Genomic DNA, 57,671 nt, shown 5'->3' with positions numbered 1-57,671 from the left:
TGGTGTCCTGCAGACTTGTTATTCAAATCAATTAATAGAATATGCTCATCGGGATTAATGAACCTCATCCGTGAGGTTCACTTTGTAGGCCAGAAAATACTATTTGACTATTTTCCAATAGAGAACGACGACTCACTATATCATCGTGGCTGGTAGTTGAATCCTTTCGACCAATTCCAGGAAAGTGCCATGGGGGAAATAGTTAACTGTAATATATCATTGACGTGTGTGGTCGAGATGCTTGGGATGATTCCTTTTACACTTTTGCTTAACGCCATTAAATTTTCATGTAACTGTATCGATGGCGTTATTACTTTTTCATCAGCGATTGCATGCATAAAACCTCGTTTTTTTCATACGGCATGATTAAAGTAGATATGACAAATTGCATATCACCGCAGCGTGCAATCACCACTTTGAAAGTTGATTTAATTTTCGTCAACCCTTGTCGATTCTATTTTAGGTTCTATTTATATGTTGTTTTGTTTTTTGCTTGGATATTGGTTATTTTAAATGTAACTTTAATTATAAATATATAATATTTCGATAGTGATTTAAATAAAATGTCCACCGGCAGATACCAGCGCTCATCAGCACTGATATAGCCGTTATGGTATTATCTACCAACCGTTGACGTCACGATAACCTCTGCCCAGCTGCACTAAACCCGTGGGCGGTTGCCGTCATCATGCTCATCAGTGAGACGCAATCAGTCAGATTGCGGCGTGAAGCGATCATCTGCGGGGTTTCCCCGGCGGCATTGGCTCTATTTGGGTCAGCGCCCGCGGTGAGCAGGCTGGTGACCATCTGGATGACTTCATCCTCTTCAACCTCGTCTTCATCGAAAAATAACGCGGTATGCAGTGGCGTATTATCACCGTCATCTGGCGCATTGACGTCAAACCCTTGCTCACAGCAGAGTGTCACGATGGCCTGATGCCCGAGATAGCAGGCATAGTGCAGCGGTGTGATACGCCGATCGTTAACCTGATAGGCAACCTCTTCGTGTAGCAGCGCCGTTCTGAACTGGGCTTCCGTCGTATCGCTATGACTCTGCAGGCAGATGGCGTGCAGGAGGTTGTCGCCGTTGTTGGAGCACTAGTGGCGGATTTTTGACGTGGATTGGCGCGCCCACAGCAGGTCGAAATAAGGTGCGGCGCAATATTGTGCGGCCAGCATCAACGGCGTTCGACCAAGTTTATCAGGCTGTTGCGCGTCGGTGCCGCGCTCCAGCAGCAGGTGGACAATGGATTCCCGGTTGGCGCGTAGCGCGAAGATCAACGGCGTATCGCCATTCTCATCGGCGGCATTGATATCCGCGCCATGATCGAGCAGACGTTTGACGATCTCGCCTTTTAGTTCCGGATCGAAGCTGTGCTCTGCCTCCGTCTCTTCGTCATCGGGGTAGGTGTCGTAACTGTAGGCGCGCACTATCGCCTCATGCAGAGCGGTGCGCCCTTGCGCATTCGCCTGACGGGTGTCAACGCCGTGCGCCAACAGTGCCTCTAGCCCGGCCAGGCTCCCGTACCCGGCGGCGCACATCAAAGGATAGTCGCCATCGGGATCGACCCATTGGCAGTCGGCTCCGGCCGCTAACAGCAGCTCTACGGTTTCGCGGCACGAGACTTTATCTATCTACCCACCCCCAATTACTCAGTGCGCGGTGCAAGGCGGCGGAATTATCGAACCCGCCGACGGCGTTAGGGTTTGCGCCACGATCGAGGAAATAACGCACCAGCGGTGTTTGGCATTTGGACACCGCCATCAGCAGCGGCGTCGCCTCGGTGCCGCTCCTCGTTTCAAGGTCCAGCAGCCCACGTCGTTCCAGCTCATCAAGGTACGGGGTCACGGTCGATTCCGGTCTGCCGCTCAGACGGGTGCAGGCAAAATGGACAAACTGCTCCTGCTTGATACAGGTGCGGCGAGCTGGATCGGCACCGTGATCCAGCAGCAGGGTAAAGATATCGAAGTATTCCTGCATGATGGCCCATTCAAGCGCGCTGTTTTCTAACCGCGTCACCCCGTTGCGATGATCGAACTCAGGCTTGAAGCGGCGCGTCGCGGTACAGTTGGGATCGGCACCCGCCGTCAGCAGCATGTTGCACACGGCATACGCGTATTACGGTGTAATCTTATCACTGTTGCCACTCACATGATCCATCGAGTAGATCAGCAGCGGTTGTTCAGCATAAACGATGCTATTGTTCTTGATCTTCCTGCCGATAATGCGATTCGGATCGTTGCCGACGATCAGGCGTTTGACGGTTTCCAGCGCCACGCGGGAACCGATGGCGCACAGTAGTGGATCGCCTGAGATCTCACTGGTGAGATCGAGGGGGTCTGGCAGGCTATCGAGCAGCGGGCTGATATCCTCTCCGGCTTTGGCATAGTTCAAGTGATAGGCGATCATATTGCCGTTGAAATGTTCGTCTTTGATCTCGGCATTCAGCGACCAACCGATATCTAACAAGGCGCGCGCCAATGGAATAAAATACTCTGCATCGAACAGCGCGATGCATGCCGCAAGCGTGTGGGCGGTGCTCAGTGGCGCGTAGTCATGCGAGTTATAATTAAACGGCTCTGCGAGGGGTAATGACAGCCCTTTGCTGCGGTAGATACCCTGCAAACGGCGCAACACGGCGGATACCTTGCTCAGGCTCATCCGTTCTCCGTTGGGGCTCTGGGTAAAAAGGTAAGAGAACACCGTACCCTGTTTACAATCGATCCAGGTGAGATTGGCAGCGCGCGTTGCCAGCAAATTGGCGGTCTCCATGTGGCCGAACCACACCGCCAGATAAAACGCTGACAGGCCGTGACATTCAATGGCTGCACCGCGCTCCAGCAGCCAGGTCAGCAGAGCCTGACCGTGTTCCACGTTGTCTGGCCAACCAGCGACGATGTGCAGCGCGCTGATTTGAAAATGGGACCATTCGCCCGATGTGTTGATATCGGCGCCTTTGTCCAGCAGGGTGCCCAACAGGGATAGCTTTTCATCTCGCCGAAGACCGGTTGCGGTGACGATATCGATAAACATGGTGTTGATATCGGGCGCATCATGCGGCAATTCGTCAATGATCTGCCGGATGGTTCGCGAATCATGGATCAGGATACTGTGGGGAAGCTCATGCCCTTGGCTCTGGTTCAACTCGAAAATCAGTTTTACCTGCTTTGGCCGAAAGTTTTTGCTGGTGAGATAATCGATGATTTCCCCTTTCTCATCAGTAGGAATACTGATCCCGGCTTGCAGCAGCCGGATAAAACCGGCGAAGTTCCCGCGTCGGAGCGCTTCCAGCCCGATACCGGCATAATGGCAACTGTCCAAATCCAGATCGTGTTGCAGCCCGCCTTTTTCCAACTCATCCAGCACGCTGGTGAAGGTCGTAATACTGAGTTTGTCTTGGGTGTTGTACAGCGTACCGTTGGTCAGCGCTGAATAGAGCGGTGTTGCCCAAGGCTGTTCTGCCCGGTTGACGTCAGCGCCCAAGCGGATAAGCCAACGCAGACGCAGGGTATCAATGGTGATTTCTTCCTGGCTCAGGTAGTAGGCCAACAGTGTTTTACCGCTGGCCCGGGTATCGATCGTGTTCAGATCCAAGCCCTGTTGCAGAAAGAACGCAACGTGTTTCTCTTTCAGATCTTTACGTCGCACCAAATGGTGCAGCAGCGGTAAGCCATCGATATATTCCGGCAGGAAGATACCGGAATCGAGAAACGCTTCAATCAGCGGCAAACAAAGGGAATTGACGACCTCGTTTATCGCGGGGAGATGTCTGCCCTGTTCACCGATCACCGGCTCGCTCTCCTGCGACAGCAGGTAGCGTGCAATCTTTGCTTCACGGTAGGTGACGGCATAGTGCAGCGGCGCGAAGCCGTGCTCATCAGGTTGATTGCAGTTAGCAGCATCGATGCGCTGCTGGATCTTTCTGAGGCTACCTGATTTGATCAGGTCGCTGAGGGTCTTGGGGCGGCTGAAAAACATCGATTTGATTTCGCGTATCCTTACGTAACCGCATGATATAACGACATCGTTGACACCGCATCGGTGAAAAAACTAGCGATAAAACGGCCCCGTCGTCACCGAATCGCGCAGGATCAATGATGCTGGATAGGCCTTGCGTTGGCTCAACGTGCCACCATCCAGCATGGACAGCAGTCTGTTGATGATCTCTTGAATCATCTCACCCAACGGCATTTTCACGCTGGAGAGCGAAGGGATGGTAAACGCCGCCGTGGGCAAGTCATCAAAACCAATTACCGACACCTGCTCGGGCACACCAACGCCACGCGTATAGAGTTGTTTGAGCGCACCGATAGCCATGTCGTCATTGCTGGCGACTAACGCTAAGAAGCTGACCTGATTGTCGAGCAGGGTGTTGACGACCTCAACACCATTGGTGAGTGCCCACTTACCGAGAACGATACGGCGTTCATCCACGGGAATCGCGTGCTGTTCCAGTGCGGCTTTGTAGCCTGCGAGGCGTTCCATGCCGGTGGGCGAGTCCAGTGCACCGGTGATAAAGGCAATTTCACGATGCCCTTGCTCGATCAGGTGGTTGACGGCATTGCGGCTGGATTCATGCTGATCGGAGTAGATGCAGTAACTGTCATTCACCCGTAACCGGCGGTTCAGCACCATGATGGGCTGTTTATGCTGGCTAATTATCTGATCCATTTTATCAATGGTAAGAAAACGCGGATAGATGATGATGGCATCGCAGCGTAAATCGATCAGGAATTGAATCGCGGCGCGCTCTTCTTCAGCGCTGTGTTTGCCATCCACCAGCAGCAACTGGCGGCCGTGCGCCTCGGTCATTTTTGCCGCTTGAAACAGCAGCTCGCTGAAGTAAGTGCCGTGATACAGGGTATTGGTGATCACCAGCCCAATGGTTTGTGATTTTTGCGCGGCGAGGTTACGCGCCAACAGATTGGGGCGATAGCCGCTCTCTTCTATCGCTTTGAATACACGATCTTTTGTTTCCTGACTGACGTAACCGTTACCTGACAACACGCGCGATACCGTCGATTTGGCGACCCCGGCCTTCTTTGCCACCTCAAGAATGGTTGTCATGTACGGTTACCCGCTAAATAGTCATCTTGCGACAGTCTAACCGTTTTGCCTTTGCTTTTCAGTAGCTTCGTTGAATCGATCATGTTAACGATAGATGATCGTTATCACGAAAAGGAAAATTAATGGTTTTCCTCTCTTGTTTGGCGCTGTGAAACGTTTCATGATTTTGTGGAACCGGTTCCCTATGGCGATTTTTTCCGCACCGACACCAAGAGATAACCCACTTATGTCCAAGAATTATGAAACTGTCTCTCGCGCTATTGTGGATGCGCTGGGGGGACTGGAAAACATTGAAGCGGTGACGCACTGCATGACGCGTTTGCGCTTCGTTGTAAAAGATAAAACGCAGGTAGACAACCCGACACTCAAAGCCATCAGCGGCGTGATGGGCGTGGTAAACACGGAAACGCAGTGTCAGGTAATCATTGGCAACAACGTGGCGAAAGCCTATCAGGAAGTGTTGAAGCTCGGCCCGGCGGGGGCTGCGGGCACGCTGCCCGATGCCAAACGAAAAATCACCTTAAAAAGCATTGGTGCAGGCATTCTCGACGCGCTGATTGACACCATGTCGCCGCTGATCCCGGCGATTATCGGCGGCTCAATGGTGAAACTGCTGGCGATGATCCTCGACATGTTCGGCGTGTTCGAGAAAGGCTCCTCAACGCTGGTGATCCTGAATGTGATCGGTGACGGTGCGTTCTTCTTTCTGCCTATCATGGTGGCGGCCTCGGCGGCACTTAAATTCAAAACCAACATGTCGCTGGCTATCGCTATTGCGGGCGTGCTGGTGCATCCCAACTTTATCGATCTGATGGCGAAAGCGGCGCAAGGGCAGGTGGTCGAGCTGGCGTTTATCCCCGTCACGGCGGTGAAATATACCTACACGGTTATCCCGGCGCTGTGCATGACCTGGATCCTGTCGTACATCGAAAAGGGCATCGATCGCATTACGCCGGCAGTGACGAAAAACTTCCTGAAACCGATGCTGATCGTGCTGGTCTCTGCGCCGATCGCCATTGTGATTATCGGCCCGTTGGGCATCTGGATCGGTAGCGGCATCTCTTCGATCGTTTACAACATCCATGGCTATCTGGGCTGGTTATCGGTGGCGATCATGGGGGCGCTGTGGCCGCTGTTGGTAATGACCGGTATGCACCGCGTATTTACCCCGACCATTATTCAAACCATTGCCGAAACCGGTAAAGAGGGCATGGTGATGCTTTCAGAAATCGGTGCCAACCTGTCGCTCGGCGGCTCCTCGCTGGCGGTGGCGTTCCATACCAAAAACCGCGAGTTGCGTCAGACGGCGTTGGCAGCAGCGGCATCCGGCATTGTGGCTGGGATCTCTGAACCGGCGTTGTACGGCGTGGCGGTGCGATTGAAACGTCCGCTAATTGCCAGCCTGATCAGCGGTTTTATTTGCGGAGCAGTAGCCGGAATTGGCGGCCTTGCCAGCCACTCCATCGCGTCGCCGGGGCTGTTTACCAGCGTGCAGTTTTTCGATCCGGCCAACCCGATGAGCATTGTGTGGGTGGTGGCCGTGATGATTCTGGCGGTGGTGTTGTCGTTTGTATTGACACTTATTCTGGGCTTTGAGGATATTCCTGAAACCGAAGATGAATCGCAACCAACCAAAGCCAAGACGAGTGAACCCGTGCAGGTCACCAGCGTTAGTTAATTGATATTGGTACAAAAAGAAGGTGATTCATGTCAGCAGCGACATTTCCAGACGGATTTTTATGGGGGGCGCCCTGGCGGCAAACCAGTCAGAAGGCGCTTATCGGGAAGGTGCCAAAGGGCTGACCACCGTGGATATGATCCCGCACGGTCCCGCCCGTTTGCCGGTAAAGCTGGGGCAGGAAAAGCGTTTTACGCTGCGTGACGACGAGTTCTATCCCAGCCATCAGGCGATCGATTTCTATCATCGCTACAAGGAAGACATCGCGTTGATGGCAGAGATGGGGTTTAGCGTGTTCCGCACCTCTATCGCCTGGAGCCGTCTCTACCCGAAGGGTGATAAACTGACGCCGAATCCGGAAGGTATCGCCTTTTATCATGCGGTGTTCAGTGAATGCCACAAATACGGTATCGAACCGCTGGTGACGCTGTGCCATTTCGATGTACCGATGCATCTGGTCACCGAGTATGGCTCATGGCGCAACCGCAAGATGGTGGAGTTTTTCACCCGCTATGCGCGCACCTGCTTTTAAGCGTTCGACGGACTGGTGAAATACTGGCTGACGTTCAACGAGATCAATATCCTGCTGCATAGCTCGTTCTCTGGTGCTGGCCTGGTGTTCGAACCGGGTGAAAATCAGGATCAGGTGAAGTATCAGGCTACGCACCATGAGCTAATCGCCAGTGCGCTGGCGACCCGGATCGCGCACGAGGTCAATCCTGAAAATCAGGTGGGCTGCATGCTGGCGGGAGGAAACTTTTATCCGTGGTCCTGTAAGCCAGAAGATGTGTGGGCGGCACTGGAAAAAGATCGGGAAAACCTGTTCTTTATCGATGTACAGGCGCGCGGCGCTTACCCGTCCTATTCCGCGCGAGTGTTCCGTGAGAAAGGTGTCCATATCGAGATGCAGGACGGTGATGCTGAAATACTGAAAAACACCGTCGATTTTGTCTCTTTTAGTTACTACGCCTCACGCTGTGCCTCGGCGGAGATGAATGAGCACAACAGCAGTGCAGCCAATATCGCTAAATCTCTTACCAACCCACATATTACCCGCAGTGAATGGGGCTGGGCCATCGATCCACTCGGCTTGCGTATCACCATGAACATGATGTACGACCGTTACCAGAAGCCGCTGTTTCTGGTGGAAAACGGTCTGGGGGCACGCGATGAGATCAATGCCAATGGCGAGATCGAAGACGATTACCGCATCAGCTATTTGCGTGAGCACATCCGCGCCATGGGCGATGCGATCGATGACGGTATCCCGGTCATTAGCTACACCACCTGGGGCTGCATCGATCTGGTCGCCGCGTCGACCGGGGAAATGAGCAAACTCTACGGTTTTGTGTATGTCGATCGCGACGATCTTGGCAACGGCACGCTGGAACGATGCAAGAAAAAATCCTTTGCCTGGTACCAGAAAGTGATCGCCAGCAACGATCATGATCTGGATTAACGAGAAACGCTATCATTGGTGTATCACATCAGATTCTGTAAAAAGGCCGATCTCGACGTTAACCGTTTCGGGATTGGCTTTTTAATAAACCAATAATAAACAAGTCTGGGGTTTGGTTGCTTCCTAAAAGATGATTGTATAACAGTTTAGTCAACGGCTGATAGAGATAGGGGTCTGTTTCAGAATCAACACTATATTATCTCTTATGGCACTTGTAACCTTTGATGAAATATTATCCCCGATGAGCCTCTGGCAGTTATTGAGCCATTTGCTGCGCGGGGATATTCACCCTGATGAGAAGAGCGTTTGGTTAAAGCCCGCCTACCGTCTTAAATTTCTGGTGCGCTCGCTCCTTCACCCTGTTTTGACGCTGAACTGGCTCCACTACATTGCCAGTCACCCGCAGCGGGCGCAGATGCTGTATGCCCAAATGGCGCTGCCCGATAAACTTCAACGGCCATACCTCTCTAGCCGTTTTTCTGCCCGCAACGCCTTGGCCGCGCTTTGTTATCACTATGATGCCGTGGCCTGTGCCAATCCAAGGTTACGTCGCCTGATGCTGACACCTGGCGGTGTACCGATCGTCAATTTTCAGGGTAAAAGCGGTGCTGCTTACGCGTTGCTATTGGGTTCCCACTCATCACTGGATAAAGAGGGATAGATAACGCTTCAGTTGTGTACTGAGGGGATGCCGCTGGCGCGTATGACCATGACCGTGGTGCAGTTCGACGGACAGAGAGCGTTATTTATCGGCGGATTACAAGGGCTGACGCGGCACTTGCAACAGCAGAAGGCGCGCATTTCGCAGGTAACGCGTGATTGCCATGGGTTGTTCCCTAAACGGCTGGTACTCGAAACGGCCTGCGTGCTGGGCGAGCTGTTAGGGATTGAGTGCATGATAGCGGTGGGAAATCATACCAATCTTTATCAGAACTGGCGCTACTGGCGTAAAAAGAAAACCAGTTTTCATGCCGATTATGAGAGCTTTTGGCTCTCCGTGGGGGGGCAATTGCGACCCGATGGCGTGTGTCTGTTGCCGCTGCGTATCGCACGCAAAAGTCTCGACGACGTTGCCAGTAAAAAACGGGCAGAGTATCAGCGCGCCAACGGCGTGCTGGCGGAGATCCATCATCAGATGCATGCCTTGAAATGAGATCTTGATGCCTGTCTGACATGAAAATAACGTGGTTGAGCACGGCGATCGTTGCGGCCGGTAAACTGTTTGCATTGCTTGAGTTTTAATATATTAATAACTATTCATATATTAAATCATCTTAAGGCAGGAGAGGTACAATGCCCCATTATCACCACGATCATGCTCACGACCATGCGCCGACGGTAACGCGGTCAAATGAACGTAAGGTCCTGATCGCTTTTTTGATTACTTTTACCTTTTATGTTGGTAGAAGTCGTGGGCGGTGTGCTTTCCGGTTCGTTGGCGTTGCTGACGGATGCCGCGGCACTGGCGTTGTCCTATGCCGCCTTTCGCTTTGGTCGTCGTAATGCAGACACCAAGCGTACCTTTGGCTATTTGCGTTTCGAAGTCATTGCCGGGTTTATCAATGCGCTGACGCTGTTTGCTATCGTCATCTGTATAGCCTACGAAGAGTGGCTGCGTTTTCGCCAGCCGCATGAGGTGCTAGCGGGGCTGATGCTGGTCGTAGCGGCGATCGGGCTGCTGGTGAATATTGCGGTGTTCTGGATATTGACGCGCGGCGACAGCGAGCATGTCAATATCAAAGGTGCTGCACTGCATGTGATGGGCGATCTACTGGGTTCCATCGGTGCTATCGCGGCGGCCATTGTGGTCTATTTTACCGGCTGGACCCCCATCGACCCTATCCTGTCGTTGGTGGTGTCGGTGCTGATCTTGCGCAGCGCATTGGCGTTATTGAAAAAATCGCTGCACATACTCTTGGAAGGGGCACCCGCCAATGCCATGCCGCAAGAGATTGAACGCTACCTTAAAGAGAGCGTAACGGGAGTGGCAGATATCCACAATCTGCACGTGTGGATGATCACGTCGGGGCGCACCCTGGCCACATTGCATGTACGCGCCAAAGAGGGGGCGGACGTGCGTCAGATGGTTCGGCAGGTAGAGCGCGAGCTTTATGACCGTTTTCACGTAGAACACGCAACGGTTGCCATTGACTGGGGTGATGAAGATGAGGCGGCCTGTAGGTGCAGCATGTCACCCTTTAAGGAAATACATCAACATCATGACGATCATTCTCATCATCATGATACGGACATATCTGTTACGCGAGGGCACGCACATTGAGTCGTCATGCCATGCTTTCTCTGCATGAAACTACCATCCTGTCAGAAACGTTTCGTCTGATGGGCGATCCTACCCGTTTGCGCATTTTGCATTTCTGCCTGACGGGGCCACATGCTGTCGGTGACATTGCGCAAAACCTGGCGTTTTCACCGTCACTGGTGAGTCACCATTTACGCTTGCTACGCGGCGCGCGCTTGGTGAAGCGGGAGCGTCGGTCACGCCAGATTTTTTATACCGTGGCGGATCATCATGTCACCACCATGTTGCTGGACATGGTGAACCACATTCGCGAATCACAAGAAGAAGAGTGACGTCTGTCAGAAAACGGGCCTGCATGCTGAAAGGGTTGCCACAGGCTTCTCGCTACGAGTAGGGTAGTTGTGGTTTTTTTACGGCTACCGTTGATAACGCGAGGGGGAGAAATGGGGGCGATTCTTTTATTGGAATCTCGGGCGGAGGAACTGCGTGCGCTGTTAAGCACGAAAGCATCGGGGTTGGACTATTGCCTTCCTGATGACGGAGAAGACGCCGTCGCGCGCTGTGACATTTGGCTTGGTGAGCCGGACCGGGCGGTATCGCTGCTAACCGCTGGGCATCGCCCGGCATTGCTGCAATCTACCTGGGCTGGCTTCAAGCCGCTGCTTGCAGCGGGTCTCCCGCAAAATTACCGTTTGAGTCGCGCCGTAGGGGTGTTTGGTCAGCCGATTGCACAATACATCCTGGCACATTTGTTGGCGCACGAGCAGCGTTTGTTCGCATTGCAGGAACAGCAGCAACGTCAGGAGTGGGATCGCCACCTGTCCGGGCTGTTGACGGGCAAAACCTTATTGATCGTTGGCGCGGGTGATATTGGCGCTGAAGTGGCCGCCATGTTGCGGTCATTTGGCGTAACGCTATACGGGATTGTTAATACACCGCCGGCATTGTCCGGTTTTGCGCGTGTGTCGGGGATTGACGCGCTGGCGCACGATGTGGCGCAGGCCGATTATATGGTGAACTTGTTGCCGGATACGCCGAATCTGTACAACGCAGATTTGTTCGCATGCATGAAACCCTCCACGGTATTTATCAACGTGGGGCGCGGCACGTCCGTGGTGGATGACGATCTGGTGGCGGCGTTGCGTGCAAGAAAACTGGCAAGAGCGGTGCTGGATGTTTTTCGTCAGGAGCCGCTGCCGCCAGAACACCCTTTCTGGCTAACGCCCCGGTTAACCTTGACGCCGCATATTGCCGGTCCGATGGTGCCAACGCTGATGGCGGACCTGTTCTTGGACAACTTGCAACGTTACTCTCAGGGTGCGGCGCTGCGCGGCGAAGTTGATTTTTCACGCGAGTACTGAGTTCGCAGGTATTTAGCACCAGCGAGCAGGGAATGACCACTTGCGCGCATTTTCACTGAAAAGGGCTTGCCAGCCTGAAATGATTGGTACATAATGCTCACCGCTAACACGAAGCGTTGAATAAATTTATTATATTCAATAAGTTATCGTTAGCTGAATTACACTTCCTAAGCGGGAATAGCTCAGTTGGTAGAGCACGACCTTGCCAAGGTCGGGGTCGCGAGTTCGAGTCTCGTTTCCCGCTCCAAAATGTGATGTGTTGAATGCTCAATGATTCCGCAACGCATTAAAAAATAGACCGAAAGGTTTTTTTGCCCGAGATCCTGACATCAGCCATCCACTGGCATGATGTCATTATCCACGCTGCTCTCTCCACTTCTTCGCACCCTAAACTTTTACGCATTTGTGCTTTGAGCGGTCCTGCCACTTCTGGGCGCAAGTGTGCGTGTATCTTTTCCACGTTTTCACAGCCTTTAGGCTGGGGTGGGGGCAACGGTTCCGTTCTGGTTAGCACACCCCACAGGACATAGAGAAGAAAACCGACGAGTACCGGAAACCCACACCAGAAACCGATGAGGGCGAGGCGTATTTCGAACGTTATGGTGCGTGGTGAAGCGCTGGGGATTGTCGTTGACGTACTGTTTGCGGCGGGGATCTCACTGTCTGGCGCAGAGCACTGGCTGGCATACGGGACGAAGTATTTTGATACTGATTCAGTACCGAACTGCTGTTCGACGTATTGCCACGCGCTGACGGGCATCAGTAAAAAAGACAGTGTGTCGCTCACCAGGCTTTCGGTGTGCACGCGCAAAGCATATCCTCCAGCCAGTAGCAGGCGTTCAATGCGCGCCTGCTCCGAATCATACTCATCTGATCCCAGCGAATGATGATGAAAAACATGCTGAACGCCAGCAACGTTGACCGTAGCGGTTTCAACGTCGCTGTCGTAGTCAAATTCAGTAGAAAAAACCGCGTCTCCCAGATAGTGCGAGATTCCCTCCAACAGGCTGAAAATCCCCTCCCGCCAGTCGATATGGATGCCGTAGACGCTCATAAAGGTTGACGGATAGTCATCTCGTGAGGACGCCGTTTGCTCGGTCCCTTCATGGTATTTGAAAAATGCATGACGTCTGGCGCAGGCCCTTTCATCATCCTCAGCAGCAAAAAAATCAGAAAACGCATCCCTGTCAGTTAATTGCACTGTGGTTCCTTCCTCTGTTTAGCGCGTTTTTTACGCTGCCTATGCATTCTTTTTTTGCTGTATGCGGTCACTTTCATACAACAGCAAAATGCGTTCTGCGAAGTCGTCATCGACGGTATAAAAATAGCTTTCCGGTACGCCGAGTACACGGGCAAAGGCGCACATAATCTCGAATGTGGGGCGATAGGTGCCGCTTTCATACTGTGAGACACGCGAACGCGCGGTCGCTTCTTCAATGCCCGCGAGCACTCCCAGTTTTTCCTGAGTCAACTTGGCATGCAGGCGGGCAGATTTAAGGCGAGCAGGTAGCATCATGGCACCATCGATAATCGATATTGACTTAGTGTTTAGCATTACTTAACATCGCCGTTGTTTAGATATGCTGAACATTTGCACATAATAACATCGGGGGATGGTAATGGACGGTAAGGACTGGCACCCGGCAGATATCGTAGCGGGTTTGAAAAAACGTGGCACAACGCTGTCTGCGCTTTCCCGAGAAGCGGGATTGGCGTCATCAACACTGTCAAACGCGTTGGTGCGACGCTGGCCCAAAGGCGAACGGCTGATTGCTAACGCGTTGAATAAACGTCCTGAAGAGATTTGGCCTTCGCGCTATTAGTCCACGTTTAGAAAATGGCATATGCCTTGGATTCTCTAACAAAAAAGCGCTTCATGCCTCCCCTGTCGAGGAGTAGCCTTGCACTATCCCTTACGTAATACATGGAATTTACAATGAGTGTGGTTTATGTGGTGGTGCTGACGTATGTGCGGCCGCTTGAGGCGATTGATGAACAGATTCCTGCTCATGTTGAATGGTTAAAACAGGGCTATGCCGACGGTGTTTTTCTCGCATCAGGCCGACGCATTCCGCGCACTGGCGGCGTCATTTTGGCGAAAAGCGACAGCCTCGAACAGTTGCAGGTGCGCCTTAATCAGGATCCGTTTCAGAAACTGGGGCTGGCCCATGCAGACATCATTCCGTTTGATGCCAGTATGACGGCGCCTGCGCTGCAAGGCCTGCAGTTATCCCTTCATGTTAACACGGCCAGCTCATCGATGCTGATTGAGCTGGTTGTGCCCTCGGCATTTTTATACCTTTTTTACACCCCTGCCTGCGATATTAACGACATTTTTACGCCCTGATTCTTACACTCGAGCCACATTCAATAAACGCGGGGAGATAAACCGTGAATGTGGGACTGATGACAGGCATCGTGCTGGTATTTCTGTTACTGGGCTATCTGTTTTACGCCCTGTTTCGGGCGGAGGAATTCTGATGGCGGCCAATGCGTTTTTACTTTTGGCCAGTTTTCTGGCCGTATTATTGGTGCTGACCCAACCGTTGGGGCGGTTGATGACGGGGATAGTACTCGATCGCGCTTTACCCGGCGTGGCGGCGTTCGAACAGGGGATTTGGCGTGTGTGCGGCGTGTCAGACAGCGAGATGAACTGGCGTCAGTATCTGTGCGCCATTTTGCTGTTTAACGCCCTTGGGTTGTGCTTTCTGATGGTAGTGTTGATGGTGCAGGGGAGCTTGCCCTATAACCCGCAGCAGTTGCCCGGTTTGTCCTGGCATTTGGCGCTGAACACCGCCATCAGTTTTGTCAGTAACACCAACTGGCAATCCTACGCCGGGGAATCCACCCTGAGCTATTTCAGCCAGATGGTGGGGCTTGCGGTACAGAATTTCTTATCGACAGCTACCGGGATTGCGGTACTGTTTGCGTTGATGCGTGGCTTTTCCCGTCAGAGTACCGACGCACTCGGCAATGCCTGGCGCGATCTGACGCGCATCACGCTATTTGTGCTGTTGCCGCTGTCGCTGCTGATGGCGCTGTTTCTGGTCAGTCAGGGGGTGATTCAGAATGTTAACCCCTACCTGACGCTCACCACGCTTGAAGGCGCACAGCAGACGCTACCAATGGGGCCAGTGGCGTCTCAGGAAGCGATCAAAATGCTCGGCACCAACGGTGGCGGCTTTTTCAATGCCAATTCAGCTCACCCGTTCGAAAACCCCACCGCGTTAACCAATTTTGTGCAGATGCTGGCGATTTTCCTGATTCCAGCCGCGCTGTGTTTCACCTTTGGCGAAACGGTGCGCAACCGGGCGCAGGGACGAACCCTGTTGTGGGCCATGACGTTGATGTTTGTGGTGGCGGCGGTGTTGGTCATGATGGCGGAAGTGAAAGGTAACCTGAATTTGACGCTGCTTGGCGCGGACAGCGCGATGAACTGGGAAGGGAAGGAGAGCCGCTTCGGTATTCTCAATTCCAGCCTGTTTGCCGTGATCACCACGGCGGCATCGTGCGGAGCGGTCAACGCTATGCATGACACCTTTACCGCGCTGGGGGGAATGATTCCGCTGTGGTTGATGCAACTGGGCGAAGTAGTGTTTGGCGGTGTTGGCTCGGGGCTGTACGGCATGTTGATGAACGTGCTGCTGGCGGTGTTTATTGCCGGGTTGATGATTGGCCGCACGCCGGAATATCTGGGAGAGAAAATCGGTGTACCGGAAATGAAGATGGCGGCGATTTATATCCTGATCACCCCGTCACTGGTGCTGTTGGGTACGGCGCTGGCGATGATGACCGATGCTGGGTGCGCCGGAATTTTCAACCCGGGACCGCACGGTTTTAGCGAAGTGCTCTATGCGCTCTCTTCTGCGGCCAACAACAACGGCAGCGCGTTTGCTGGGCTCTCTGCCAATACGCCGTTCTGGAACCTGCTACTAGGCGTTGCGATGTTGATTGGACGCTTTGCGCCCTTTATCCCGCTGTTGGCCATTGCCGGTTCACTGGCGACGCGCAAGATCCAGCCTGCCAGCCCCGGCAGGTTGCCGACGCACGGCGCACTGTTTGTCGCGCTGATTATCGGCACCGTGTTGCTGATTGGTGCACTGACGTTTATCCCTGCGCTGGCGCTGGGGCCTGTTATCGAACATTTGCAGTTGCTGGCGCGCTAATCGCCGGAGAATTCTATGACACATCAAATCGCGTCTTCACAACGCGGCACACTGTGGCGTGCTGCGCTAGCTGAATCATTGACCAAGCTTAGTCCCCGCGTGCAATACCGTAACCCGGTGATGTTTGTGGTGTATCTGGGCAGCATTCTCACCACGTTGCAGGCCGTGGGCATGGCGTTGGGGTGGAATGAGGGACAACTGGGTTTCACGGCGGCCATTAGCCTGTGGCTGTGGCTGTGGTTCACTGTACTGTTTGCTAATGTTGCCGAAGCGCTGGCCGAAGGGCGCAGTAAGGCGCAGGCCGAGAGTTTAAAAGGCATTACGCGCACCAATTGGGCGAAAAAACTCTCTGGTCCTGAGCCGGAGTTCGCCCAGCAGAAGGTTGCCGCAGACAGCCTGCGCAAAGGCGATTATGTGCGGGTGGATGCAGGCGACATTATCCCGTGTGACGGCGAAGTGCTGGCCGGGGGCGCTCCCGTGGATGAAAGCGCGATTACCGGTGAGTCTGCACCACTGATTCGCGAGGCCGGCGGCGATTTCGCCTCAGTCACCGGGGGCACGCGCATTCTCTCTGACTGGCTGGTGATTCAGTGCAGCGTCAATCCCGGTGAAACCTTTCTGGATCGCATGGTGGAAGGGGCCAAACGGCGTAAAACGCCGAATGAAGTGGCACTAACCATTTTGCTGATTTCACTCACGATTGTGTTTCTGTTGGCGACGGCGACGCTGTATCCGTTTTCTGCCTGGGGCGGTACACCTGTCAGCATTACGGTGTTGGTGGCACTGTTGGTCTGTTTGATCCCTACCACCATTGGCGCATTGCTCTCGGCGATTGGCATTGCGGGCATGAGTCGTATGCTGGGAGCGAATGTGATCGCCACCAGTGGACGCGCGGTGGAAGCTGCTAGCGATGTGGATGTGCTGTTGCTGGATAAAACCGGCACCATCACGATGGGTAACCGCCAGGCCAGCGCTTTCCTGCCTGCCAGCGGCATCAGTGAATCCGCGTTGGCAAACGCTGCGCAGTTGGCCTCACTGGCCGATGAAACGCCGGAAGGGCGCAGTATCGTGGTGTTGGCTAAGCAAAAATTCAATCTACGCGAGCGTGATTTGCAGAGTCTGAACGCCACCTTTATCCCCTTTTCGGCGCAAACGCGCATGAGTGGCGTCAATGTCGGGCAAAAAATGTTACGTAAAGGCGCGGCGGACGCGATTCGTCGGCACGTTGAAAGCAATGGCGGGCGCTTCCCTGCGGATGTGGTAGCCCTGGTGGAATCGGTGGCGCGCAAAGGTGGCACACCGCTGGTGGTGGCGGAAGATAATACTGTCATGGGCGTGGTGGCGCTCAAGGATATCGTCAAAGGCGGTATTAAAGAACGCTTTGCTGAACTGCGCCGCATGGGGATCAAGACGGTGATAGTCACGGGCGATAACCCACTGACCGCTGCCGCCATCGCTGCTGAAGCGGGTGTCGATGACTTTTTATCGGAGGCCACACCCGAAGCCAATCTGGAGCTGATTCGTCAATATCAGGCAGAAGGACGCATGGTGGCGATGACAGAGGATGGCACCAACGACGCCCCCGCGCTAGCGCAGGCGGATGTCGCGGTGGCGATGAATTCCGGTACGCAAGCGGCGAAAGAGGCGGCCAACATGGTGGATCTGGACTCCAATCCGACCAAGCTGCTTGAAGTGGTGCATATTGGTAAGCAGATGCTGATGACGCGTGGCTCGTTAACCTCGTTCAGTATCGCCAACGATGTCGCTAAATATTTTGCCATTATCCCCACAGCCTTTGCGGTGACCTATCCACCACTGAATGCCCTTAACGTGATGGGGCTGCATTCGCCAGCCTCGGCCATTTTGTCAGCCGTGATTTTTAATGCCTTGATTATCGTACTGCTGATTCCACTGGCATTGAAAGGGGTTAGCTACCGCCCGATGCCAGCGGCCGCGCTGTTGCGCCGCAACCTATGGATTTATAGTGTGGGGGACTGGTAGTGCCTTTTATTGGCATCAAAGCGATTGACCTGATACTGACCACGTTGGGTTGGGTTTAAGGAGAATATCAATGAACCTGTTACGTCCTGCAATTTCACTTTTTATCCTGCTGACACTGGTTGTTGGGACGGGCTATCCATTGCTGACAACCGGGTTGGCACAGTGGTGGTTTCCCGTGCAAGCTAACGGCTCGCTGGTGATGCCGGAAGGCAAGGTGCGCGGTTCGGCCCTGATCGGTCAGTCTTTTACCCGCCCGGATTATTTTCAGGGGCGGCCCTCGGCAACGACTGACTCACCCTATAATGCGTTGGCCTCTTCTGGCAGTAACCTGGCACCCAGCAATCCGGCATTGGATGAAGCCATAACGCAGCGCGTTGCCGAATGGCGTAAGGCGAATCCTCAGGCCAATGCTTTCGTCCCGGTGGAACTGGTGACGGCCTCCGCCAGCGGATTGGATCCGCACATTTCTCCGGCTGCGGCGGCGTGGCAAATTCCGCGTGTGGCACAAGCGCGCCATTTGCCAGAAGCAACGTTGCGCCAACTGGTGCTGGAGAACACGCGACGTCCGCTGTTGCCCTTTATCGTAGAGCCGGTGGTTAATGTACTGGCGTTAAACATGGCGATGGATGCCGTGCCGAAACCGTGAGGCTTCGCTATCCTGAACAGAGGATGACTTGAAAGGTATTGTGATGACGGAAGAACCCCTGCGTCCCGATCCGGATGTGCTGCTGGCTCAGTCTGACCGCGAAGGGTGCGGCAAACTGAAAATCTACTTTGGTGCCTGCGCGGGTGTCGGGAAAACCTGGGCCATGCTGCAAGAGGCACGACGATTGCGTACGCAGGGGTTGGATGTGCTGGTGGGCGTGGTGGAAACCCATGGCCGACAGGAGACCGCTGCGCTGCTGGAAGGGTTGGAAACCCTTGCCCGACGTGCAACGGGACGACATCGTCATCTGGAGTTCGATCTGGATGCCGCTCTGGCGCGGCGTCCTGCCGTGATTCTGATGGATGAGCTGCCGCATTCCAACGCACCGGGTTCGCGTCATCCCAAACGCTGGCAAGACATCGATGAACTGTTGGATGCTGGCATTGATGTGCTGACCACAATGAACGTGCAGCATCTGGAAAGCCTCAATGATGTGGTCAGCGGCGTCACGGGGATTAGGGTGCAGTAAAACGTCCCCGATCCTTTTTTTGACTCGGCTACCGAAGTGGTGTTGGTGGATTTGCCGCCGGACGACCTGCGGCAACGGTTGAAAGAAGGCAAGGTGTATGTGGGCGACCGTGCAGAGCGCGCCATCGAGAACTTTTTTCGTAAGGGTAATCTGTTTGCGCTGCGGGAGCTGGCGCTGCGCCGCACGGCGGATCGCGTTGACGATCAGATGCGCGCCTGGCGTGATGCCAGCGGGCGAGAGGAACGTGTCTGGCACACCCGCGATGCGATCCTGCTATGCATTGGCGCTAACACTGGCAGTGAAAAGCTGGTGCGCATTGCCGCCCGCCTGGCCGCCAAACTCGGTAGCGAATGGCATGCAGTAACGGTGGAGACGCCCACGCTGCATCGGCAGGGCGAAGCGCGTCGGCGTGGAATTCTGCGCACCTTGCAACTGGCACAGAAACTGGGTTCTGTTACCGCCACCTTGTCGGAGCCCGATGAAGCGAAAGCGGTACTGCGCTACGCGCGTGAGCATAACCTCGGCAAGATCATTGTGGGAAGGCCGCCGCAGCGGCGTTGGGCGTTGCCAAATAGCTTTGCGCGGCGGCTAAGCCGTCTTGGGCCGGATCTCGACTTGATGATCGTAGCTTTGGATGATGTGCCTGACGTGCATGCGGCACCGCGCATAGACACACACCTTAGCCCGGATAAGTTGCGCCAGAAAGCGCGCGGCTGTCTGGCGGCAACCGCGCTGTGCGCGTTGATTACGCTGGTGAGCAAATTGATTTTACCCGACTTTTCGCCGATCAATCTGGTCATGGTTTATTTATTGGGCGTGGTGCTGATTGCCATTGGTTTTGGCCGTTTGCCCTCGGTGGTGGCGGCAATACTCAATATCGTGGCGTTCGATCTGTTTTTGTCGCGCCGGAAGGCACTTTTGCCGTCAGCGATGCGCAGTATCTGGTGACCTTTGCGGTGATGCTGACCGTGGGCGCGATCACCGGCAACCTGACGGCGGGGGTACGCTATCAGGCGCGGGTTGCCCGACATAGGGAGCAGCGCGCGCGTTACCTGTACGAAATGGCCGACGGGCTGAGCCGGGTGCGGGCTCCGAATAATATTGCGCCGATTTGCCAGCGGGTGATGGGCAGCGCACTGTTTGCCCGCTGTGAAATCTGGCTGCCAGACGTGCAGGGAAAACTGATCGCGCCAGCCGAGCGTTTGCTGCATACCATTCCCGATCCCGCCATCGTCAAATGGAGCTTTGAGAAAGGGCATGTGGCGGGTGCAGGAACGGATACGCTGCCCGGCGTGCCTTATAAAGTGCTGCCATTAATCTCTTCTGAGGACACGTTAGGGTTGCTGATTATTGAGCCAAGCAACCTGCACCACCTGCTGATACCCGAACAGCAGCGGTTGCTGGAGACGTTTGTAATTCTGATTTCTGGTGCGTTGCTGCATCTGGCACTGACGCGGAGTGAGCAGCAGTCACGTCTGGTGGCGGAGCAGGAAGAGCTGCGCAATTCCTTGCTGGCTGCGCTGTCTCACGATCTGCGTACACCGCTGACGGTGCTGTTTGGTCAGGCGGAGATCCTGCTGCTCGATCTTTCCACGGAAGGATCGCCGCACGCGCCGCAAGCCGGTGCCCTTCGCCTGCAAACGTTGAGTACCATTCGCCTGGTGAACAACATGCTGGATATGGCACGTATTGAAGGGGAAGGCTTCCGCCTGCAAACCGACTGGGTCGCGCTGGATGAGGTGATTGGCGGCGCGCTGAAATCCCTCGAGGCAGCTTCTGCCCGCCGAAGCGGTGCAATTGGATCTACCGCAGGAGATGGTGCTGCTTCAGGCCGATGGCGCGCTGCTGGAACGTGTATTCGCGAACTTGCTGGAAAACGCATTGAAATATGCGGACAGAGCGCGGGCGATAGGCATTCGGGCACGCGCTTTGTCGGGGAAAATCAGGATCGAGGTATGGGACGATGGCCCCGAGATCTCCTCGGGCAGCGAACAGCATATTTTTGAGAAATTCACCCGGGGTAATGAGGAGTCCTCCATTCCGGGTATCGGGATGGGATTAGCGATTTGTCGTGCGATCGTGATGCTTCACCACGGGGAGATCAGTGCTGCCAATCGGCCAGAAGGGGGAACCTGTTTTACGGTACAGCTCCCTCTGCCGCCAGTGCCAGTGCCAGTGCCAGTGCCAGTGCCAGTGCCAGTGCCAGTGCCAGTGCCAGTGCCAGTGCCAGTGCCAGTGCCAGTGCCAGAAATAGTGGAATCTTCTTAATAAATAGTTTGTAAATCAATTTAAAATACTTGAACTCATCCAACATTGTCGGTAAAAAGGTGGTGGGTGTTAGCCACATGTTGTGGTGAGACAGGTTTGTGCGTTGGTCGGGCCGCCACGCGGAGTGATAACAACCATGAATCGACACCTGTCCCCGCAGGTCATTCCTCGTGCTCAGCGTTTGGCGGAATGCGCTTTCGCCACCCTTGAACGTTTTCTCCATATTGAAGCGGTAAGCGGCATTGTGCTGCTTGTGGCTGCTGCTGCGGCATTAGTTTGGGCCAATTCGCCGTGGGCGGAAAGCTACCATGCGCTGTGGCATCTACCGCTCTCTTTTAGCATTGGCGATACAGAAATCGAGCATTCATTGCATTTCTGGATCAACGACGCCTTTATGACACTGTTCTTCTTAGTGGTCGGTATGGAGATCCGTCGTGAAATTCACGAAGGTGCGCTGAGCAGCCTGCGGCAAGCGGCACTGCCGATCGCTGCCGCTGTGTGCGGCGTGATAGTACCCGCGTTGATTTATCTGAGCGTGAACAGCGCTCCGTTGCAGCAACAAGGCTGGGCGGTGCCGACGGCAACAGATATCGCGTTTGCCGTGGGGGTGCTGGCGCTGTTGGGCAAAGGCATTCCCGGCAATGTACGGGTGTTTTTGCTGGCGTTAGCCATTATCGATGACATTATCGCTGTCTTGATCATCGCGTTCTTCTACTCCGGTGGGCTTGAGTACAACGGCTTGATCCCCGTGCTGGTGGGAGTGTTGATGGTGTTTGGACTACAGAAGATTGGTATCGGGTCGGCCTGGGCCTATGTCATTCCCGGTATCATCGTGTGGTTGGGTTTTCTGCTCACGGGAGCGCATCCGACATTAGCGGGTGTTGTCTTGGGGCTGATTACCCCCGTGGCCTCCGTGCGGGTGATGAAGGAGCTCCCATTGGAGCGCCTTTCTCACATTGTGCGCGATCTGATGCACAAGCAGGATACACAGGCTGCGGAGCAGTTGGCTGCACCGCTTAAGCAGTTACGCCGTGCTCAGCGTGAAGTGCTGCCGCCTGTCACTCGCGTGCAGATGGCGCTGCACCCCTGGGTGGCGTATGGCGTGATGCCGTTGTTTGCTCTGGCGAACGCGGGGGTAAGCGTGAATGGCATTGATTTGTCGGGCGCAGGACCACTCGGCGTGATGATAGGTGTTACGCTGGCACTGGTCGCCGGTAAGTTGCTGGGCGTAGTCGGTGTTAGCTGGCTAATGGTACGCTTTGGTGGGTGCCAGCTACCGCCAGAGGTGTCCTGCCGCGGTGTGTTTTTAATTGGGCTGCTCGCCGGTATCGGTTTTACAATGTCGATCTTTATCGCCATGTTGGCCTTCGACGATCCGCAACTGCTGGGCGCGGCCAAGCTAGGGGTGCTATTGGGCTCGCTGATTGCGGCGACGCTGGGCCTGCTGTGGGGCCGGTATTATGCGCGTCACCGCCGTGTGCAGCAGGCCGGTCAACCGATTTAATCCAAACCAAACAGGTCGCGGGTATAGACTTTATCTGCGACATCCTCCAACTCCGGCGCCATGCGGTTTGAGATGATCAAATCAGCCTTGTGTTTGAATGTTGCCAGATCGTTTATCACCGGAGAGCGGAAAAATGTCGCTTCCGTCAGCACCGGTTCATAGACCACGACGCCAATACCTTTGGCTTTGATCCGTTTCATGATGCCTTGAATTGCCGAAGCGCGGTAGTTATCGGAGCCCGTTTTCATCACCAGACGATAAACGCCTACCACGCTGGGATTTTGTTTGAGAATATCATCGGCAATGAAATCTTTACGCGTGCGATTCGCCTCGACGATGGCACAAATCAGCCGGTTAGGGACGCTGGCATAATTGGCTAACAATTGCTTGGTGTCTTTGGGTAAACAGTAGCCTCCATAGCCAAATGACGGGTTGTTGTAATGCGAGCCGATACGCGGATCTAATCCGACCCCCTCAATAATCTGTCTGCTATCCAACGTATGCATCTGTGCATAGCTATCGAGTTCGTTGAAATAGGCGACGCGCATGGCGAGATAGGTATTGGCGAACAGCTTGATGGCCTCCGCTTCTGTGGCATCGGTGTAGAGCACGGGCACCGTTTTCTTGATTGCCCCTTGCAGCAGCAAGGCGGCAAAACGTTCTGCGCGCGGCGAGCGTTCCCCAATGACAATGCGTGAAGGATAGAGGTTGTCGTGCAGCGCTTTTCCCTCGCGCAGAAATTCGGGAGAGAAAATAATGTTATCCGTGGCAAATGTGCACCGCAGTTGTTGGGTGTATCCCACAGGAACCGTTGATTTTATGACGATAAGCGCATCGGGATTGATGGACAACACATCCTGCACCACGGATTCAATCGACTGGGTATCGAACGCATTGGTGATGGGATCGTAGTTGGTCGGCGTGGCGATAATCACGATATCCGCATCCTGATAGGCCAACTGTTTATCCGTTGTCGCCACCAGATTGAGCGGTTTTTCTTTGAGATAATGGTCAATATCTTTATCAACAATCGGCGACAGGTTCTGGTTCAAAAGCGCCACCCTGTGTTCGACAACGTCGATAGCAACTACCTGATTATGCTGGGCCAATAGCACGGCGTTCGACAACCCGACGTAACCAGTGCCCGCGATAGTACATTTCATCATGTTAAATCCGCCTGAAAAATCCGGGGACAGTATAGAGAGCGTACGTGCATGAATTTTAAACATTGCCCAAACAATGCTGTGCTCGTTGCGTCATTTCAGATTCGCCGGAAGGGGTTTTGCTAGCAATAAGGTAAATGGTGGGGTGTTGCTATCAGAAAACGCCACGCTTGATTGTCGTGTGGCGTTAACGTTTCTCACCAGCAGAAAGGTATTCTTTGTGAGTGTATGTTGCTCGGCGCAGACTAATAGAAGGTTTTCTGACCGGTGAAATGACCCACCCACCCTGCTGGATTGGTGAAAATACGGATGGCGGTAAAGTCCGGCTGTGCGCCGCAGTCAAACCAGTGGCGGGTGTTGGCCGGAACACGCAACAGGTCAGCCGCTTCGCAGGTTAAACGAAACACCTTGTCGCCCAGCGGAACGAAGAACGTGCCGCTTCCTGTGACAAAAAAGCGGACCTCATCTTCGCTGTGGGTATGTTCCTGAAAAAACTTCTCACGCAGCGCCTGTTTGTCGGGGTGATCCGGCGTAATGCGAATCACATCGGCGGCGGAGTAACCCTCTTGCAGTTTAAGGCGTTCGATATCCTGCTGAAAGTGACTGAGCAGGGTATCACTGTCAGCCGTTGCGGGCAGCGAGCCAATTTCGCAACGTTCGAGCTGGATTCCGGCACCTGCCAGCAGCTCGGCGATATCGCCAAAGGCGGCCAGTTGCTCCGCGGGCTGTGCCGTGTGCTGTAGTTGGAATATGGATAATGTGGTCATGGATATTCTCCGCAAAAGAGGTAGACCATAACTATTCTCTTTACAGGGATAAATCGCAAGACGAATTCTTTATATCTTATGCGACCAGGTTGTTTAGTATTATAATTTTGTTAATTTTATTTCGCTTTGGTTAACCGAGGGATAAACGTTAGCACGATGGCCAACGTCGCCAGCGTAAGGATCACGCCACCGTATACATACGTGGTGTCGATCAACCCAAAATGCTGCGTCAGATAGCCTGCGATGATGGCGGGCACGCTGTTTGCCAAATAGCTTTCGATGTAGAACACGGCAGTGAGGCCTGCTAGTTCGTGCGGCTTTGCCAACGGAAGTACGCTGCGTAGCGCGCCGAGAAATGCCATGCCAAACCCCAGCCCGGTAATGCATACCCCCGCCAGCAGCCAGCCGGTGCTGGCGCGATGGACGGCGAACAACATCAGCGTCATGCCTACTATCAGGCAGAGTGCGCCCGCGCGCAGTGTCGGTGTCGCGGCAGTGCGCCGTGCCAGAAGAATCGCCACGGCACCGCTTAGCGTCAGGGCTGCGACGGATATTCCACTTAGCCAGGGGGAAACCGCCGGCGTATTTTGCGCCAGCAACGAGGGCATCAGAGAGAGATAGAAACCGCCCACCATCCACACCGCAACGTTGCCCGGCATCACACGCTAAAATGCCGTTCTGGCCTGCGGTGGTACGGCAACGCTGGGACGCAGGCTGGCCCAGGCGCCGCTGCGGAGCAGTCCGGTTTCCGCCGTACACGCCAGACCGATCAATAGCAGCACAAATACGCCGAGCAGCAGCAGATAGCCGCTGTGAAGTGGTGCCAGTTGATACGCCAGCAGGGCACAGCTCAACATCGCACCAGCGGCCATACCGGTTAGCGGCGCAATGCTATTGACCAGCGATCCGCGTTCGGGATGCACATCCAGCAGAGCGGCACCCACCGCAGCGGTTGCCAGTCCGGTCGCAAAGCCTTGCATGATGCGCGCAATGACAAGCCCATAAGGATTCGATGCAAAGAGAAAACAGAACATGGCGGCAATGTTAAGCAGTAGCGCCGCAGCAATCACCGGACGTCGCCCTACGTGGTCGGAAAGCCGACCTGGGATCAACAGAGCGCACAGCAGGGCAAAGGCATAGGCGGCGAAGATAATAGTAAGCAGCGTCGCGGAAAATCCCCAATCGTGCTGATACAGCCGATAGAGCGGTGTCGGCACGCTGGAGGCCGCCATAAAGGCTATCAGTGTGAGGCTATGTAGTGCGAGTGTGAATGCATCGCGCCGGAGTGTAGCGCGTATCACGGTATTGCTGATAACCGTCATGGCGTGTCCTGTGGTATAAAAGCTAAGATTATGCGTTAACAACGCTACAGATATTCTTCCACTAAAGCAAATATTTTGCTTTAGTGGTGTCAATAAACGTTTTTTGTTCGATCAGGGAGTATCAGATGGCGATCACACAGGGTGTGCGGCTGGGGGGACGCAGCGCGCGCGTGCAGGCGGCGATTCACCAGGCGGTCCGCGAATTGGAACAGGAGATGGGGCGTCAGGCGCTCACCATTCCCGCCATTGCGACGCGCGCGGGGGTGACACCGTCTACGCTTTATCGGCGCTGGGGGGATTTGCCCCAACTGCTGGCCGATGTAGCAGTGGAAAAGCTGCGTCCGGATGCCGAGCCACAGGACACGGGTTCTTTCACCGGCGATCTTGAGATCTGGCTGAATACTTACATCGAAGAGATGGCCTAGGAGCCGGGCCGGGCGATGCTGCGCGATGTGCTGGGCACGCCGGGGCATGAAAGCTCGGGCAAGTGTGCCGGTTTCACCACGCAGCAGTTGGAGGTGATTCGTGAGCGCGCCCTGGCGCGACAGGAAGCACCTGCCAGCGCGCAACAGATCATTGAGCGCGTTATTGCTCCTATGATGTACCGCATTTTATTTACCCGTGAGACACCCACGCCGCAGGATATCCAGCGATTGTTAGTAGCGCTGGCTACGTCGTCAGAACACCTGTAGCCCTATACGATCGGGCGATGTCTCCCAATAGCGCCCGGTGACATGTGGTTATCCCCTTCGTCACAACGACAAAGTGGGTCGCATAGCTAAAGCACTGCTTAACTTTGCCACTCTTTGTATTTTACCCGTCGCTGTAATTCAGGATTAATAGCATCAGATGTCGAAAAACATCGGTTTCTTTACTTTGTACTGGTAGGAGCTTTGCGCTGATAAAGGTGAACGCTCTGAAACCACTCCGCTTCCTGATGAGGTGAACCATGACGGGCTATCGTTGTTGTTGCGGCTCCTGCATTTATTTTCCGGTTGAGCATGGAATAATTGATGGAGTACGCAATGAGTACCATAAACAGACTACCTCTCTTTGATTTATCACACCTGCACGGCAACCCCGAACAGCGGCCGGCGTTTTTAACCTCGCTTAATGAAACCGCCCGCGATGTCGGTTTCTTTTATCTCACTCACCACGGTATTCCCGAAACGCTACAGCAGCAGGCTCGCGCTTTCTTTGCCTTGCCTGATGAGGAAAAACAGCGTGTTGCCATGATCCATTCTCCCCATTTTCGCGGCTACAACCGTGCCGGGACCAAGTTGACGCGCAACCAACCCGACTGGCGTGAGCAGTTTGATATTGGCGCTGAACGCACCACCCTGCAATTGACACCGCAGTCCCCCCGTTGGTGGCAATTACAAGGTCCCAATTTGTGGCCAGAAGCTCAGCTTGCACTGAAAACCACGCTGCTGACCTGGCAACAAGCGATGACCGGCATGGCACAGCAACTGTTGCGTGCTTTTACTGAGGCACTGGCGTTAGCGCCACACACCTTTGATGCACTGTACGGTGAAAAGCCTAACGAACATATCAAGCTGATTCGTTATCCGGGGCAATCGGCACAGGGTAGCCAGCAAGGCGTGGGGGCGCACAAAGATTCAGGTTTCCTGAGCTTCCTGTTGCAGGATGAGCAGGCTGGTTTACAGGTCGAGGTGGCCCCCGATCGCTGGATTGATGCGCCGCCGCTGCCGGGCTCCTTTGTCGTGAATATCGGTGAACTACTGGAACTGGCGACCAATGGCTATTTGCGTGCCACGGTGCACCGTGTGGTCTCACCGCCTGCCGGGCAGGAGCGCCTCTCCATCGCCTTTTTCCTCGGTGCACAGCTGGATGCGGTGGTGCCGGTGTATCAACTGCCTCCACAGGTGGCGCGTCTGGCACAGGGGCCGACCAGCGATCCGCTCAATCCCTTGTTGCGTGATGTAGGTTGGAACTACCTGAAAGGGCGGCTGCGCTCGCATCCTGATGTTGCACAGCGTTATTACGCCAATGTGGTAGCGAAAGCAGAACACGCCGCTCATTGACGCTTTTCTGTCTCTGCCTTTGCGGCAGGCATAAACCCCCAATACCAAAAACGAAGCGATAAAAGGAAGCCTGTATGAATAAGCGTGTTGCATTTTTTGTCAGCAGTGTTGCATTAGCCGTTAGCGTGACCTTCTCTGCCTCCGCGTCGCAAGCGCTGCGCGTAGCTGCTGATCCCGTGCCCCACAGTGAGATCCTGGCTCAGGTGCAGAAAATTTATCCACAGAACGCCTTGAAAGTGATCGAACTGACCAGCGGTGTAAACGCCAACGAGCTGCTGGCGCATGACGATGTGGATGCCAACTATTTCCAACACGTGCCCTATCTGCGCGATCAGGAAAAAGCGTTGGAGAAACAGTTTGTAGTCGCTGCTACTGTGCACGTGGAGCCGTTAGGTGTCTACTCACGTAAGCACAAAAGCTTTAGCGAGGTGCCGGAAGGCTGCACGGTGGCCGTACCGAACAATGTCACCAACCTCAGCCGTGCACTGTATTTATTACAGAGCCAGGGGCTGGTGAAACTGAAACCGGGCTACAGCGATCCGGCCAAGGATCAGGCAACGCCGAAAGATATCGCGGAAAACCCGAAAAAGCTGAAGATCAAGGAAGTGGAAGCGGCGCAGATTCCGCGCTCGCTGGACGATGTCGATCGGGCGGTGATCAACGGCAACTATGCGCTGGAAGCGGGGCTGGTTCCGGCCAAAGATGCGCTGAGGTTAGAACGCGCAGAGCATAACCCGTATGCCAACATATTGGTGACGACGCCCGCCCTGCAAAACGATCCGCGCATTAAAAAGCTGGCCGCTGATCTGGAATCCAAAGCCATCGCCGATTTTATTGCGCAGCGCTATAACGGTTCGGTGATCCCGGTGGCGAGCCAGCAGCCATGATTGTCATCGAACACGTGGGAAAACGTTACCCAGGTTGCGATCGTCCCGCATTGGATGACGTGTCGCTGACGATTCCCGAGGGTTCTGTTTATGGCATTTTGGGAGGTAGCGGTGCGGGTAAAAGCTCGCTGCTGCGCTGTCTTAACCTGCTGGAACGTTCCTCATCGGGCCGGATTGTGGTGGATGGTGAAGAGATTAGCGCACTCTCTCCACGGGCGTTGCGCCAGCATCGGCAGCGCACCAGCATGATTTTTCAGCACTTCAATCTGCTGCATGCGCGTAATGTGCAGGACAACGTTGCCGTGCCACTTGAGATAGCTGGGGTTGCGCGTCACGAGCGTGAAGCGCGAGTCAGCGCGTTGTTGGAATGGGTGGGGCTCAGTGATAAAGCGCGCGCCTTCCCTTCGCAGTTATCCGGTGGGCAGCAACAGCGTGTCGGCATTGCGCGTGCCTTGGCGGCGAAGTCGAGGTATTTGCTGTGTGACGAGGCGACCAGCGCGCTCGATCCTGAAACCACAGCATCGGTGTTGGCGCTGCTGGCAAACATCAACCGTCAGTTAGGTGTGACGATCGTGTTGATCACGCACGAACTGTCGGTGGTAAAAGCCATTTGCGATCACGCCGCGCTGATGTGGAATGCCACATTAGAGACGGGGTACATGGTGGGGCTGGCAGCGCTGTTTACCGTTCTGATTGGCCTGCCGTTGGGCGTGGTGTTGTTTATCACGCGATCTGACGGGGTTGCGCCCTTATCCTGGTTAAACCGGGGGTTGGGTGCGGTGATCAACGTTGGCCGATCGCTACCGTTTGTGGTGTTGTTGATTGCACTGATCCCGTTGACCCGTCTGATCGTGGGCACCACGCTTGGAAGTACGGAGGCGATCGTACCGATCACCATCGGAGCTTTTCCCTTTTCTTCCCGCGTAGTGGAAAATGCGTTGGATGAGGTTGAACGCGGACGTATTGAGGCGATCCAGTCAATGGGGGGGATCGCTCTGGCACGTGATCGGCAAAGTGTTGCTGCCAGAAGCGCTGCCAACCATTTTGGCTGGCGTGACCTTAACGGTGGTGGTCTGGGGGATCTGACGATCCGCTACGGCTATCAGCGTTTTAACGATCAGGTGATGGCTGGTACGGTGGTGGTTCTGGTGATTTTAGTTCAGGGCGTGCAATCGATCGGCGATCGTTTGGTGCGCGCGTTGGCTCATCGACGATGATCCGATCGTTGGTGTGGTACAATATCGTTTCTGTGATTATATTTTAGGCGTTCAATCGCAGATGAAAGATAAATCGCTTGTGCTCCGAGACTAACCAGTCCAAAATTGCGTCCCGCTCGCGTAGTAGGCTATTTTTTATGCAGCGTGTTTTCGGGTGTCGAAGTGTTTACTCATCTCTTTTGCGTTTCATGTAATATAAAATGTCATAATTTTCTTAACAGACTTATCCACAGGTTTCTCTTTCCCTGCGTAAAATGATCTGTCGCAAGATTGTCAAAATTATATTTATATCTTACTGATATTTATTGATAAAAATAACTTGTCAAAATGTTAAGGCGATCACTTGCACTTTCTTCACGGATTGATTGGCAAGGAGTTTTATATTTATGCACAGAGCGGGGCAGGATGTTATGACCGTCTGGCAACACCTCAGGCATCGCGCGGTAATCCTTTTTCAATAGCACGAATAAGCCGTTTTTTCTGCGGCAACTGCATGTCGATAGATTGAGCCGCACGGCGTGCCAATTGTTGCTCAATTGCCCAGTGAATATGCTCATCGATCAGCGTGCTCTGTCCGAGCCGCGCTTGTAAGGCTAGCACAACATTTTCCTCGTAGGGGGCATTCCCCAGCGCCACAGCGATATTACGCAGCCAACGCTGGTGACCGATGCGGCGGATGGCTGAACCTTTCGTGATGCGTAGAAATTTTGCCTCATCCCACTGAAACAGGTCCAGCAGCGCAGGCATATGCAGCGCGGCGCGCGGGCTAAAATCATCTTCATCGGTAAGCTGGGAAAAACGGTTCCAGGGGCAAATCAGTTGGCAATCATCACAGCCGTAAATACGGTTGCCCATCAGCGGACACAACGCTTCGGGAATGGCACCTTCCAGTTCAATGGTCAGGTAGGAGATACAGCGTCGGGCATCCACGGTGTAAGGCGCAACGATGGCCCCGGTAGGGCAGGTTGTCATACATGCGACACAGCGTCCACACTGCTCTTCCAACGGTTGATCGACGGCTAACGACAGGTCGATAAGCAGTTCTCCAAGGAAAAACCAGGAGCCCGCTTCCCGATTGAGGATCAGCGAGTGTTTACCCACCCAACCTAACCCGGCCTTGGCCGCCAGCGGGCGCTCCATAATCGGTGCAGAATCGACGAAGGGGCGGAATTGCAGGCTGCCGCAATGTTCCTGTATCCGGTCACCCAACTTTTTCAGCAGCTGACGCAACAGCTTGTGGTAATCACGCCCCAGCGCGTAACGACTAACATAACCGAGCGTCGGGTTATTCAGTGTTTTTGGCGAAGGCCGCTTTGGCGGGCAGATAATTCATGCGCACGCTGATAACGCGCAGCGTACCGGGCAACAGTTCATGCGGGCGCGCGCGCAGCATAACGTGGCGCGCCATCCACGCCATTTCACCGTGATACTGCTTATCCAGCCATGCCTGAAGCCGCGCGGCAAACGGAAACCACGCTTTATGCGTTGATGCAACGCGCTGGAGAAACCGCTTACCAATATGCCTGTCGCTGCTACCCCAATGCTCGCCGTTGGTTGGTGCTGTGCGGGCATGGCAACAATGGCGGCGATGGCTACGCTTGCGCGCGCCGCAGGGATTGCAACCACCGTAGTCGCGTGCGAGGCTGTACGCCCTCTACCAGAGGAAGCACAGTGTGCCTACGCGACATGGCAGCATGGGGGGGATGTAGCATTGACGCTCGACGCCCCTTGGCCTGACGGAATTGATTTGATTATCGACGGCCTGCTGGGGACTGGGTTATCCTCCGCGCCGCGTGCTCCCTATGATGCGCTGATCGCGCGCGCTAATGCCCATGCAGCGCCAGTGCTGGCACTGGATATTCCCTCCGGGTTGAATGCGCAAACTGGCGCCTGTGCAGGAGACTCGATCGTTGCAGCGTGCACCGTTACCTTTATTGCGTTAAAACCGGGGCTGTTGACGGGCAGGGCACGCGCTTGTGTCGGCGCGTTACATTATGCGAATTTGGGTCTTTCAGGCTGGTTGCAACAGCATCCCGCGCCGATACGGCGTTTATCCCGTGAACATTTACCAGGCTGGCTGACGCCTCGTTCGCCGCTGGCGCACAAAGGCGATCATGGCCGATTGCTGTTGGTGGGGGGGAATGCCGGAATGGGGGGCGCTATTGCGATGGCAGGAGAAGCCGCATTGTGCAGTGGTGCGGGGTTGGTGCGAGTGCTCACTCACATGCAATACGAGGCGGCGTTGCTGATGGCACGCCCGGAACTGATGGTGCAAGCGCTGAGTGATGCCACCCTGCGTGAAGGGCTTGACTGGGCCGACGTGGTGGTGATTGGGCCAGGCCTGGGGCAAGATGGCTGGGCGAAAAGCGCACTGCGCGCCGTGGAAAATTGTAACAAACCCATGCTGTGGAACGCCGATGGGCTAAACCTGCTGGCAATGAGCCCTTTTAAACGTCAAAATCGTATTTTAATCCCACATCCGGGGGAAGCGGCCCGCCTGCTGAATTGCCGAGTGACGGAGATTGAAAGTGATCGCTTACTTGCTGCCCAGAAACTGGTACAACTCTATGGCGGCACGGTCGTGCTAAAAGGGGCGGGTACCGTGATTGCCGATGAGTCTGATGCGTTGGCGCTGGTTGATGTCGGCAATCCTGGCATGGCGAGCGGCGGCATGGGCGACGTGTTGTCTGGTATTATCGGCGCATTGCTTGGACAAAAATTGTCACGCTACGCAGCGGCTTGCGCTGGTTGTGTGGTGCACGGCGCAGCGGCCGATGCGCTGGCCGAGCAGCGCGGCACGCGAGGGATGTTGGCAACCGATCTGATGCCAGTATTGTCCCGCTATGTTAATCCTGAGTGGATACCCTTAGAAAAGACAGAATGAAAAAAGTAGATTTTCCGCTACCGGATGAGGCAGCTACCATCGCATTAGGGGCATCGTTGGCGCAGGCCTGCGACAGCGCATGCAGTATTTATCTTTTTGGCGCTCTGGGCGCAGGTAAAACCACGTTCAGCCGCGGCTTCCTTCAGGCGCGCGGCCATCAGGGCAACGTGAAAAGCCCCACCTATACGCTGGTGGAGCCTTACACGCTGTCACCGCTGGCGGTGTATCATTTTGACCTTTACCGTCTGGCCGATCCAGAAGAGCTGGAATTTATGGGGATCCGCGACTACGTGACGCAGGATGCCATCTGCCTGATTGAGTGGCCGCAGCAGGGTGAAGGCATTCTCCCTAGCGCCGATCTTGAAGTGCATCTGAACTATGAAGCGCAAGGGCGACACGCGCAGGTGATCGCCATATCGGCGCTGGGTGAGCCTATTTTGGCGCAGATATCTCCCCTGCCGGAGAGTGAAACGCCATGATGAAACGCGTGCTCGCTCTGGTGATGTGGGCTGGGCTGCTGCTGGCCAGTACGGGTTGGACCGCCAACCTCTCTGATATCAAGGTGGAAAACGGTGATAATCAGGCGACGGTCAGCCTTAATTTCAGCGGACAACCGATCTATGCCTTTTTCCCGCTTAACAACCCGGATAGGGTAGTGATCGACATCCGGCAGACGGGGATGATTCAAGGGCTGCCGCTGGAGTACAGCGGGCAAAACATTATCAAAAGTATTCGTACCAGTCAGGCGAAGGATGCACAGAGCCTGAGACTGGTGCTGGATTTGACCCAGCCGGCCAAAACGTGCGCCGCGACACAGAAAGCTGGCGGAGGGTTTAACGTGGTGTTTACCGTTGCCGGGCAGCAGAAAGCGAAGGTGACAAAAGCACCGCCAGTGACTTCCGTTACGCGCGAAACCCGTAACACGGCACCGATTGAATCGGGTGGCAATCCGTTTAACAACAAACCTACAGTGGTGGTGAACAGCATTGCCTCCGCACGTGCAGTAACACCGCGTTCTGGCGGTGCCAGCGAACCGGTTATCGTCGCCATTGATGCCGGACACGGCGGGCAGGACCCCGGTGCTATTGGGCCTTCTGGCTTGCGCGAGAAAAACGTGACGCTGGCGATTGGGCGCAAATTACATACTTTGCTTAATAGCGATCCTAATTTTAAAGGCGTGATGACGCGTGACGGTGATTACTTCATCTCTGTCATGGGTCGCTCCGATGTAGCACGTAAGCAAGGTGCCAACCTGCTGGTTTCCATTCACGCGGATGCCGCGCCAAACCGTGGGGCTTCCGGTGCTTCCATGTGGGTGCTCTCCAATCGGCGTGCTAATAGTGAAATGGCTAACTGGCTGGAACAGCACGAGAAGCAGTCGGAATTGTTGGGGGGCGCAGGGGATCTGCTGGCAAACAACAGTGCCGATCCTTACCTGAGCCAGGCGGTACTGGATTTGCAGTTTGGTCACTCTCAGCGCGTCGGTTATGACGTGGCGGTCAAAGTGTTGCAGGAAATACAGCGCGTCGGGTCGTTGCACAAACGCCGTCCGGAACACGCCAACCTGGGCGTGCTGCGTTCGCCGGATATTCCCTCGTTGTTGGTGGAAACGGGCTTTATCAGCAACCTGACCGAAGAGCGTCTTCTGGGAAGCAGCGATTATCAGGATAAAATCGCCACGGCGATCTACCGGGGGTTGCGCAGCTATTTCCAGGCGCATCCAGTACAATCCGTCCCAAAGCAGGGAAACCGACCGTTCGTACAGCCGGTCAACCGTAAGGCTGCAACGCCCACGACCTCGGCATCCAGTAGTAAAGCGACCATGCGCCATACCGTGGCGCGCGGTGATTCTCTTTCAGGTATCGCGGCGCGTTACGGCGTCAGTATGGCGGCGTTGCGCAGTGAGAATAATCTGAAAAAAAATGGCGTCTGGGTGGGGCAGAAATTGCGCATTCCTGCGGGGGCTCGCACATCGACTGCATCGGCCCCGGTGCCGCGTACCGCCGTTCCGGTCAAACATAAAGTGGTAAAAGGAGATAGCCTGAGTGCCATCGCCATGCGATATGGTGTAAGTATGAAGGAGATCCAACGTGCCAATGACATGACGTCCGGCACGGTACAACTTGGGCAGACGCTGATTATCCCGTCTGCCTGATGCCGTTCGCGACGCGTGTGCGTCAATAACAGAGGAACTCGCATGCCGATTCAGGTTTTGCCTCCCCAACTGGCTAACCAGATTGCCGCCGGAGAAGTGGTGGAACGTCCCGCTTCCGTGGTGAAGGAACTGGTGGAGAATAGTCTCGATGCCGGGGCGACCCGAATTGATATCGATATCGATCGCGGCGGGGCAAAACGTATTCGGATTCGTGATAACGGCACTGGAATTGGCAAAGACGATCTGGCCTTAGCGCTGGCGCGTCATGCAACCAGCAAAATTGCCACGCTGGACGATCTCGAAGCGATTATCAGCCTGGGTTTTCGCGGCGAGGCGCTGGCGAGTATCAGTTCAGTTTCGCGCTTAACGCTGACGTCCCGTACGGCGGAGCAGAATGAAGCGTGGCAGGCCTATGCGGAAGGCCGAGATATGGCGGTGACGGTAAAACCGGCGGCGCATCCGGTGGGCACCACGCTGGAAGTGCTCGATCTGTTCTACAACACTCCCGCGCGGCGCAAATTCATGCGCACAGAAAAGACAGAATTCGCGCATATTGATGAAGTGGTGCGTCGCATCGCGCTGGCGCGCTTCGATGTGGCGTTTACCCTTAACCATAATGGTAAAACGATCCGCCAGTACCGCGCCGCGCCGGACGCCTCACAGCATGAGCGCCGTGTTGGCAGTATTTGCGGGCCGCTGTTTTTGCAACACGCGCTGCGTATTTCGTGGCAGCACAGCGATTTGTCCATCCACGGCTGGGTGGCCGATCCTGAGGGCGCAAAGCAACTGACCGATATGCAGTATTGCTACGTCAATCAACGCATGATGCGCGATCGGCTGATTAATCACGCTATCCGCCAGGCTTACCAGGATAGTTTGCACGGTGAGCAGCAGCCTGCCTACCTGCTGTTTCTTGAAGTGGATCCGCACCAGGTTGACGTCAACGTGCACCCGGCTAAGCACGAAGTGCGTTTCCATGAGTCGCGTTTGGTGCACGATTTTATCTATCAGGCGGTAGTGAGCGTATTACAGCAGGCGTCTGAGCTGCCGTTGACGGCCATGGCCTCCGATGTGGCAGGCAAAGCCATTGCGTGGCAGCCGGAAAATCGCATCGCCGCAGGGGAAAACCAGTTTGCGCAGCCCGCACGTCCGGTAGAGCATGCGTCGCCGAAAGCGGCAGACGTTCCGGCACGCCAGATGAAGGAGAGTGCCCCGGCCTATCAGTCACGCGCTTCTCAAACACAAGGGCGAGGGCCGATGCCCCTCGCTGGCGCACCCTACCAGAAAAAACTGGGTGAGCTTTACCAGACTTTATTGAAACCCGCGTCGATAGCGGAGGCGGTTCAAGAACCCATCGACAGCGTCGTGTCAGCGCCTGTGCCTGATTTGGAACCGGTCAGCATGGCGCAAGGTTTCGGCCGTCTGTTAACCGTGTTTCCGCCCAGTTTCGCACTGGTGGAGTATCAGCACGGGTTGGCGATGGTGTCACTGACGCACGCCGAGCGCTACCTCAAGCGGGCGCAGCTGTTGCCGCAGGAACAAGGGTTACGTCCCCAGCCATTATTGATTCCACAACGTTTGGCCGTAGAAAAAAATGAACGCGAAGCGCTTCTTCATCATCAGGCGCTATTGGCGCAGTTTGGTATTGATATCGCGCTGGAGTCCCAGAGGGCGCTACTGCGTGCTGTACCTTTACCATTGCGCCAACAAAATTTACAAAACTTGATCTCTGAACTGTTAGGCTATCTTGCTTTGCAACCTGCGTGCACGCCTGAGCAACTGGCGACCTGGTTGTCGGAACAGCTGCACAGTGACCACGAGCGTTGGAGCCAGGCGCAGGCGATACAACTGTTGACGGAAATAGAACGACTTTGTCCGGAACTGCCGAAACAGCCGCCAGCGTCGCTGTTGCAGCGGGTTAGCGTGGAAGATGCCATTAAGGCTTTGAAAGTATGACTGAATTATCGAGCGCAACCCTTCCCCCGGCGATTTTTATCATGGGGCCGACGGCGTCAGGAAAAACGGCGCTGGCGATGGCGTTGCGACAATCGTTGCCCGTTGAGTTGATTAGTGTGGACTCCGCCCTTATCTATAAAGGAATGGATATCGGCAGCGCCAAACCCAGCGCTGAGGAACTGGCTCAGGCTCCACACCGTTTGATCGATATTCTGGATCCGACGCAGGCTTATTCCACCGCGGATTTTTGCCGCGATACGTTGCGGGAGATGGCGGAAATTACCGCTGCCGGGCGTATTCCCTTGCTGGTCGGGGGAACCATGCTGTACTTCAAGGCGCTGCTGGAGGGGTTGTCACCGCTGCCGTCAGCCGATATGGCCGTGCGCCAGCGCATCGAAGCGCAGGCGCGTGAGCAGGGGTGGAAAGCGCTTCACCGCCAATTGTGTGAGATTGATCCCGTTGCAGCGGCTCGGATTCATCCAAATGATCCGCAGAGACTGTGCCGGGCACTGGAAGTTTTTTTCGTTTCAGGTAACACTTTAACAGAGCTGACAAAAACAGCGGGTGAGGCGTTGCCTTACCGTGTGCATCAGTTTGCCATTGCACCGGTAACGCGCGAGCTGTTGCACGAACGCATCGCGCTGCGTTTTCAGCAGATGCTGGCGGCAGGATTTGAGACGGAAGTCCGTTCGCTCTTTGCCCGGGGCGATTTACATCAGGATTTGCCGTCTGTTCGTTGCGTTGGTTATCGCCAGATGTGGTCATATTTATCCTGCGAGTATGATTACGATGAGATGGTGTTCCGTGGTATCTGCGCGACACGTCAGTTGGCGAAACGTCAAATGACCTGGCTGCGCGGTTGGGACGGAGTTCATTGGTTGGACAGTGAAAAACCGCAGGATGCGTTTGAACGTGTGATGGCGGTGGTACAGGCACCTTGATGTGCGGGTTTATTATACTCGCATAGTTAGTGCATAGGGTGGCCGATTGTGTACAATTGGCGAGTCTCAGCTCACAATTTTTTTACATCATTATTTTAGAGCCTTGGGGTTCTTTGTTACAAACAACAAGCAAATAAGGAAAATATAGAATGGCTAAGGGGCAATCTTTGCAAGACCCGTTTCTGAACGCGTTGCGTCGCGAACGTGTTCCGGTTTCTATTTATTTGGTGAATGGTATCAAGTTGCAGGGCCAGATCGAGTCTTTCGATCAATTCGTTATCTTATTGAAAAACACGGTTAGCCAGATGGTGTATAAGCATGCTATCTCCACCGTGGTGCCGTCTCGTCCGGTTTCTCATCACAGCAATAGCCCTGGCACCAGCAACTACCATGGTGGTTCGTCTGCAAATCAGCAGTCGTCGGCGCAGGAAAGTGATGACGTGGAATAACGCGTATTGCGCTTTCACCCCGGTGGGGAGCTTGTACACATCGCTAGCGCTTGCCACCAGGGTGTTTTTCGTTTGTTTGAGAGGTCGCACGTTTGTTTGACCGTTATGAAGCCGGTGAACGGGCCGTATTGGTTAATATTTATTTTTTGCAAGACAAATATACGGACGATTTGCTGGAGTTTGAATCTCTGGTTTCCTCCGCCGGTATCGAGTCATTGCAGGTGATCACCGGTAGCCGCAAGGCACCGCACTCCAAATATTTTGTGGCTGAAGGCAAGGCGGAAGAAATTGCACAGGCGGTGAAAGCCACCGATGCCTTTGTTGTGTTGTTCAACCATGCGTTGACGCCTGCTCAGGAGCGTAACCTTGAGCGTTTGTGCGAATGCCGTGTTATCGACAGAACCGGATTGATTCTGGATATTTTTGCCCAGCGTGCGCGTACTCACGAGGGAAAATTGCACGTTGAACTGGCGCAGTTGCGTCACCTTGCCACGCGTCTGGTAAGGGGATGGACGCACCTCGAGCACCAGAAAGGGGGAATTGGCCTGCGTGGGCCGGGTGAAACCCAGCTCGAAACCGACCGTCGCTTGTTGCGTAACCGTATCAGCCAAATCCTCTCTCGCCTTGAGCACGTGGAGAAGCAGCGTGAACAAGGGCGTCGAGCCAGAACGCATGCGGACGTGCCTACGGTTGCGCTGGTGGGCTACACCAACGCCGGAAAATCCACCCTGTTTAACGAAATGACAGCGGCAGGCGTTTATGCTGCCGATCAGCGGTTTGCCACACTGGACCCTACGCTGCGACGGATTAATGTTGTGGATGTCGGGGACACGGTGTTGGCTGACACCGTGGGATTTATTCGTCACTTGCCGCACGATTTGGTGGCGGCGTTTAAAGCGACATTGCAGGAAACGCGTCAGGCGTCGTTGTTGCACTTGGTGGATGCTGCCGATCCTCGTATCGACGAGAATATTGCAGCGGTAAACGAAGTGCTGGCAGAAATCGAGTCTGATGAAATTCCTGTACTGCTCGTGATGAACAAAATCGACATGCTGGACGGTTTCGTTCCGCGTATCGATCGCAACGAAGAGAATGTGCCGGTCAGGGTATGGCTTTCTGCCCAGACGGGTGACGGTATTTCGTTGTTATTTCAGGCATTGACGGAGCGGCTATCAGGGGACATCGCACATTATTCTCTGAGCCTTCCTCCGCAGGCAGGACGCCTTCTTAGTCGTTTTTATCAGCTTCAGGCAATAGAAAAAGAATGGATTGAGGAAGACGGTCGCGTGGGTCTTATAGTTCGTATGCCGATGGTGGACTGGCGTCGTCTTTGCAAACAAGAGCAAGAACTCGCGGATTATGTGGTTTGAGACTGACATGTTGGTCGATCTCGGCATTGTTCTGCGGACTCTGGGATATTGAACCTGAAGAACACCAATCATAAAAGAATGGAGCTAAAACATGGCGTGGAATCAGCCCGGTAATAACGGACAAGACCGCGACCCGTGGGGGAGCAGCAATAATCAAGGCGGCAACTCTGGCGGAAACAATAATAAAGGCGTCCGGGATCAAGGCCCTCCCGATCTGGATGATATCTTCCGCAAGCTGAGCAAAAAGCTGGGCGAACTGGGCGGAAGCAGGAATTCAGGTAATGGCGGCGGCACCTCTGGCAGCGGTTTGGGTGGTCGGGTCGTGGGTATTGTCGCAGTAGCGGCCCTGGTGATTTGGGCCGCAAGCGGCTTTTACACCATCCGAGAAGCCGAGCTCGGCGTAGTGACACGCTTTGGCAAGTTCAGCCACCTGGTAGGTCCGGGTCTGAACTGGAAACCGACATTTATCGACTCGGTTCGTGCGGTAAACGTGGAATCTGTGCGTGAATTGGCCACCTCTGGCGTGATGTTGACGTCGGATGAAAACGTGGTGCGCGTGGAGATGAACGTTCAGTATCGTGTGACGGAGCCTGAGCGCTATCTGTTTAGCGTTACCAATGCTGACGACAGTTTGCGTCAGGCGACTGACAGTGCTCTGCGCGGCGTTATTGGTAAATACACCATGGACAAAATCCTCACTGAGGGACGCTCCATCGTGCGTACTGACACGCAACGCGTATTGGAAGAAACCATTCGTCCGTACAACATGGGATTAACCCTGTTGGACGTTAACTTCCAGGCGGCGCGTCCGCCAGAGGAAGTGAAAGCCGCGTTTGATGACGCTATCGCGGCACGTGAGAACGAACAGCAATACATTCGTGAAGCAGAAGCCTATGCTAACGAAGTGCAGCCGCGTGCGAACGGTCAGGCACAGCGTGTGCTGGAAGAGGCACGTGCTTATCGCGCGCGTATCACGCTTGAAGCGCAGGGTGAAGTGGCGCGTTTCGCCAAGATTCTGCCGGAATACAAAGCCGCGCCAGAAATCACCCGCGAACGTCTCTATATCGAAAGCATGGAGCGCGTACTGGGACATACCCGAAAAGTGTTGGTTAATGACAAAGGTAATAGCCTGATGGTGCTGCCGTTGGATCAACTGATGCGCGGTCAGACAGGCAATGCCAGCGGTAACGCGACCAGTAACACCACGGCTGCGCCGATGCGTCTGCCCTCTGCACCGAACAACAACGGAGCAACCACCGGACAAACCCGTACCAGCACGGGTGGAACCGTCATGGACCAGCGCCGTGCAAACGCGCAGCGTGATTTTGGGAGAGAATAATAATGCGTAAGTCTATCGTTTTTATCCTCGTCCTGGTGCTGATGGCGCTGTATGCCTCAGTGTTTGTGGTGCAGGAAGGCCAGCGCGGCATTGTGATGCGCTTCGGCAAAGTATTGCGCGATGATGAGAACAAGCCTGTTATCTATGTGCCAGGTTTGCAGTTTAAAGTACCGTTTATTGATACCGTGAAGATGCTGGATGCGCGCATTCAGACCATGGAAAACCAGGCCGATCGCTTCATCACCTCGGAGCAGAAAGACCTGATCGTGGATTCTTACATCAAATGGCGTATCAGTGATTTCAGCCGCTACTACCTGGCGACGGGCGGCGGTGACATTTCTCAGGCAGAAGTGCTGCTCAAACGTAAGTTCAGTGACCGCTTGCGTTCTGAAATCGGTCGTTTGGATGTGCGCGGTATTGTTACCGATTCCCGTGGCCGACTGATGTTGGACGTGCGTGATGCGCTGAATACCGGTACCGGTGAAACCACCGAAGCGGATAGCGCCATTGCCTCTGCTGCCGCACGCGTGGAGCAAGAGACCAAGGGTGCGCAGCCGCATATCAACCCGAACAGTATGGCGGCTCTCGGTATTGAAGTGATCGATGTGCGTATCAAGCAGATCAACCTGCCGACGGAAGTGTCGGATGCGATCTTCGCCCGTATGCGTGCAGAACGTGAAGCGGTTGCACGTCGTCACCGTTCTCAAGGTCAGGAACAGGCGGAGAAACTGAAAGCGGCGGCAGATTATTTGGTGACGCGCACCCTGGCTGAAGCGGAACGTGAAGCGCTGATCATGCGCGGTGAAGGGGATGCGGAAGCGGCCCGGCTGTTTGCTAACGCGTTTAGCGAAGACCCGAACTTCTATGCCTTTATCCGTAGCCTGCGTGCCTATGAAGCCAGCTTCAACGACAATCAGGACGTGATGGTATTGAGCCCGGATAGCGACTTCTTTCGCTATATGCGTTCGCCGACGTCATCGCTTGCGCGCTGATTAGCTTTACCATTTTTCACCAAAAGCCCGTATGGTTATACGGGCTTTTTTAATGGCAAAATTTTCTATTGGAGTAGGTATGAGTATCACCATTTGGCTGGCGCTGGGTCTGGTCTTGATTGTGGAAGGACTGGGGCCGCTGCTGTTTCCACGAATTTGGCGTCGCATGATCCTGGCGATGGCGCAGCAGCCAGACACGATTTTGCGTTGTTTTGGCGGCGGATTAGTGGTTGCCGGCATCGTCATCTACTACATGTTGCGTCATCGCGCGGGAAGCTGAATGGCATCAAAAAATGTGCGCAAACGTATGCTAAAAGTACTGAAAGCAACCAAGTGAGATGATAGAATCCATTTTTAAGCAACCTGGTGATTCTTGAAATGGGTAAGAACGTCGTCGTACTGGGCACCCAATGGGGTGACGAAGGTAAAGGCAAGGTCGTTGACCTGCTGACTGAACAGGCTAAGTATGTTGTGCGCTACCAGGGTGGTCACAATGCTGGCCACACTCTGGTTATCAACGGTGAGAAAACCGTCCTCCACTTAATCCCCTCTGGCATCCTGCGTGAAAACGTGGTTAGCATCATTGGTAACGGTGTTGTGCTGGCACCTGATGCGTTGATGAAAGAGATAACCTCATTGGAAGCACGCGGTGTTCCGGTACGCGAACGTCTGCTGCTTTCTGAAGCGTGTCCTCTGATTCTTCCTTATCACGTTGCGTTGGATAACGCGCGCGAAAAAGCGCGTGGTGAGAAAGCTATTGGCACCACGGGTCGTGGTATCGGCCCGGCGTATGAAGATAAAGTGGCGCGTCGTGGTTTGCGCGTGGGCGATCTGTTCGACAAGCAGGCGTTTGCCGTCAAACTGAAAGAGATCGTTGAGTACCATAACTTCCAACTGGTGAATTATTATAAAGTGGAAGCGGTGGACTACCAGAAAGTGCTGGATGATGTGCTGGCGATTGCCGACATTCTCACTGCAATGGTGGTTGATGTTTCCGATCTGCTGTTCAAAGCGCATCAGCGTGGCGATCTGGTGATGTTCGAAGGCGCGCAAGGCACGCTGCTGGACATCGACCACGGTACCTATCCGTACGTGACCTCCTCTAACACCACGGCGGGCGGCGTTGCTACCGGTTCTGGTCTGGGGCCGCGTTACGTGGATTACGTGCTGGGTATCGTCAAAGCTTACTCTACCCGCGTTGGTGCAGGTCCATTCCCTACCGAGCTGTTTGATGATGTTGGCGAGCATCTGTCGCAGAAAGGCAACGAGTTTGGTGCAACCACAGGCCGTCGTCGCCGTACCGGTTGGCTGGATGCGGTTGCCGTGCGTCGTGCCGTACAGATCAACTCCCTGTCCGGTTTCTGCATGACCAAACTGGACGTGCTGGATGGACTGAAAGAAGTGAAGATCTGCGTCGGCTATCGTATGCCGAACGGTGATGAAGTGGATGTGACGCCGCTGGCGGCTGAAGGTTGGGAAGGCATCGAGCCTATCTATGAAACCCTGCCGGGCTGGACGGAAAGCACCTTTGGTGTGCAAGATCACAGCAAACTGCCGCAGGCTGCGCTGAACTACATCAAGCTCGTGGAAGAGGTCACCGGCGTGCCGGTTGATATTATCTCCACCGGCCCTGATCGTAGCGAAACCATGATCCTGCGCGATCCGTTTGATGCGTAATGCGTAATCCGCATTAAGCGCATAAACGAAAAAAAGGACGGGAAACCGTCCTTTTGTGTTTTACAGCACGTTGCTTTGATCCTGAGCAGATGCTGCTTTCTTCTCCAACACCGCCAATAAGGTGTTGTGAATATTCCCGAACCCACCGTTACTCATCACCAGAATATGGTCGCCGGGTTGAGCGTTTTTGGTGATCATCTCGACCAGCGTGTCGATATCCGCGCTCCAGTGTGCAGGCTGCACACTGGCATCAGCCACTTCAACCACCTGCCACGAAATGTGCTGCGGTTGGAACAGGAACACTTCATCTGCACGCCCTAATGACGGGGCCAGCTCATTCTTGATAACGCCCATTTTCATGGTGTTTGAGCGCGGTTCCAGCACAGCCAGAATGCGCGCCGTTCCGCCCACCTTGCTGCGTAAGGCTGCCAGTGTGGCAAGAATCGCCGTCGGGTGGTGCGCAAAATCGTCGTAGACGCTGATATTGTTGACGGTGCCGCGCAGTTCAAGGCGGCGGCGGGCATTGATAAATTCGCCCAGCGCCCGGCAGGCTTCTTCTGCGGGTACGCCTACATGGTGCGCCGCCGCGATGGCCATCAAGGCGTTATGCATGTTGTGCTCGCCTACCAGTTTCCAGCGTACTTCGCCGACCAACTCATCGTTCAGATAAACCTGAAATTCGCTGGCATCGGTCGTGACTTTTTTCGCTTTCCAGACACCGTCATCGCCCACCAGTTCCTGCTCACTCCAACAGCCCATGCCCATCACCTGTTTAAGGTGTAAGTCATTGCCTGGAAGAATGATTTTACCTGTTCCCGGCACCAGGCGAACCAGATGGTGGAACTGTTTCTGAATGGCTTTCAGATCGTCAAAAATATCTGCATGATCGAATTCGAGGTTGTTCAGGAGCAGCGTGCGCGGCGCATAGTGCACGAATTTTGAACGTTTGTCGAAGAACGCACAGTCATATTCGTCGGCTTCCACTACCATAAAGGTGCCGCCGCCCAAGCGGGCAGAAACGGTGAAGTTGCCGGGCACCCCGCCTATGACGAAACCGGGTTGGTAGCCGCAGGCTTCCAGAATCCAGGTTACCATCCCTGCGGTGGTGGTTTTACCGTGTGTGCAATCAATCACCCAGCGTTCACGCAGCACGGCGTCATGCAGCCACTGTGGCCCGGAGACGTAGGGGATGTTTTTTTCCTGCACTGCCTCAACGCAAGGGTTGCCGCGGCTCATGGCGTTGCCGATGATCACCAAATCTGGCGCGGGGGTCTAGCTGTGCAGGATCATATCGCTGAATGAGGCTGATGCCTTGTTCTTCCAGCAACGTGCTCATCGGAGGATAAACGTTGGCATCCGAACCGGTAACCTCATGTCCCAGTGAACGCGCGAGCAGTGCCAAACCGCCCATAAAGGTGCCGCAGATACCCAAAATATGAATACACATACATTTTCCATCAGTTCCTGAAAGTCTTCGCGTATTCTAGCGCCTGGATTACGCATAAGAAATGGATTTGACTAGGTGCGGCTTTCTGTTTGGGCTACACTGCATGCGCAAACATGAGCGATGAAAATTGAAACCACTTTTCATTCGTAGATTCTGGAATAGTGTTATGAAAACGTTAGGCGAATTTATCGTCGAAAAACAGCACGATTTCTCTCACGCAACCGGTGAACTGACCGCGCTGTTGTCTGCACTCAAACTGGGCGCCAAAATTATTCACCGTGATATCAACAAGGCTGGATTGATTGATATCCTGGGAACCAGCGGCGTGTCGAACGTTCAGGGCGAAGTGCAGATGAAGCTGGATCTGCATGCCAATGAAAAACTGAAAGCGGCACTGAAAGCGCGTGGTGAAGTAGCGGGGATTGCCTCCGAAGAAGAAGATGAGATCGTCGTTTTTGAAGGCGACCGTGGTCTAAACGCCAAATATGTGGTGTTAATGGACCCGCTGGATGGTTCTTTCAACATTGATGTTAACGTATCTGTTGGCACCATCTTCTCCATTTACCGTCGTATTACCCTGTTGGGTACGCGGGTTACGGAAGCCGATTTCCTGCAACCAGGTAACAAACAGGTGGCGGCAGGGTATATCGTGTACGGTTCCTCGACCATGCTGGTGTACACCACCGGTCACGGCGTGCATGCCTTTACCTATGATCCTTCCCTGGGCGTTTTCTGCCTGTCGCACGAACGTGTGCATTTCCCGGAAAAAGGGAACATGTACTCGATTAACGAAGAAAACTACATCAAATTCCCGCAGGGCGTGAAGAAATACATCAAGTATTGCCAGGAACAGGATGAAGCAACGCAGCGTCCTTACACCTCCTCATTGGTGGCGGATTTTCACCGTAACCTGCTGAAAGACGGCATCTACTTGTATCCAAGCACCGCAAGCTATCCGAAAGGAAAACTGCGCTTGCTGTACGAATGCAACCCGATGGCATTCCTGGCAGAACAGGCAGGCGGTAAAGCCAGCGATGGCGCACGACGTATTCTTGATATTGAGCCGGAGAAATTGCACCAGCGCTGCCCATTCTTTGTTGGCACCGAATCCATGGTGAACGACGTGGAACGTTTCATCGCTGAGTTTCCGGACGAATAGCGACGGTTTGCACGAACGCCGCTGAGAGGTATTGTCATACCCTAACGACTTCGCGTGGCCAGCATCTCTGCTACGTGAAATAGGATGGGTATCGCTTTACTGCCCCGGCGTTTGACGACTGAACCAGCTTTCCAGAATAATGACGGCCGAGGTGGCATCCACCTGGCCTTTATTCAATGCGCGGAACCCACCGCGTTCAAACAGGTCTGCCCGTGCTTCTACGGTGCTCAGTCGTTCATCCTGTAGTTCGACCGGTTTGCCGAAACGGCCGTGTAAGCGGTTGGCGAATTTACGCACTCTTGCGGTCAGCTCCTGCTCGGAGCCATCCATGTTCAGCGGCAATCCCACCACCAGTAAATCAGGCTGCCACTCGTTGATTATTTTTTCTACCTGGTTCCAGTCAGGCACGCCGTCCTGCGCCTTGAACGCGGTGAGCGCTCGCGCGGTGCTAGTGATCTCTTGGCCGATGGCTACGCCGATGCTTTTGGTGCCAAAATCGAAGGCTAGCAGGGTTCGGTTGGTCATCAGGCATGCCCCGCATCGGCCACGATATTGTGGATATCGATACCGATCCTTTTGGCCGCCATGAGCCAACGCTCTGCAATCGGGGTATGGAACAGGATATCGGCTTCTGCCGGAGCGGTGAGCCACACGTTCTCCAGCAGCTCCGTTTCCAATTGTCCCTGTTCCCAGCCGGAATACCCTAAGGCAACCATCGTTTCACGGGGCTGTGTCGGCGTGCCCAGCGTCTCCAGCACATCTTTTGACGTGGTAACCATCACATCGCTGGATATACTGATGCTGGAACCAAAACCTGACTGCGGCGTGTGCAGAATAAAACCGCGATCGTCTGCCAGTGGACCACCGGAGAACACCGGTTTATCCAGAAGAATATCGGGATCGCGCGGCGTCGGCTCGATATGCAGCTTGCTCAGGATATCTTCTACCGAAAATTGCTCCATCGGTTTGTTGACGATAAGCCCCATTGCGCCGTCCTCATTGTGCTCAAAAATATAGATCAGGGCGCGTTTGAAAACCGGGTCCTGAACGGCTGGCATGGCGATAAGAAAATGATGCTGTAAATTCATTGTGCGTGGTTATTCGCTCTTGTCAGGGATAAGGGGGAGCCCGTGTTACCACGGGCTGGTATCGGTGGGTATCCAGCATGCTGGGCACCGATTGCAAGATACCTTAACGCGAAGTGCCTTAACGCCAAGAACCTTAACGTACAGAACATTAACGTTGGCGATCTGCCAGGCGGCGCTCAATGGCATCCATCAGCATACCGGTGATGGAAACGTCAGGAAATGCCGCTTCGATTTCCCGCACGCAGGTAGGGCTGGTCACATTGATTTCCGTTAGTCGATCGCCGATGACGTCAAGACCGACAAAAATCAGCCCTTTCTGTTTCAACGTAGGTGCCACCGCGCGAGCGATTTGCCAATCGCTTTCTGTCAGCGGGCGTGCTTCACCGCGTCCGCCCGCAGCCAGGTTACCACGCGTTTCACCGCTTTTCGGGATACGCGCCAGGCAATAAGGCACGGGTTCGCCATCCACCACCAGAATGCGTTTGTCACCGTCTTTGATGGCGGGCAGATAGTTTTGTGCCATGCAGTAGCGCTGGTCGTGTTCGGTCAGCGTTTCGATGATGACTGAAACGTTAGCGTCATCCTGTTTCAGCCGGAAAATCGATGCGCCGCCCATGCTATCCAGCGGTTTGAGGATCACATCACCATGCAACTGGTGGAACTGACGCAGTTTGTCGGCGCGGCGTGTGACCAGCGTATCCGGCGTCAGGTGCGGGAACCAAGCGGTAAACAGCTTCTCGTTACAGTCACGTAGGCTTTGCGGCTTGTTGACGATCAGCGTGCCTTTTTCTTCTGCCCGCTCCAAGATATAGGTGGCATAGATGAATTCGGTATCGAATGGCGGATCCTTACGCATCAGGACCGCATCCAGTTCGTGCAGGGCGATATCCTGCTCGCCGTGAAAATCGTACCAGCCATCATAGTCGTACTGTACTCTGAGGCGACGCGTGGTGGCACGGGCTTCGCCGGCATGAAGATAGAGGTCGTTCATCTCCATGTAATGCAGCTCATAACCGCGGCGTTGCGCTTCCAGCAGCATAGCAAAGCTGGTGTCTTTATTGATGTTGATGGAATCGATGGGATCCATCACGATGCCGAGCTTGATCATGGTTTTTCTCCTTTACCCCACATCGCCGAAACGCACCTGTAAGGCGGTAATGGCGGTAAGTGCAGTCGTTTCAGTACGTAAAACGCGTGGCCCCAGCAGAATGTCGGTGAAGTGGTGCTGGGCCGTCATCGCGATCTCATCGGCAGACAGGCCCCTTTCGGGACCAATGAGTAACCGAACGCGCGAGAGCGTTGCAGGTAGCGTATTGATGCTGTGCGTCGCACGCGGGTGTAAATTCAATTTCAGCGCTTCATCGTGCTCGGTGCACCACGCTTCGAGCGACATGGCGGGCCGGATTTCAGGAATCTGGTTTCGGCCACACTGCTCGCAGGCGGCGATGGCGATTTTTTGCCACTGCGCGATTTTTTTCTCCAGTCGTTCACCGTCCAGCTTCACGCCGCAACGTTCAGAAAACAGCGGTGTGATGACATTGACTCCGAGCTCAATAGATTTTTGCACGGTGAATTCCATCTTCTCGCCGCGCGACATGACCTGACCCAGATGCAGATGGAGCGGTGACTCTTTGTCCTGCCAAACGCCGGACTGCGTGCGGACGATAACCTGCCTTTTACTGACCGACAGGATCTCGGCGGCAAAAACGTGGTTGCTGCCGTCAAAAAGCTGCAATGCGTCGCCCGGATTCATGCGTAGCACGCGGCCCACATGATTGGCGGCATCCTCGCTCAATTCGATGTCACCCCCCGTGAGCGGCACGGTCGCGGGGTGAAAAATACGCGGTATTCGCATAGGTCTATCTTGGCTTTCGGTGATTCACTAGCGTGTGTCTGGTGGCAATGTTTTTACGCTATCACCGCAGCACATCTCGTGGTCTGCGGTGTTGGTTGAACGCTCTATAGTAGGTAGTGGAACTAGCGCTGGCAAGCCTGCTGAACGTAAGGATTATGATTCCCCTGCTGCTCGGCAATGTGCTGGTCACGAGTGCATTCCCATGATGTCATCGGGTAGCGCTTGTCCCATGCGGTAAACAGCTGGGTTTGCTGGCTGGAAAGCCGCAGTTGGTAGCGATCGCGCATGTAAAAATAGGTCCGGGCGATGGCACCGCGTGCCCGTTCGGGCGGTTCTGCCAGCTTGTTTTTGAAATCAATCTTCATCGCGCATTGGCCGTACTGGCCTTCGCAACCGTTCCATTGACCATACATGAAGTTGCCGCGATCGCCATTCACCTCACCAATGCTGGGTTGCAGGTTATGCAGATCGGTTTCCATGTCGCGATATACCTCATCGCGGGTACAGTTATTTCTACCGCCTTCTTGCCAGCATTGGCGTTGATGACCGAACTGCCAGGCTGGCACCACGTGTTCCCACTCGATACGCTGTGCGCGATCGGCGTTTTTGCGCACGGTATAACCGTAGGAGGCGAGGTCGGGGGTGCCTTTTTTACCGTCCCAGGAGATACGGAGGCCGCAATAGAAGGAGCCGAGGGTGTCCTGATGAATTTGCGCGGCAACGGCTTTGGCCTGAGTGAAATTGTTGATGGTTTGCGCTGCGGCAAACGCCGAAAACAGTGCACCACTCAGTGTCGAAATAACAAGAATGTTGCGAAGCATGTTCCAAATCTACCCATTGGCGTAAAACGCGCAGAGTAGCGAACGTCGACCTGTCGCGCAAATGGATACTGTGCGTTTTATCGCGCAGTGAGAATAAAGGCTCAGGTTTGTGGCGCGGCGTCAAACTGGAGTGGTTTACCGCACTTCAGGCAGCGATAGGTGGCATCGCCGCGTTGGGCACGGTAATGGCGACACACACTTAACTGGTGCTGCTGACAGGCGCAATGGTAAGAATAGGTTTTGCCCTGCACGGAGGCGGTGGCGAAACGGTGTGTGCGTTTCGCCGGGGTTTGTAGAATCTGTTCCGTCATCCAGAGCCATTCTTTGCCGTGGGGCGCTACGTGGCCGAAGCGGGCATACACCAGCAGATGAGCCAATTCGTGGGGAACGACCTCATCGATGAAAGCCTGCTGGTTTTCCAACAGCAGCACTGGGTTCAGGCGGATTTCCCATTGCTTTAGCCAGGCGGTCCCGGCGGTTGCGCCGCGCTGCTGATAGCTGACACTGGGCTCCGAATACTGGCTGCCTAAGGCTTGATTGGCGAATTGCAGGCGTTCACGCAGACAGTGCATGACAGCGTGGTGGAGCGCGATAGGAATGCGAGGCGAGTTCATGGCTTTGAGGATAGAACGAGGCAAAACGGGATGCAACTGAAAGGCACATTCCTCTCCCGCCTTTAGCTGGAGAGGAATGCCTTGTGATGGTTACAGACCGGCAGATGCGCGCAGTTGTGCGGACTTGTCGGTTTTTTCCCACGAGAAGTGCTCGCGGCCAAAGTGACCGTAAGAGGCAGTTTCCTGATAAATCGGGTGCAGCAGATCGAGCATCTGGATCAGCCCGTAAGGGCGCAGATCGAAGAACTCGCGTACCAACTGAGTGAGGCGCTCGGTTGGAATTTTTTCTGTGCCAAAGGTTTCGATCATGATTGATGTCGGTTCGGCCACGCCGATGGCGTAGGAAACCTGAATCTCACAGCGATCGGCCAACCCCGCAGCGACGATGTTCTTCGCCACGTAGCGCGCGGCATAGGCCGCAGAGCGGTCAACCTTGGACGGGTCTTTGCCGGAAAATGCACCGCCACCGTGACGCGCGGCACCGCCGTAGGTATCCACGATAATCTTGCGACCGGTCAAACCGCAGTCACCCATCGGGCCACCGATAACAAAACGGCCTGTCGGGTTGATAAAGAATTTGGTGCTGGCAGAGAGCCATTCAGACGGCAGAACCGGCTTGATGATCTCTTCCATCACCGCTTCATGCAAATCGCTTTGTGCAATGTCTTCTGCGTGCTGTGTTGACAGGACCACCGCGTCAATACCGACGATCTTACCGTCATCATATTGGAAGGTAACCTGGCTTTTTGCATCCGGGCGCAGCCACGGCAGCGTGCCGTTCTTGCGCACTTCAGCCTGACGCTGTACCAAACGGTGAGCGTAGGTGATGGGAGCAGGCATCAGCACATCGGTTTCATTGGTGGCATAACCGAACATCAGGCCCTGGTCGCCCGCGCCTTGTTCCAGCGGATCGCTGCGATCGACGCCCTGATTGATATCCGGTGATTGTTTACCGATGGCGCTTAATACGGCGCAGTAGTTGGCATCAAACCCCATCTCGGAGTTGACGTAGCCAATCTCACGTACCGTACGACGCGTTATCTCTTCAATATCTACCCAGGCGCTGGTGGTGATCTCACCGCCCACTAACACCATACCGGTTTTCACGTAAGTCTCACAGGCGACGCGCGCCTTGGGATCTTGTTCCAAAATGGCGTCAAGAACCGCATCAGAGATCTGGTCTGCAATCTTGTCCGGATGCCCTTCAGAAACGGATTCCGACGTAAAAAGGTGTTTAGCCATGCGTTTTTATACCTTCAAAGCAAATGCTGTAGTAGTCGCGGTGTGTCAGTAAAACAGTATAGATGGATTAACATCTGGATGGCTATTCTAGGTCACTTGTCGGACGGATTACCAGCGGTTTTTTGTTTCAGGACGGCTATCATCGAAATTTTGTATTGCCGTTTTTTTTCCGTTTAGGCTATCGAAAAGTGATTTTCATTTTGCTTTTCCTCCCACATATCGGTATAAGCGGCGAGCGGTCGCAGTGCGCCGTAAAGCGTAGCGGAAAGGGTGTACGCTCCCTGTTTTGACCCATAGCCTGACCGCAATCGTTAGGGCGGCACGGAGGTGATAGGTTTAATGATCCACGGTTTGCCGAGTCCGTTGCAATCGCAACAGGTTTCTTTTGACGTATCGGCGTCAAATACTCAGTCTTTCTTTTTTCTTCTCACTCTGCTGTTTCCCGAAGTCGCGTGTCCATGAGCTTAACGCAGGACTCCCGGGCAGGCTGATACGCCTATGTTCAGGGTTTTTGCCGCGTTTGCGTGCGTTGTCTTTCTGGTTTTTTAGGTGTGTAACCCAACGCGTGTGCTGCTGCCTTTGTTGCGCAGGCACGGATTGTTACGTTTTCTCTCGCGGGTGCGACAGAGTCTGCTAGCGTGTTTTACTACACTAATAAAGGTCACATAACGGCGGCATACTGCATGCAGTCAGTTTTTTCACTGCTGTCGCCATCAACGTGGATGGACGTGACACAGCGTTTTGGGGCAGGTCGTAATGTGATGAGTGGAATGAATAAAGAGGTTCGTTATGTCTGACGATATGATTGAAAATGGCTCGTCAGCGACGGGTAAACGTGAATATTTGCGCTCTATGCAAGAGGTGGCCATGAATGACTGCAATGCCAGCGAGATGCTACGGACGTACAACATTGCCTGGTGAGGCAACAACTATTACGACGTGAACGAGTTGGGGCATATCAGCGTTTGCCCGGATCCAGACGTGCCGGAAGCCCGCGTCGATTTGGCGTGGCTGGTGAAAGAGATGCAGCAGGACAATCAGCGTTTGCCTGCGCTGTTCTGTTTTCCGCAAATCCTGCAACACCGTTTGCGTTCGATTAACGCCGCGTTTCGTCGTGCGCGTGAGTCCTTCGGCTATGAAGGTGGCTATTTCCTGGTGTATCCCATCAAGGTTAACCAGCATCGGCGTGTGATTGAATCGCTGGTGAATTCAGGTGAACCGCTGGGACTGGAGGCAGGTTCAAAAGCTGAATTGATGGCTGTGTTGGGGCACGCGGGTATGACGCGCACCGTGATCGTGTGTAACGGCTACAAAGATCGCGAATACATCCGTCTGGCACTGATCGGCGAGAAATTGGGACACAAGGTGTATTTGGTCATCGAGAAGATGTCCGAGATTAAACTGGTGCAGGAAGAGGCCGAGCAACTCAACGTGGTGCCGCATCTCGGCGTACGTGCGCGTCTGGCCTCGCAGGGCTCAGGCAAGTGGCAATCCAGCGGCGGTGAGAAATCCAAATTTGGTTTGGCTGCGGTGCAAGTTCTGCAACTGGTCGAGATGCTGCGCGAAGCGGGGCGTTTGGACAGTCTGCAACTGTTGCACTTCCATCTCGGTTCTCAGCTGGCCAATATTCGGGATATCGCCACTGGCGTGCGCGAATCCGCCCGTTTCTATGTGGAACTGCACAAGCTGGGCGTCAACATGCAGTGTTTCGACGTCGGCGGCGGGTTGGGCGTGGATTATGAGGGCACCCGTTCTCAATCCGACTGCTCGGTAAACTATGGCTTGAACGAATACGCCAATAATGTGATTTGAGGCATTGGCGATACCTGTAATGAGCACGGTCTACCGCACCCGATGGTGATCACCGAGTCTGGGCGTGCGGTTACTGCACACCATACGGTACTGGTGTCCAATATCATTGGGGTGGAGCGTAACGAGTTTAGCGAGCCGATGCCGCCGGAAGAGGACGATCCTCGTGCGTTGGAAAGCTTGTGGTCAACCTGGCAGGAGATCAAAATGCCGGGAACGCGGCGTTCGTTGCGTGAATAGTTGCACGACAGCCAGATGGATTTGCATGATGTGCATACCCAATATACGCACGGAATGTTAAATCTGACGCAACGTGCAAAAGCAGAACAGCTCTATCTCAGCATCTGCCAGCAGATTCAGCAACAGCTTGATCCCAGCAACCGCGCACACCGTCCGATTATTGACGAATTGCAGGAACGCATGGCGGATAAATTGTATGTGAATTTTTCGCTGTTCCAGTCGATGCCGGATGCGTGGGGGATCGATCAACTGTTCCCAGTGCTGCCGCTAGAAGGTCTGGACAAACTGCCTGAGCGCCGTGCCGTACTGCTGGATATTACCTGTGACTCGGATGGGACGATCGACCATTACATCGATGGTGATGGTATCGCGACCACCATGCCGATGCCGCCGTATGATCCGGAAAATCCGCCGCTGCTGGGCTTCTTTATGATTGGTGCCTATCAGGAAATCCTGGGCAACATGCATAACCTGTTTGGCGATACGGCGACCGTAGATGTTTACGTGTTCCAGGACGGCTCCATTGAACTGGAAGAGTCTGATGAAGGCAACACGGTGGCAGACATGCTGGAATACGTCCAGTTGGATCCCGAAGTACTGATGGCCCGTTTCCGCGATCAGGTGAAGGAGACTAACCTGCCTGCTGACATTCAGTTGCAGTTCCTGGATGAGTTCGAAAGCGGCCTGTATGGCTATACTTACCTGGAAGATGCCTAATCTGAAGGCATAAAAAAAGGAGGCCATGGCCTCCTTTTTTATCTCCGTTTACTACATCCAGCGCGCTTAAGGCGCGTTTTCGCTGCTTTCACCCAATTTAATGATTTTTCGCTTAAACAGGATGCTGGCAATCAGCAGCAGAGAGTTCTTATCGTGCACACCGTGTTTGTTTAACAGCCTTGCTTTGCTGTTCAGTACTGACTTTTTATTAATTCCCACCCGTTCTGCGATCACTTCCGGTGAATACCCCTCGCTCCAGTAACGAAATACCGCATGCTCGGATTTAGAGAGTTTAACCGGTTGAGCGGCACCACTCTCATTAATTTCCTCTATATTCAATACTTTATATAAATAGCTGATCGGCGTTGATTTAGGAATAAGCACCGTTTTTTCATCAATGCAAACGGGTTCATGGTTTGAATTATTGATAATGATGAAAACGGAAACAATGTCATAAAAGTGACATTTTATCGATGCGTAGTATTCCTCGAAGCCTTCACTTTCGCTATCGATGATAAAAATGCATTTTTTTCTTCCCTGGGGTATCAATGTAAATCGGTTTGCAAACTTTACATGCAGCGCAGGGACACGTGAAAAAATTTCACGTAGGCCGACAAGCGTAAAGTTGCATTTGCTAAAAATTCTCACATCCATGGTGTTTTGACTTTATGAGTTTATTTAAAAAAACATATCTCAAATATTGTTGTCAATATTGCGCTCGTCGGGTTAGTCATCCAAAAATCACTGTGAAATAATTTGAAATATTTATCTTTTTTACGGATCCACTATCTCAAAAATAGGACTAAAGAAAATAAATATCCTATCTCAATGATAAAATTGATAAATTTCTACAACTCTCGCATGATTATCATATCAAATTCAGGGGGTTTTCCTATTAAAAAATATAATGTATTGAAAATACAGTCTGTTACGCTATTGAATTAATAGGTGTTGGTGAAACTGTTAATTACTTAAATTGATTGAAATATAAATATTAATTACTTTTGTTTATTTAAGTGATAACGAGGGCGTTGATGAAGATGAAAATATTTTATTTATTATGCCGTCAGAAGATGCGACACCGTTATTATGATTGTCCCTGTAAACTAAATGGACTACCTGTTGAGGAAAAATAAATAACGGAGAGTAATCCCTTCAGCAGATAATTGCAGCGACGTACCGATGTGATACCTCGCTGCGGTGAGAGTATCGGTTGAGTTACTTGCCTGCGGCGATACGATCGCGAATATGTTGTGCGCGTTCTTCGGCAGCAGGGTGTGAATCAAACATGCTGCTTTGTTGGCCAGCATCCAGTTTGGCCAATTTTTCAAAGCTGCTGGCTAACCCTTGTTGGTCGATGCCGCGCCGTTTTAGCAAGTCGAAAGAGTAGTCGTCGGCCTGACGCTCTTGCGTTTGAGAAAACTGCGCATTAACCAATTGTTCTCCCATATCAGCCAACTGGGATTGCGATAACGAGGTTGCCACGCAACCTGCCGAAGCGACGGCAGTGCGGGCCGCGCTGGTGGCATAGGCCACCTGCATCGCCTTACGGCTGTGGGCCAAGGCCACATGCCCCATTTCATGCCCAAGCACGCCTTCCGTCATGATATCCATTAGCACGCTGTAGACGCGAATGCAACCATTGGCCATTGCCCAGGCGTTCACGTCTTTAGTCAGGTACAACTTATAGTTGGCGGGAGTGCCATTGATATCGTGCCCAAGGGCATCAGCGATGTTGTTCAGTCGTTTTGTATAGCTGCTGTCGGCAGGAGCGATGTTGGCCTCTTTATCCATTTGTGCACAAGACTGTTCGCTGAGCGTTTTGACTTGCGCGTCGCTCAGTGTTGCTGCCTGAAACGCCTGCACTCCAGATTGCATCAGCGTGTTGTTATCCAGGTTTTGGCAGCCGCTCAGCAGGCTGGTGATAGTCAGAGCTAACAGCGGTGTTCTGATCCTCATACCCTTATCTTCCTCACTGGTTTTCAGACACACGCAGGTTCTGCTTACGAAAAGGCAGAAAAGATGTTCTTTTTTATCCACCACCATGATGAAACTCGTTTTCAAAATAGAGGAAAGCGAATGGTCTTAATATCGTAAAACGGCGAATTCACTCGCACTTTCAGTAGGCTTTGTTGCATGTATGATAGTTAAAATTCTGTTTGGCGCAAAATAGCCATGAAATCCTCTTATTTCGCCAATGGTTCCATGTGCAATCGCCCGCATTTTCATGTACATTTATAGCCATCTCTCTTTGGTCTTACTGGCTAACGTATTGATTGTTAAATGTATGTTTGGCAAGGAATCTGTTCAATCCGATCTGGAGTAAAGCATGTCCTCTCGTAAATAACTTGCCAACGCCATCCGCGCACTCAGCATGGATGGCGTGCAAAAAGCCAAATCCGGTCACCCGGGCGCACCCATGGGTATGGCAGATATCGCCGAAGTCCTGTGGCGCGATTACCTTAATCACAACCCGGCTAACCCGCACTGGGCCAACCGCGACCGTTTCGTCCTCTCCAACGGTCACGCTTCCATGCTCATCTACAGCCTGCTGCACCTCACCGGCTACAACCTG

43 protein-coding genes, 1 tRNA gene and 14 pseudogenes are annotated in these 57,671 nt (G+C 54.0%); 36 read left to right on the top strand and 22 right to left on the bottom strand.

Annotation, left to right across the window (positions count from 1 at the left end):
• Positions 1–636: 636 nt before the first annotated feature.
• The 5 genes and pseudogenes from CS369_RS16685 to CS369_RS16665 form a co-directional block, all read right to left on the bottom strand.
• Positions 637–1,080: pseudogene (locus tag CS369_RS16685) on the bottom strand (ankyrin repeat domain-containing protein); the annotation flags it as partial.
• 18 nt (positions 1,081–1,098) lie between these two features.
• Complete coding sequence (locus tag CS369_RS16680; RefSeq protein ID WP_280514815.1) at positions 1,099–1,602, bottom strand: ankyrin repeat domain-containing protein; 504 nt, start codon at positions 1,600–1,602, stop codon at positions 1,099–1,101.
• A 25-nt stretch (positions 1,603–1,627) separates the two neighbouring features.
• A complete protein-coding gene (locus tag CS369_RS16675; protein WP_196907976.1) occupies positions 1,628–2,098 on the bottom strand; it encodes an ankyrin repeat domain-containing protein in 471 nt (156 codons plus the stop codon).
• Between the two features lie 21 nt (positions 2,099–2,119).
• Positions 2,120–3,979, bottom strand: a complete 1,860-nt coding sequence (locus CS369_RS16670) for a hypothetical protein (protein WP_196907975.1) — start codon at positions 3,977–3,979, stop codon at positions 2,120–2,122.
• Positions 3,980–4,051: 72 nt separating this feature from the next.
• Complete coding sequence (locus CS369_RS16665) at positions 4,052–5,068, bottom strand: LacI family DNA-binding transcriptional regulator (protein ID WP_196907974.1); 1,017 nt, start codon at positions 5,066–5,068, stop codon at positions 4,052–4,054.
• Between the two features lie 226 nt (positions 5,069–5,294).
• Between CS369_RS16665 and ascF the strand changes: the two genes are divergently transcribed.
• The 7 genes and pseudogenes from ascF (at position 5,295) to CS369_RS16625 (ending at position 12,073) form a co-directional block, all read left to right on the top strand.
• Entirely contained in the window at positions 5,295–6,746 is a 1,452-nt protein-coding gene (ascF, locus tag CS369_RS16660; protein ID WP_196907973.1) for a PTS cellobiose/arbutin/salicin transporter subunit IIBC, read from the top strand.
• Between the two features lie 29 nt (positions 6,747–6,775).
• Positions 6,776–8,205 (top strand): annotated as a pseudogene (locus CS369_RS16655) (6-phospho-beta-glucosidase).
• A 205-nt stretch (positions 8,206–8,410) separates the two neighbouring features.
• A pseudogene (locus tag CS369_RS23940) lies at positions 8,411–9,358 on the top strand (VirK/YbjX family protein).
• 140 nt (positions 9,359–9,498) lie between these two features.
• Positions 9,499–10,486: pseudogene (locus CS369_RS16640) on the top strand (cation diffusion facilitator family transporter).
• 11 nt (positions 10,487–10,497) lie between these two features.
• Complete coding sequence (locus CS369_RS16635) at positions 10,498–10,797, top strand: metalloregulator ArsR/SmtB family transcription factor (protein ID WP_196908009.1); 300 nt, start codon at positions 10,498–10,500, stop codon at positions 10,795–10,797.
• 111 nt (positions 10,798–10,908) lie between these two features.
• Positions 10,909–11,826, top strand: coding sequence for a D-2-hydroxyacid dehydrogenase (locus tag CS369_RS16630; protein WP_196907970.1), 918 nt, complete (start codon positions 10,909–10,911; stop codon positions 11,824–11,826).
• Between the two features lie 171 nt (positions 11,827–11,997).
• Positions 11,998–12,073 (top strand) — tRNA-Gly (locus CS369_RS16625).
• 39 nt (positions 12,074–12,112) lie between these two features.
• Here the strand turns inward: CS369_RS16625 and CS369_RS16620 are convergent.
• Positions 12,113–13,027: a hypothetical protein gene (locus CS369_RS16620; protein WP_196907969.1), complete on the bottom strand. Its 915-nt coding sequence runs from the start codon at positions 13,025–13,027 to the stop codon at positions 12,113–12,115.
• 39 nt (positions 13,028–13,066) lie between these two features.
• Complete coding sequence (locus tag CS369_RS16615; RefSeq protein ID WP_196908008.1) at positions 13,067–13,339, bottom strand: helix-turn-helix domain-containing protein; 273 nt, start codon at positions 13,337–13,339, stop codon at positions 13,067–13,069.
• Positions 13,340–13,445: 106 nt separating this feature from the next.
• Between CS369_RS16615 and CS369_RS16610 the strand changes: the two genes are divergently transcribed.
• The 8 genes and pseudogenes from CS369_RS16610 (at position 13,446) to nhaA (ending at position 22,940) form a co-directional block, all read left to right on the top strand.
• Positions 13,446–13,649 carry a helix-turn-helix transcriptional regulator gene (locus CS369_RS16610; protein WP_196907968.1) on the top strand — a complete coding sequence of 68 codons (204 nt, stop codon included), beginning with the start codon at positions 13,446–13,448 and terminating at the stop codon, positions 13,647–13,649.
• 113 nt (positions 13,650–13,762) lie between these two features.
• Positions 13,763–14,050 (top strand): annotated as a pseudogene (locus CS369_RS16605) (YciI family protein); the annotation flags it as partial.
• 167 nt (positions 14,051–14,217) lie between these two features.
• Entirely contained in the window at positions 14,218–14,307 is a 90-nt protein-coding gene (gene kdpF, locus CS369_RS16600; RefSeq protein ID WP_196907966.1) for a K(+)-transporting ATPase subunit F, read from the top strand.
• Positions 14,307–15,992 carry a potassium-transporting ATPase subunit KdpA gene (kdpA, locus tag CS369_RS16595; RefSeq protein WP_196907965.1) on the top strand — a complete coding sequence of 562 codons (1,686 nt, stop codon included), beginning with the start codon at positions 14,307–14,309 and terminating at the stop codon, positions 15,990–15,992. The genes kdpF and kdpA overlap by 1 nt, the downstream gene beginning before the upstream one ends.
• A gap of 15 nt (positions 15,993–16,007) precedes the next feature.
• Positions 16,008–18,052 (top strand): annotated as a pseudogene (gene kdpB, locus CS369_RS16590) (potassium-transporting ATPase subunit KdpB).
• An 11-nt stretch (positions 18,053–18,063) separates the two neighbouring features.
• Entirely contained in the window at positions 18,064–18,639 is a 576-nt protein-coding gene (gene kdpC / locus CS369_RS16585; RefSeq protein WP_196907964.1) for a potassium-transporting ATPase subunit KdpC, read from the top strand.
• A 43-nt stretch (positions 18,640–18,682) separates the two neighbouring features.
• Positions 18,683–21,436 (top strand): annotated as a pseudogene (kdpD, locus tag CS369_RS16580) (two-component system sensor histidine kinase KdpD).
• 136 nt (positions 21,437–21,572) lie between these two features.
• The gene (nhaA, locus tag CS369_RS16575; protein ID WP_196907963.1) at positions 21,573–22,940 is read left to right on the top strand and encodes a Na+/H+ antiporter NhaA; all 1,368 of its coding nucleotides are present in this window, start codon (positions 21,573–21,575) and stop codon (positions 22,938–22,940) included.
• On the opposite strand, the gene CS369_RS16570 is transcribed toward nhaA, so the two are convergent.
• The 4 genes from CS369_RS16570 to CS369_RS16555 form a co-directional block, all read right to left on the bottom strand.
• Positions 22,937–24,103 carry a nucleotide sugar dehydrogenase gene (locus tag CS369_RS16570; RefSeq protein ID WP_196908007.1) on the bottom strand — a complete coding sequence of 389 codons (1,167 nt, stop codon included), beginning with the start codon at positions 24,101–24,103 and terminating at the stop codon, positions 22,937–22,939. The two genes, nhaA and CS369_RS16570, sit on opposite strands and share 4 nt — an antisense overlap.
• Positions 24,104–24,348: 245 nt before the next feature.
• On the bottom strand, positions 24,349–24,870 hold the full coding sequence (locus CS369_RS16565) for an acireductone dioxygenase (RefSeq protein ID WP_196907962.1): 522 nt from the start codon (positions 24,868–24,870) through the stop codon (positions 24,349–24,351).
• A gap of 116 nt (positions 24,871–24,986) precedes the next feature.
• Positions 24,987–25,532 (bottom strand): hypothetical protein, encoded by a 546-nt coding sequence (locus CS369_RS16560; RefSeq protein ID WP_196907961.1) that lies wholly within the window; start codon positions 25,530–25,532, stop codon positions 24,987–24,989.
• A 3-nt stretch (positions 25,533–25,535) separates the two neighbouring features.
• Positions 25,536–26,192, bottom strand: coding sequence for an MFS transporter (locus tag CS369_RS16555; protein WP_196907960.1), 657 nt, complete (start codon positions 26,190–26,192; stop codon positions 25,536–25,538).
• A gap of 125 nt (positions 26,193–26,317) precedes the next feature.
• Here CS369_RS16555 and CS369_RS23935 point away from each other — a divergent pair, with 125 nt between their 5' ends.
• From CS369_RS23935 to CS369_RS16530, 6 genes and pseudogenes are all read left to right on the top strand, one after another.
• Positions 26,318–26,617: a TetR/AcrR family transcriptional regulator gene (locus CS369_RS23935; protein WP_244665061.1), complete on the top strand. Its 300-nt coding sequence runs from the start codon at positions 26,318–26,320 to the stop codon at positions 26,615–26,617.
• A 15-nt stretch (positions 26,618–26,632) separates the two neighbouring features.
• Complete coding sequence (locus CS369_RS23930; RefSeq protein WP_244665060.1) at positions 26,633–26,884, top strand: TetR/AcrR family transcriptional regulator C-terminal ligand-binding domain-containing protein; 252 nt, start codon at positions 26,633–26,635, stop codon at positions 26,882–26,884.
• A gap of 333 nt (positions 26,885–27,217) precedes the next feature.
• A complete protein-coding gene (locus tag CS369_RS16545; protein ID WP_196907959.1) occupies positions 27,218–28,237 on the top strand; it encodes an isopenicillin N synthase family oxygenase in 1,020 nt (339 codons plus the stop codon).
• 74 nt (positions 28,238–28,311) lie between these two features.
• A complete protein-coding gene (locus CS369_RS16540) occupies positions 28,312–29,124 on the top strand; it encodes a MetQ/NlpA family ABC transporter substrate-binding protein (RefSeq protein ID WP_196907958.1) in 813 nt (270 codons plus the stop codon).
• Positions 29,121–29,816, top strand: a pseudogene (locus CS369_RS16535) (methionine ABC transporter ATP-binding protein); the annotation flags it as partial. The gene CS369_RS16540 and the pseudogene CS369_RS16535, both read left to right, overlap by 4 nt.
• An 18-nt stretch (positions 29,817–29,834) precedes the next feature.
• Positions 29,835–30,341 (top strand): annotated as a pseudogene (locus tag CS369_RS16530) (methionine ABC transporter permease).
• A gap of 429 nt (positions 30,342–30,770) precedes the next feature.
• Here CS369_RS16530 and queG read toward each other — a convergent pair.
• Positions 30,771–31,797 (bottom strand): annotated as a pseudogene (queG, locus tag CS369_RS16525) (tRNA epoxyqueuosine(34) reductase QueG); the annotation flags it as partial.
• Here queG and CS369_RS25270 point away from each other — a divergent pair.
• The 12 genes and pseudogenes from CS369_RS25270 to CS369_RS16470 all read left to right on the top strand — a co-directional run.
• Positions 31,785–32,232, top strand: a pseudogene (locus CS369_RS25270) (NAD(P)H-hydrate epimerase); the annotation flags it as partial. The pseudogenes queG and CS369_RS25270 sit on opposite strands and share 13 nt — an antisense overlap.
• Complete coding sequence (locus tag CS369_RS16520) at positions 32,212–33,225, top strand: NAD(P)H-hydrate dehydratase (protein WP_374191076.1); 1,014 nt, start codon at positions 32,212–32,214, stop codon at positions 33,223–33,225. The pseudogene CS369_RS25270 and the gene CS369_RS16520, both read left to right, overlap by 21 nt.
• Positions 33,222–33,704 carry a tRNA (adenosine(37)-N6)-threonylcarbamoyltransferase complex ATPase subunit type 1 TsaE gene (gene tsaE, locus CS369_RS16515; RefSeq protein WP_196907957.1) on the top strand — a complete coding sequence of 161 codons (483 nt, stop codon included), beginning with the start codon at positions 33,222–33,224 and terminating at the stop codon, positions 33,702–33,704. Before CS369_RS16520 ends, tsaE begins: the two co-directional genes overlap by 4 nt.
• Positions 33,701–35,380 carry an N-acetylmuramoyl-L-alanine amidase AmiB gene (gene amiB / locus CS369_RS16510; protein WP_196907956.1) on the top strand — a complete coding sequence of 560 codons (1,680 nt, stop codon included), beginning with the start codon at positions 33,701–33,703 and terminating at the stop codon, positions 35,378–35,380. Before tsaE ends, amiB begins: the two co-directional genes overlap by 4 nt.
• 42 nt (positions 35,381–35,422) lie before the next feature.
• On the top strand, positions 35,423–37,336 hold the full coding sequence (gene mutL / locus CS369_RS16505) for a DNA mismatch repair endonuclease MutL (protein WP_196907955.1): 1,914 nt from the start codon (positions 35,423–35,425) through the stop codon (positions 37,334–37,336).
• Positions 37,333–38,277 (top strand): tRNA (adenosine(37)-N6)-dimethylallyltransferase MiaA, encoded by a 945-nt coding sequence (gene miaA, locus CS369_RS16500; RefSeq protein WP_196907954.1) that lies wholly within the window; start codon positions 37,333–37,335, stop codon positions 38,275–38,277. Before mutL ends, miaA begins: the two co-directional genes overlap by 4 nt.
• Before the next feature lie 149 nt (positions 38,278–38,426).
• A complete protein-coding gene (gene hfq / locus CS369_RS16495) occupies positions 38,427–38,726 on the top strand; it encodes an RNA chaperone Hfq (protein ID WP_196907953.1) in 300 nt (99 codons plus the stop codon).
• Between the two features lie 92 nt (positions 38,727–38,818).
• Positions 38,819–40,096 (top strand): ribosome rescue GTPase HflX, encoded by a 1,278-nt coding sequence (gene hflX / locus CS369_RS16490; RefSeq protein WP_196907952.1) that lies wholly within the window; start codon positions 38,819–38,821, stop codon positions 40,094–40,096.
• Positions 40,097–40,187: 91 nt separating this feature from the next.
• Positions 40,188–41,435, top strand: coding sequence for an FtsH protease activity modulator HflK (hflK, locus tag CS369_RS16485; RefSeq protein WP_196907951.1), 1,248 nt, complete (start codon positions 40,188–40,190; stop codon positions 41,433–41,435).
• Positions 41,436–41,437: 2 nt separating this feature from the next.
• A complete protein-coding gene (gene hflC / locus CS369_RS16480) occupies positions 41,438–42,427 on the top strand; it encodes a protease modulator HflC (RefSeq protein WP_196907950.1) in 990 nt (329 codons plus the stop codon).
• A gap of 79 nt (positions 42,428–42,506) precedes the next feature.
• Positions 42,507–42,707 carry a DUF2065 domain-containing protein gene (locus CS369_RS16475; protein ID WP_196907949.1) on the top strand — a complete coding sequence of 67 codons (201 nt, stop codon included), beginning with the start codon at positions 42,507–42,509 and terminating at the stop codon, positions 42,705–42,707.
• A gap of 98 nt (positions 42,708–42,805) precedes the next feature.
• A complete protein-coding gene (locus CS369_RS16470) occupies positions 42,806–44,104 on the top strand; it encodes an adenylosuccinate synthase (RefSeq protein WP_196907948.1) in 1,299 nt (432 codons plus the stop codon).
• A gap of 60 nt (positions 44,105–44,164) precedes the next feature.
• Here CS369_RS16470 and mpl read toward each other — a convergent pair.
• A pseudogene (gene mpl, locus CS369_RS16465) lies at positions 44,165–45,551 on the bottom strand (UDP-N-acetylmuramate:L-alanyl-gamma-D-glutamyl-meso-diaminopimelate ligase).
• A 166-nt stretch (positions 45,552–45,717) separates the two neighbouring features.
• Between mpl and fbp the strand changes: the two are divergent.
• A complete protein-coding gene (gene fbp, locus CS369_RS16460; RefSeq protein ID WP_196907947.1) occupies positions 45,718–46,710 on the top strand; it encodes a class 1 fructose-bisphosphatase in 993 nt (330 codons plus the stop codon).
• Between the two features lie 96 nt (positions 46,711–46,806).
• On the opposite strand, the gene ruvX is transcribed toward fbp, so the two are convergent.
• The 7 genes from ruvX to metK form a co-directional block, all read right to left on the bottom strand.
• Positions 46,807–47,235 carry a Holliday junction resolvase RuvX gene (gene ruvX, locus CS369_RS16455; protein ID WP_196907946.1) on the bottom strand — a complete coding sequence of 143 codons (429 nt, stop codon included), beginning with the start codon at positions 47,233–47,235 and terminating at the stop codon, positions 46,807–46,809.
• Complete coding sequence (locus tag CS369_RS16450; protein ID WP_196907945.1) at positions 47,235–47,798, bottom strand: YqgE/AlgH family protein; 564 nt, start codon at positions 47,796–47,798, stop codon at positions 47,235–47,237. Before CS369_RS16450 ends, ruvX begins: the two co-directional genes overlap by 1 nt.
• Positions 47,799–47,946: 148 nt before the next feature.
• On the bottom strand, positions 47,947–48,906 hold the full coding sequence (gshB, locus tag CS369_RS16445) for a glutathione synthase (protein ID WP_196907944.1): 960 nt from the start codon (positions 48,904–48,906) through the stop codon (positions 47,947–47,949).
• Between the two features lie 12 nt (positions 48,907–48,918).
• On the bottom strand, positions 48,919–49,653 hold the full coding sequence (gene rsmE, locus CS369_RS16440) for a 16S rRNA (uracil(1498)-N(3))-methyltransferase (RefSeq protein ID WP_196907943.1): 735 nt from the start codon (positions 49,651–49,653) through the stop codon (positions 48,919–48,921).
• A gap of 122 nt (positions 49,654–49,775) precedes the next feature.
• The gene (endA, locus tag CS369_RS16435) at positions 49,776–50,474 is read right to left on the bottom strand and encodes a deoxyribonuclease I (RefSeq protein ID WP_196907942.1); all 699 of its coding nucleotides are present in this window, start codon (positions 50,472–50,474) and stop codon (positions 49,776–49,778) included.
• Positions 50,475–50,575: 101 nt separating this feature from the next.
• Positions 50,576–51,088, bottom strand: a complete 513-nt coding sequence (locus tag CS369_RS16430) for a SprT family zinc-dependent metalloprotease (protein ID WP_196908006.1) — start codon at positions 51,086–51,088, stop codon at positions 50,576–50,578.
• Between the two features lie 90 nt (positions 51,089–51,178).
• The gene (gene metK, locus CS369_RS16425; RefSeq protein ID WP_196907941.1) at positions 51,179–52,330 is read right to left on the bottom strand and encodes a methionine adenosyltransferase; all 1,152 of its coding nucleotides are present in this window, start codon (positions 52,328–52,330) and stop codon (positions 51,179–51,181) included.
• A gap of 789 nt (positions 52,331–53,119) precedes the next feature.
• Between metK and speA the strand changes: the two are divergent.
• A pseudogene (speA, locus tag CS369_RS16420) lies at positions 53,120–55,096 on the top strand (biosynthetic arginine decarboxylase).
• 66 nt (positions 55,097–55,162) lie between these two features.
• Here speA and CS369_RS16415 read toward each other — a convergent pair.
• A complete protein-coding gene (locus CS369_RS16415; protein ID WP_196907940.1) occupies positions 55,163–55,750 on the bottom strand; it encodes a LuxR C-terminal-related transcriptional regulator in 588 nt (195 codons plus the stop codon).
• A gap of 564 nt (positions 55,751–56,314) precedes the next feature.
• A complete protein-coding gene (locus tag CS369_RS16410) occupies positions 56,315–57,055 on the bottom strand; it encodes a M48 family metallopeptidase (RefSeq protein WP_196907939.1) in 741 nt (246 codons plus the stop codon).
• 400 nt (positions 57,056–57,455) lie between these two features.
• Between CS369_RS16410 and CS369_RS16405 the strand changes: the two are divergent.
• A pseudogene (locus CS369_RS16405) lies at positions 57,456–57,671 on the top strand (transketolase); the annotation flags it as partial.

The organism is Candidatus Symbiopectobacterium sp. 'North America' (genome assembly GCF_015762685.1).
Classification (GTDB): domain Bacteria; phylum Pseudomonadota; class Gammaproteobacteria; order Enterobacterales; family Enterobacteriaceae; genus Symbiopectobacterium.
This window is presented reverse-complemented; position numbering and strand designations above follow the sequence as displayed.

Excerpts from the sequence above, each read along its gene's own strand:
- mutL (WP_196907955.1), top strand. The coding sequence starts at position 35,423 with ATGCCGATTCAGGTTTTGCCTCCCCAACTGGCTAACCAGATTGCCGCC.
- rsmE (WP_196907943.1), bottom strand. The coding sequence starts at position 49,653 with ATGCGAATACCGCGTATTTTTCACCCCGCGACCGTGCCGCTCACGGGG.
- amiB (WP_196907956.1), top strand. The coding sequence starts at position 33,701 with ATGATGAAACGCGTGCTCGCTCTGGTGATGTGGGCTGGGCTGCTGCTG.
- CS369_RS16545 (WP_196907959.1), top strand. The coding sequence starts at position 27,218 with ATGAGTACCATAAACAGACTACCTCTCTTTGATTTATCACACCTGCAC.
- CS369_RS16670 (WP_196907975.1), bottom strand. The coding sequence starts at position 3,979 with ATGTTTTTCAGCCGCCCCAAGACCCTCAGCGACCTGATCAAATCAGGT.
- CS369_RS16610 (WP_196907968.1), top strand. The coding sequence starts at position 13,446 with ATGGACGGTAAGGACTGGCACCCGGCAGATATCGTAGCGGGTTTGAAA.
- ascF (WP_196907973.1), top strand. The coding sequence starts at position 5,295 with ATGTCCAAGAATTATGAAACTGTCTCTCGCGCTATTGTGGATGCGCTG.
- CS369_RS16665 (WP_196907974.1), bottom strand. The coding sequence starts at position 5,068 with ATGACAACCATTCTTGAGGTGGCAAAGAAGGCCGGGGTCGCCAAATCG.
- CS369_RS23935 (WP_244665061.1), top strand. The coding sequence starts at position 26,318 with ATGGCGATCACACAGGGTGTGCGGCTGGGGGGACGCAGCGCGCGCGTG.
- ruvX (WP_196907946.1), bottom strand. The coding sequence starts at position 47,235 with ATGACCAACCGAACCCTGCTAGCCTTCGATTTTGGCACCAAAAGCATC.
- CS369_RS16635 (WP_196908009.1), top strand. The coding sequence starts at position 10,498 with ATGCTTTCTCTGCATGAAACTACCATCCTGTCAGAAACGTTTCGTCTG.
- CS369_RS16475 (WP_196907949.1), top strand. The coding sequence starts at position 42,507 with ATGAGTATCACCATTTGGCTGGCGCTGGGTCTGGTCTTGATTGTGGAA.
- kdpA (WP_196907965.1), top strand. The coding sequence starts at position 14,307 with ATGGCGGCCAATGCGTTTTTACTTTTGGCCAGTTTTCTGGCCGTATTA.
- CS369_RS16630 (WP_196907970.1), top strand. The coding sequence starts at position 10,909 with ATGGGGGCGATTCTTTTATTGGAATCTCGGGCGGAGGAACTGCGTGCG.
- miaA (WP_196907954.1), top strand. The coding sequence starts at position 37,333 with ATGACTGAATTATCGAGCGCAACCCTTCCCCCGGCGATTTTTATCATG.
- CS369_RS16430 (WP_196908006.1), bottom strand. The coding sequence starts at position 51,088 with ATGAACTCGCCTCGCATTCCTATCGCGCTCCACCACGCTGTCATGCAC.
- metK (WP_196907941.1), bottom strand. The coding sequence starts at position 52,330 with ATGGCTAAACACCTTTTTACGTCGGAATCCGTTTCTGAAGGGCATCCG.
- hfq (WP_196907953.1), top strand. The coding sequence starts at position 38,427 with ATGGCTAAGGGGCAATCTTTGCAAGACCCGTTTCTGAACGCGTTGCGT.
- CS369_RS16570 (WP_196908007.1), bottom strand. The coding sequence starts at position 24,103 with ATGAAATGTACTATCGCGGGCACTGGTTACGTCGGGTTGTCGAACGCC.
- fbp (WP_196907947.1), top strand. The coding sequence starts at position 45,718 with ATGAAAACGTTAGGCGAATTTATCGTCGAAAAACAGCACGATTTCTCT.
- CS369_RS16450 (WP_196907945.1), bottom strand. The coding sequence starts at position 47,798 with ATGAATTTACAGCATCATTTTCTTATCGCCATGCCAGCCGTTCAGGAC.
- CS369_RS16675 (WP_196907976.1), bottom strand. The coding sequence starts at position 2,098 with ATGCTGCTGACGGCGGGTGCCGATCCCAACTGTACCGCGACGCGCCGC.
- CS369_RS16615 (WP_196908008.1), bottom strand. The coding sequence starts at position 13,339 with ATGCTACCTGCTCGCCTTAAATCTGCCCGCCTGCATGCCAAGTTGACT.
- tsaE (WP_196907957.1), top strand. The coding sequence starts at position 33,222 with ATGAAAAAAGTAGATTTTCCGCTACCGGATGAGGCAGCTACCATCGCA.
- nhaA (WP_196907963.1), top strand. The coding sequence starts at position 21,573 with ATGAATCGACACCTGTCCCCGCAGGTCATTCCTCGTGCTCAGCGTTTG.
- CS369_RS16470 (WP_196907948.1), top strand. The coding sequence starts at position 42,806 with ATGGGTAAGAACGTCGTCGTACTGGGCACCCAATGGGGTGACGAAGGT.
- CS369_RS16540 (WP_196907958.1), top strand. The coding sequence starts at position 28,312 with ATGAATAAGCGTGTTGCATTTTTTGTCAGCAGTGTTGCATTAGCCGTT.
- CS369_RS16555 (WP_196907960.1), bottom strand. The coding sequence starts at position 26,192 with ATGACGGTTATCAGCAATACCGTGATACGCGCTACACTCCGGCGCGAT.
- kdpC (WP_196907964.1), top strand. The coding sequence starts at position 18,064 with ATGAACCTGTTACGTCCTGCAATTTCACTTTTTATCCTGCTGACACTG.
- CS369_RS16415 (WP_196907940.1), bottom strand. The coding sequence starts at position 55,750 with ATGGATGTGAGAATTTTTAGCAAATGCAACTTTACGCTTGTCGGCCTA.
- hflC (WP_196907950.1), top strand. The coding sequence starts at position 41,438 with ATGCGTAAGTCTATCGTTTTTATCCTCGTCCTGGTGCTGATGGCGCTG.
- CS369_RS23930 (WP_244665060.1), top strand. The coding sequence starts at position 26,633 with ATGCTGCGCGATGTGCTGGGCACGCCGGGGCATGAAAGCTCGGGCAAG.
- hflK (WP_196907951.1), top strand. The coding sequence starts at position 40,188 with ATGGCGTGGAATCAGCCCGGTAATAACGGACAAGACCGCGACCCGTGG.
- CS369_RS16410 (WP_196907939.1), bottom strand. The coding sequence starts at position 57,055 with ATGAGGATCAGAACACCGCTGTTAGCTCTGACTATCACCAGCCTGCTG.
- gshB (WP_196907944.1), bottom strand. The coding sequence starts at position 48,906 with ATGATCAAGCTCGGCATCGTGATGGATCCCATCGATTCCATCAACATC.
- endA (WP_196907942.1), bottom strand. The coding sequence starts at position 50,474 with ATGCTTCGCAACATTCTTGTTATTTCGACACTGAGTGGTGCACTGTTT.
- CS369_RS16565 (WP_196907962.1), bottom strand. The coding sequence starts at position 24,870 with ATGACCACATTATCCATATTCCAACTACAGCACACGGCACAGCCCGCG.